We start from the raw sequence: 54,486 nt of genomic DNA on the forward strand, positions 1-54,486 counted from the left end.
GCTCCCGATTGCCCCGTCCTGGCTGGGCCGAGCAGCGCAGACGGAGGAGGGATAAGGGCTGGCGTTGTCTGAGCGAAGCGCAGCGTAGCGAGTTTAGCCAGACCCCCTCCGCAGTCGAGCAGCGCAGGTTGCCCGTAGCGCAGCGAAGGGACCCAGACTGCGGGTCGCCTTTCTTTTGGGTACTTTTCTTTGGCGAAGCAAAGAAAAGTGCCTCGCCCGCCGGGGCGAGACCCGGCCAGCAACACTCAGAAGAGTACGCGCCCGCCGGAGCAAGACCGGCCAAGCTCTTCAGCAGGGGGAAACGGGGGAAGCCCCAGTTAAACTCCCCCTCATGACCTGGACCGCGACCCTCGCACTCGACTACACCCACCAGGCCGGCAAAACCCTTGCCCATTTCCGCCACAGCGGGCCGCTGCGCATCCTGCAAAGCCTGTACCCCGAAGGCGACACCATCTGCCACAACGTCATCGTGCACCCGCCCGGCGGGCTGGTCGGCGGCGACACCCTGGAGCTGGCCTTTAGCGCCGCGGCCGGCGCGCACGGCCTGATCACCACACCGGGCGCCACGCGCTTTTACCGCTCCACCGGCGAACCCGCGCTGCAAAACACCGCACTCAGGCTCGAGGCCGGCGCGCGCATGGAATGGCTGCCGCTGGAGGCCATCTGCTACAGCGGCTGCCTGGCTGAGAACCGCCTCACGATGGCGCTGGCGCCCGGCGCCGAGCTGATGGGCTGGGACGTCACCGCATTGGGCCTGCCGGCTGCCGGCCAGCCCTTTGAGGGCGGCAGCTTTCGCCAGCACATCGAAGTGCCCGGCGTCTGGCTGGAGCGCGCGCGCCTGGACGCGAGCGACAAGCTGCTGATGGACAGCCCCGTGGGCCTGGCCGGCCGGCGCTGCATGGCTACCTTATTTTTTGTGGCGGGCAGCAAGCTGGAGCGCGCCCGCCGCGAACTCGCGCTGGACTGCGCGCGCGACATCCTGCAGGCCCACTCGCTGGCGTCCAGCGCCGGCGCCACCAGTCCTGATGCGCAGGTCGTCGTGTTGCGCGTGCTCTCGCCCGTGGTGGAACCCGCCATGGCCTTGCTCAGGCAGGTCTGGCAGGCCTGGCGCAAGGAGCTGTGGCAGCTGGCGCCGTCCACGCCGCGCATCTGGTCCATGTAAGCGCCGTGCCGCGCATGGCGGCATAGGCGCGCGCCTACAAGCGCATCAGCCCCCTCCGGCAGGCCGGGGCCTGGTAATACCTGGTAATGGCTACCATGGGGCCTGTCATTGCACGCCCCGCTTCATCCCCCACGTTTCAGGAGACACGCCATGATCCCCAAGAACACCATCTGCCTCTGGTACGACGGCGCCGCGCTGGAGGCCGCGACCTTTTATGCCAAAACCTTTCCCGACAGCAAGGTCGGCGCCATCATGCGTGCGCCGGGCGACTACCCCGACGGCAAGCAGGGCGACATCCTGACGGTCGAGTTCACCGTCGCCGGCATCCCCTGCATGGGGCTTAACGGCGGCCCGCTTTTCAAGCACAGTGAAGCCTTCTCCTTTGTGATCGCGACCGAGGACCAGGCCGAAACCGACCGCCTGTGGAACGCGGTCGTCGGCAACGGCGGCCAGGAAAGCGAGTGCGGCTGGTGCAAGGACCGCTGGGGCCTGTCGTGGCAGATCACCCCGCGCGTCCTGCTCGAGACGGTCTCCGGCCCGGACCGCGCGGCGGCCAAGCGCGCCTTCGACGCGATGATGACCATGAAAAAAATCGACGTTGCCGCGATAGAGGCTGCACGGCGGGGCTGAAGCCGGCTGCGATGGCCGGCACGCCGCTCCCGCTGCACGTCACCATCTGTATGTGAATCCAGTGTTCCGGCGGGCCTGCCGGGCCCATGAAAGACCCGTCCTACATGGGAACGGCCATAGCGCACGGGCGGCCCGCAGCTTTTCCTTTCACGCCGCGCCGCGGCGGCGGCCCAGACTGCCTTCATCGACATCCGTCGAGTTCGAAGAAGGAGTTTTGACCATGACCGCATCCCCGTATTTCCGCCTTGCCCAAAACGCAGCGGCCTTTGGCCTTGCCGCCCTGCTGTCGCTGGGCGCCTCGGCGCAAATCGCCTCCGGCACCACCGGCATCGATGCTTCCGGCGACGCCCGCAGCGAGATGAACGCCTGCCTCACCGGGCGCACGCAACAGGACCGTGAAACCTGCATGACCGAAGTGCGCAACGCCAACGCCGCCAAGCGCGCCGGCAAGGTCGACAACGCCAGCAACAACTTCCAGGCCAACGCCCTCAAGCGCTGCGACATCTTCAAGGGTGAAGATTTAATCGCCTGCCAGGCCCGCATCGTGGGCTACGGCAAGACAGAAGGCAGCGTCGCCGGCGGCGGCGCGATCCGCCAGGTGGAAACCGTGGTCGTTCCGGCCGACGCCACCAATGTACGCGTACAGCCGCAGACCTCGTCCGACAACATTGTGGTGATCCCGGGGCCAGCCGCCACGCCGCCGCAATAACAGTTGCCACTCGCTCCGCCGCGGTTTGATGAAAACCCCGGATGAAGCAGAAGCAAAGGTGGGCCGCTCTGCGGCCCACTTCTTTTTTCATGACACGCGGCAACTTCGCCTTCCCCGACGCCCTCCACGAAAGCCCTCCATGCCCGATTCCTCACACACTTCCCCGGAAAAACCCCAGCTGGCGCGCGCGCTCGAGAAAAACGATGCGGTCCAGGACGCAGTGGAACAATCGGCCCAGGAACTCTTCGTGATCAACAACGTCCTGGAACAAGAGATCCCGGCCTCCGTCAAGACGGGCGACGTCGCCACGGCCCTGGTCAGGACCGCGGAGCTGGAACACAAGATCCAGGAGTCGGCCGAAGAACTGGCCCACGTCAACGAGCTGCTGCAGAAAGAGATTTCGGAGCGCGCCGAGGTGGAGCAAAAGCTGCACACCGCCGAAACCGAAATCGCGAAAAACAACCAGGCCGGCGGCCACTAGCCTTTCAGCACGCCGTCGGCCTTGAACATGGCCTTGATGCCGCGCACCGCCTGGCGTATGCGGGCCTCGTTCTCGATCAGCGCAAAGCGCACGTAGTCGTCGCCATGGTCACCAAAGCCGATGCCGGGCGACACACACACCTTGGCTTTTTCCAGCAGCTGTTTGGCGAACTCCAGTGAGCCCAGCTTGCGATAGGCCTCGGGAATACGCGCCCAGATGTACATCGAAGCCTTGGGGCAGTCCACCGGCCAGCCGGCCTCGGTCAGGCCCTTGTAGAGCACGTCGCGCCTGGCCTGGTACTGGGCGGCGATGTCTTTCACGCACTGCTGGTCGCCTTCGAGCGCCGCGATGGCCGCGACTTGTAGCGGCGTGAAGGTGCCGTAGTCGTGGTAGCTCTTGATGCGTGCCAGCGCCGCCACCAGGTCGGGGTTGCCGACCATAAAGCCCACGCGCCAGCCCGCCATGTTGTAGCTCTTGGACAGCGTGAAGAACTCCACCGCGATGTCCTTGGCGCCCGGCACCTGCATGATGGACGGCGCCTTCCAGCCGTCGAACACGATGTCGGCATAAGCCAGGTCGTGCACCACAAAAATATCGTGCTTGCGCGCCAGCGCGATGACCTTTTCAAAAAATGCCAGCTCCACGCACTGCGCCGTCGGGTTCGACGGGAAACCCAGCACCATCATCTTGGGCTTGGGATAGCTGCCGCGTATGGCTTTTTCGAGTTCGGCAAAAAAATCCGTGTCCGGCGTCAGCGGCACCGAGCGTATGTCGGCCCCGGCGATCACCGCACCGTAGATATGGATGGGGTAGCTCGGGTCGGGCACCAGCACGGTGTCGCCGCGGTCCAGCGTGGCCAGCATCAAATGGGCCAGGCCTTCCTTGGAGCCTATGGTCACGATGGCCTCGCTGTCCGGGTCTATCGCCACCTGGTAACGGCTCTGGTACCAGTGGGCAATCGCGCGCCGCAGCCGCGGAATGCCCTTGCTGGCCGAGTAGCCGTGGGTGTCGGGCCGCTGCGCGACCTCGACCAGCTTGGCCACGATGTGCGCCGGCGTGGCCCCGTCGGGATTGCCCATGCTCATGTCGATGATGTCCTCACCGCGCCTGCGCGCTGCGAGTTTGAGCTCGGCCGTGATGTTGAAAACGTAGGGGGGAAGGCGGTCAATGCGCGCAAAGCGGCGCTTGCCTGGGGAAGCGGACATAGGAATGACTTTCACGTAAGCGCCCGGAACCGTCCGAGCGACGTGGCCGGCAATGGGGCCGGCCCAGCGCAATCGTAACCCATGTAAGTTCTGGTCACAGGCTGTGCGCCGGATGGATCGCTGACGCGCAATGAAGCTGGGCAAATCCGCCCCGGCCACCCGTGAATATTCCCCAAACGGCGGGCTGTCCACGGGTTGTCCAAACTCGCGGGGGGCAGATAGAGTTCGCCATCGCTCGTTTCCCGCAAAGCCCCGGCGCGCTTCGCACGCGCATCCGTGTTGTTGCAAGAGACCGGCCGCCATGCATGCCCACCCGCGCAGTGGAAGGTTTTCAGGATCGCGCTCCCAGACTTTCGCCAGTGAAGAGTTGCCACCGCCGCCGTGCGCCCGCACAGCGCCGCCCACCGCTTTGAACAAGCCGACACGGGAACTTGATGATCGAGCTGACTTTGTTGACGCCGCAAAAGCAAGACCTTCACCCGATGAAGGCGGAGGACTTGTTTCTGTGGCAATCCGAGTCCCCGCTGCTCGAAGACGCGGCTGAGCCGGGCGAGGCCGAGGCGCAGGAGATCGTCTTCTACCCGGAGGACAAGGAAACAGCGCTGCGATTGCTTTTTAATACCCGGGAAGCTGCCCTGCAGGACCGCGTCGCGGGTTTTTCCAATTCGCTGTATGCCCTGTACGGCACTGCCGGGCGCCAGGCCTTTGCCAACGGGATCATGGATCCCCCCGTCACGACCTGGGACCCGTCGGTGGCGCCGCGCACGCCCTTGAAGCCGCCGCTCAGGGGTGAACCGGTTTATCGCGGGGAAAGCACGCCCAAACGCCATGCGCTGCTGACGGCGTACAAAAGCCACAAAAAAATACTCGACAGCTTTATCGCCCGTGCCGAAGAACGCATACAGGCCAAGGCGGGGGAAGTGGTCAAAGCACGGCTGGAGAAGATCCACCAACAACTGCTGCAGGAGCGGGTCCGGTACCGGGTGACGCCGCAAGGCGCCACGAACCATGCGCCCGAAGTCAATGCAGACCTCGGCAGCCTGGCGCAGGCCATGTGGGAAATCGACGTACTCAGGCGCGAGCTTGAGTATTTCAACGAGCTGAACCTCACCGCGGCACAACACATACCGGGCACGGGCTATTACGGCCCGAGCTACGCGGCCTTCATAAAACGGACGGAACTGGTCGAAAAAGACCGGGCACGCACCCAGGAAATCCTGGCCGGCAAGCTGGCCGGGCACTGCAGGCGCCACCCCATCCTGTACAGGCTGTGGAACCATGAGGTGGTGTCCGAAGTGGCCGATGCCTGGGGCAACGCCCTGCCAAAGGACAAGCAAGACAAAGTCGCCTACGGCACCAGGCTCTTCACGGTCATCGATGAAACACTGGACGAGGTCCAGCGGGCCGGGAGCCTGATGGAAACGGAATTGAACGAAACGCCGGAAGTGGTCTGGCGCTATTCCCCCGTGATCAACGACGCCCTGAAACTGCTGCACCTGGGCCAGGGCGACATGGCCTGGATGGCGGCGCAGGAAAAGCTCGCCGCGTTCAAGGGCGCGATGGGGCCGTTTGCAAAGCTGAGCGTCGGCATCGACATCGTGGAAAGCCTTGCGGCACTCGCGGCAAGCACGCCGCCCGCCGCCGCGCTGCTGGCGGCCGCCAGCCTGGCGTCGGCCCTTGGAAGCGTCATTGAGTCGGCCGTGGAAGAAGGAAAAAAAGACCAGGCGTTTGCCGCATGCCTGAATCCCGCCGACAGTTTCGCCGCCGAGCAGGGCAGCTACATCGGCTCGGTCGTCGGGGCCTTGTTTCTCATCCTCCAGTTGCGCGGCACCGCCAGGATCGGGGGGCCGCCATGAACGGACCCAGGATCAACCTGCTTCCCGCCAAAAATCCGGTCGCCACGAGACAGGCCATCGAGATGCTGGAGAGCACCGTCTCCGGCTTGAAGAGCGGGCACTTCCGCAGCACACGAATCGGCGACCCGCTGCTTCCGGCATTCATGGCCTTCGTGAGATCCAGCGCGGAAGCCGCTGCCGCGTGGCACAGGCTTTCCAGCGCGGCCAAATGCCACTGGAAACGCCTGGACCAGGTCTCCCATTTCACCCTCACCGCCCAGCTTGTGCGGGTCACGGAGATGCTGGATGCGGCCGTCGGCGTCACCGCGGCGGACCGGCTGGCCCTGCGCCGGGAACTGGGCCAGTACCTGGTGTCCCTCGGCACGGTGATGGATGAGGAGGCCCAGGCCCTGGCCAGGGCCCAGGGCAGCCGGGCCGCGCCCCGCCTCGCCCGCGGGAGCTATGACAGCCTCGAAAAGCGGGCAGTCCAGGCTTTTGCGGACATCCAGAAGGAGATGGGTCTTGCCATGGCCCGTAAAGAAGCCGCGCGGGTGCAGAAGGCCTTCATGAGGCACATGCGAAAGCTGGAAACCTCGGGGACGGCGCTGTCGGGCACCGACCACATGCTGCTGACCGCCTACAAGAAGTTTTCCAGCCAGATCGACGCTTCGAGGCAAGCCGAATGGACGCGCGTCTGGGACTTTCTGGCCGGCAACGCCAAAGGCGCCCCCTCCCCCGAGGCCATCAAGGCGGAAATACGCGAATTTGAGCGCCTGGCGCAAGCGTACGAGAAGACGCGAGATCCCGAGACCCAGATGAACCTGTTCAAAGCCATGGAAGCCGCCAAAAAAAGCCCTATCCACAGCAGCCTCAAGGGCAAGGTCCTGGGCGAGATGTTCGCGCAGCACTGGGACGACTGGATCCTCCACATGGATGCCTACGAGGACCTCGCCAACGAAGCCGCCAGGGCGCTGGGCCCCGGATGGAAGGCACGCAAGGTCTACGGAAACATGCGGCTGGGCGGCAAGGAATACCTGGACCAGGCGATCCTGCTGGTCAACGAAAGCCTGCCGGCCACGACAAGCCCCTCCGCGCCCCTGTCCAAGCTCTTCCTGGGCGTGCAGATCAAGGTGGAAAGCGTCAACACCTCGCTGGAGCAGACCTTGGCCGATATGGTCCGCGAAACCGGAAGCAGCCTCCTGGAAATTGAGAGCAAGGACGGGAGCCACACACTGTTTCGCCTGCTGCCTTCATTGCCCGGCGAAAAGGCCCATCGCTGGGTGCTCAATGCCGCGGAAAGCGACTTTCCCGACAGCGCCTTGAAAAAGGCCATCGAATCGCGGGTCACCCTGCGCCAACAGGCCATGCCCATGACGCTTGAAGAGTTCAACCTGCTGGCGCATGCCTTGATGCGCGCGGCCGCCGATGCACTTTAACCAGAAGGAGAAAAATCATGATGGATCTCGCCGATTTCACGCTCACCCGCCCGCTGCGCCGCGTCGAACCCACCGCGGAGGAGAACCTGTTGCTGATGTCGCCGCTGGTTCGAACGGTGGCCCAGTTCCTGGGCCAGGGCGCCCTGCCCGGGGATGCCGCCATCGCCGAAGCGCTGACGGCTTTCAAGGAGGATTCCAACCACTCGGTGGAAAGGGTGGCGAACCCGGACACCGGGCCGCAGTCTTTGATCGCGCTGGTGCACGGCATCGAGATATGGCTTGCCCAGAACGAGGACCTGGTCAGCGGCGCGGACCTCGCGGAGCAGGTGCGCCTTGCGGCCGCCGATTACCTGGACCACTACACCAACCCGGGCTGGAACGAGGCCCTCGCGACCTATGCCCAGGACCTGGCGGGATGGACCGTGGCCTGGCTCTTCGAAACGCCCAAGAAGCACGCCCAGCTGGCCTGGGCGGCGCGTTATGCCCTGGTGGTCTCCCTGATCCAGCAAGACCCGCAAGCGCTGTCGGCGCTCAAACCCGGCCAGGTCCACGCCAAACTGAACCGCCGCTTTGTGACCTTGCCGGCATCGCTGGCGCACGCCTTTCCCGAAGCCCGCATCAAGCTGATCCGGGAAGCCTCCGTCGCCGACATGCATGTGGTCAGGAGCGAATGGCGAGGCTACCTGCCCGGCGAGATCGCCATGATCCGCAACGTCATGGCCGGAGAGACCTACCAGGAGAACGAGAAAAACCTTTCGGAAACCGAAAACATCTCCCTGTCCGAAACGGCGACCTCCAGCAGCCAGCAAAAGCAGGATGAGAGCCAGAACGAGTCCGACATGAGCCGCGACCTGCAGACCCAGTTGTCCCTGGCCGTCAGGGGCCATGTGCAAACCGACTATGAGCAGAACATGCCGGGAAGCCGCTACTCGGTCAACGCGGGCGGGGAGGCCAGCGTGCAGCTGGGACGGTCCGACCGCGTCGCGTCGCGGATCGCGCGCAAGGCCGTCTCCAAGGCCGTCGCCGCGATAGAGTCGCAGACCAAGGAATCCCGCCAGCGGCGCGAACTCACCCGCAAGGAAACCTCGCAACGCCACGCCTTCAGCTCCGACGACGCCAACCGCAGCGGCATCTACCGATGGGTGGACCGGGTGGACCGCTACCAGGTGTTCACCTACCCCGACCGCCTGCAGCTGGAATTCGAGCTGCCCGAGCCGGCCGAGTACGTCAGGTGGCGGACGGCGGCCAAAGTCCGGGCCAGTGAAGCCAAGGCGCCGCCCGCCTGGACCGTCACCAGGGAAGCGCTGACCCCCGAGGGCGTGCTGGCGCTGGCCTCCACCTACCGGGCCTCCAACCTGCCCGTGCTGCCCGATGCCGAGGTCTCGGTAGTGCTGGCAAAAACCGCGGTCGCGGCCGAGCTGCCCGACGCGGCGGGAACGCAGTGGGCGCCGCCTACCGTTGCAATTTCGGCGGAGGTGGCGGTGCCGGCCGGCTACGCGGCCCATGCGGTGGAGTACTCGGGGTTCGCAACGCCCCTGCACGGCAAATGGATGCGCCAAAGCGTGGCGGCCAACAACTATGACAGCGGGCCGGTGGACTGCTACCACGGGATCGTGGCCAACGTGTATGTGGGCAGCTCCAACGCCGGCTACGCGCAACTCGTCGACGGGCAAAGCGTCCAGGTGAGAGGCGCCTCCGAAGTACCGCCCAAGTACAGCGAAGCCATGCTGAACATCACCGACAGCGCGCAGGCCGCCGTCACCGTGGCCCTGTCCCCTCCCGCGATTGAGAAATTGAGCCTGACCGCCCAGGCCACCGGCTGCCATTCCTTCGGGATGACCTTCACCGTCAAATGCCAAAGAACGACGGAGGCTTTCGAGACCTGGCAGCATGCCGTCTACGACGCCCTGTTCAGCGCCTGGAACGACTGGAACCAGGCATGGCAAAACGCCCAGGAAAGGCGCGCGCTCGTCAGCGCGCTGCCGGTCGGCGAGTCCTCACCCGCAAGAAACCTGCAGACCATCCGCGACGAGCTCAAGCGGCAGGTCATTGCCTGGCTGCTCGATGAGTCCCCCTTCAACGGCCGCGACGGCCTGCAAGCGGCGGCAGCCACCACCGGCGGCGTGGCCCCCTGGAGGGAAACCGACTTTGCCAAAGCCCGGCTGGATGCCCCGACGGTCCAGTTTTTTGAGCAGGCCTTCGAATGGGGAAACATGGCCTATGTGTTCTACCCCTACTACTGGGCGGGGCGGCAGAACTGGGACGAACTGGCTACCCTGGAGGGCGTGGATCCCGAGTTCGAACGCTTCCTGAAAGCCGGCGCCTGCCGCGTGGTGCTGCCTGCGCGGCCGGGCATGGAAGCCGCCGTCCATCACTGGCTTTTGTACCAGCAACCCTTCCTGGGACGGCCCATGCCCCTGCCTGGAGATGCGCTGTTTGTTTCGGTCGCGGCGGAGATCCGTGATTTGACGCAACCGCCCGAAGGCGGCATCCCCGGCGAGTCCTGGGATTCCCGAAGCGGCACCACGCTGGTGTGGCTGGACAGCGCGATGACCTTGCCCAGGAACTCCAGCGTCAAGCTGGGGACCGCACCGAACGAACCCAAGGAGCCCATCGTGCTGAGCTGAGCAGCAAGGCCCTCACCCCTGCCCTCTCCCAAAGGGAGGGGGCGTAAAGAGAAACCGCAACCGGGCAAGAAACGATTCCAGCGCCAGCACCCCCAAAAACCCGCCGGCATAAGCCAGCACATCCATCCAGTCGGCCACCGAACCCAGCACAATCCTCAGCACCCGGTTCTCGACATGCCAGCCGTTCACGGCCGCCGCATACTGGCCAAGCTCGACCCCGCAGCCCACGGCAAACGCCAGCAGCGCAAGACTTAAGGTGTTGGCCTTGAGCACGGTCTTTAACAAAAAGTACACCCACACCACCGCCAGCACGTCGCCGACAAAACCGCGCAGCCAGCGGTGCTGCGACCACACGGTCGCGATCAGCACTTCAATGATGAAAATAAGGACGGCCCACAGCGCCGCCTCGCGGTCAAAACGCAGCTTCATGCACGGAACCTCGCCTCACCCGCCTCAGTCCGGCACATGGATGCGCGCTTTCACATGCTTGAGGTTGGCCACGATGGTGAAAGTCATCACCACCAGCAGCGACCAGGAACTCCATTTGCCCACATGCACAATAGACCAGGCGCCCAGCTGGTTGGGGTAGTGCCAGAGGCTGAAGAAGGTGCTGATGTTCTCCGCCACCCAGATAAAAAACCCGATCAGCAAAAAGCCCAGCAGCAAGGGCATGCTGCGGTCCCGGTCATAAGGCCGGAAGATCACCGAAGACCTGGCGTACAAACCGGCCAGGCAGGCCGCGATGTACCAGCGGTAGTCGCCCCAGAAATGGTGGGTGAAAAAATTGGCGTAAACCAGCACCGCCATCACCACCGCCATCCAGTACGGCGGGTGATGCCGGATCCGCAGGTCAAACAAACGCCAGGCCTGGATGATGTAGCTGCCCACCGCCGCATACATAAACCCCGAAAACAGCGGCACACCGAACAGCTTGGTATAGGCAAAGTCCGGGTAGCTCCAGGACTGGATGGATCCCGAGGTCTTGAAGACCTCCAGCGCAAAGCCCACCCCATGAAACAGGCAGATGGCTTTCAGCTCGTCCAGCGTTTCCAGTTTGGCCAGCACCATCCAGCCTTGAATGAGCAATGCGATCACCAGCAGCAGGTCATAGCGCGGAATACCGGCCACCCCGGCCCGCGGCACCAGGAACACCGCCGCAAAGAACAGCCCGGCAAACAGGCAGGCCCTGGCCTCCTTCAAGCCAAAGCAGCCGAACTCCACCAGAAAGCGGCGAAACCCCGACAGGCCCTCATGCGATTTTTCCCGGATCAGCCAGTTGTCCAAGGCCAGCAAAGCCATCGGCATCTACCTTTTTATTTCTTGATTGATTGTCACCAGCCGGCTTGTTGTGCCCCGGATTAGCGCTGAGATTCTACGTTCGCGGCGGGGAAGACATTTATATCCGCAGATTACGCAGATTTACGCAGATAGAAATCTTCAAAAATTATGAAGAGTCGTGTGACTCCATAGCGGGATGACTGAAACCCCGAATACAAATATTGTGTTTTTAATCTGTGCAAATCTGCGTAATCTGCGGATAAATTTCCCCGCACCCGCAGGCACAAAAAAGCCCAGCTGAACCGAACTAAATCGCCACCAGCTGCCGCACGCCGTTGGCTTCCATATCCTTGCCCTGCCCGCGCGCAATGAACTCGCCGCGCTCCATCACCAGGTAGTCGTCGGCCAGTTCCTGCGCGAAGTCGTAGTACTGCTCGACCAGCAGGATGGCCATGTCGCCGCGGTCGGCCAGCATGCGTATCACCCGGCCTATGTCCTTGATGATGCTGGGCTGTATGCCCTCGGTCGGCTCGTCCAGGATCAAGAGCCTGGGCTTGGCCGCCAGCGCACGCGCAATCGCCAGCTGCTGCTGCTGCCCGCCCGAGAGGTCGCCGCCGCGGCGGTTCAGCATCTGCTTGAGCACGGGGAACAGCTCATACAACTCGGCCGGGATCGGCGTCGCCGCGCTCTTGTAGGCCAGGCCCATGCGCAGGTTTTCTTCCACCGTCAGGCGCGCGAAGATCTCGCGGCCTTGCGGCACAAAGCCTATGCCTGCTCTTGCCCGTTCATACGGTGTGCTGGTTTGAATCTGCTTGCCGTCGAATTCAATCGTGCCGGTCTTGATGGGCACCAGGCCCATCAGCGATTTGAGCAGCGTGGTTTTGCCCACGCCGTTGCGGCCCAGGAGTACTGTCACCTTGCCGAGCTGGGATTCGAGGCTTACATCTCTGAGGATGTGGGAGCCGCCGTAGTATTGATTGATGTTTTTTACTGTGAGCATGCGAGTCCTCTTGCTCTGCTGAGAGCTGCTGGCCGGGTCTCGCCCCGGCGGGCGAGGCACTTTTCTTTGCTTCGCCAAAGAAAAGTACCCAAAAGAAAGGCGACCCGCAGTCTGGGTCCCCTGCGCTTCGCTACGGGGCAACCTGCGGTGCTCGAGCCAAGCGGGGTCCGGCTAAACTCGCTTCGCTCAGACAACGCCGGCCCTGATCCGCTTGTCTCTGCGCTCCTCGGCCCAGCCAGGACGGGGCAATCGGGATCGGAGACAAAGACCAACAAGGACACGCCGTGGCGTGTCCTTGTTTCTTCAGGTATTGGTATTCCTTCCCCACCCCTTCTGGATGCGCCGAGGAGCGCAGGGCCAGACGGATCAGGGATCGCGTTGTTTGAGCGAAGCGAGTTTAGCGAGACCCCGGCTGGACCGAGCACCGCAGGTTGCCCGTAGCGAAGCGGAGGGACGCAGCAAGTAGGGTCGCCTTTTCTTTTGCTTACTTTTCTTTTGGCGAAGCAAAAGAAAAGTGAGTTGCCGCCGGGCAACCCCCGGCCAACAAAACTCAGCAAAGGGAAGCGCCCGCCGGGGCAAGAACCGGCTTCGACAAGCTCAGCCCGGCCGGCCGTCGGGCTAGCGTCCAAGATACACCTCTATAACCCTCTCATCCGCCTGCACCTGGTCCAAGGTCCCCTGCGCCAGCACCGAGCCATCACACAAAACGGTGACGATCTCCGAAATCGTCTTGATAAAACTCATATCGTGCTCCACCACCATCAGGGAGTGCTGGCCCTTGAGCGTGAGGAACAGCTCCGCCGTCCGCGCCGTTTCCTCGTCGGTCATGCCGGCGACCGGCTCGTCCAGCAGCAGCAGCTTGGGGTCCTGCATCAGCAGCATGCCGATTTCCAGCCACTGCTTTTGCCCGTGGCTCAGGTTGCCGGCCAGGCGCCCCACGCTGTCGGCCAGGTGTATCGTCACCAGGATTTCGGCCAGGCGGTCGCTCTGGGCGGAGTCCAGCCTGAAGAACATGGAGTGCTTCACGCCCTTGTTGGTCTTTAAGGCCAGTTCCAGGTTTTCAAAGACGGTGAGCTGCTCGAACACCGTGGGCTTCTGGAACTTGCGGCCTATGCCCAGCTGGGCGATCTCGGCTTCCTTGTGGCGCAGCAGATCAATCGTGCTGCCGAAAAACACCGTGCCTTCATCAGGCCGGGTCTTGCCGGTGATGATGTCCATCATGGTGGTCTTGCCGGCCCCGTTGGGGCCTATGATGCAGCGCAGCTCGCCGGGCGCGATGTCCAGGCTCAGCTTGTTGATGGCCTTGAAGCCGTCAAAACTCACGCTCACATCCTCCAGGTAGAGGATGCGGCCATGGGTCACGTCGACTTCACCCGTGGGGTGGGCCACGCGGCTGCCGCTGGCGCTGCGGCCGCCGGATTCGGTGTTCGTTTTGCCGGCATTCAGCGCGGCCAGGCGCTCTTCCACACGGCGCGCGCCTTGTTCAAGCAGGTCGGGTGTCATTTCCCACCTCCCTTGCGCAGCTTCTTCACCAGGCCCACCACCCCATCGGGCAGGAACAGCGTCACGCTGATAAACAACAGGCCCAGGAAGTAGAGCCAGAACTCGGGATAAGCCACGGTCAGCCAGCTCTTGGCGCCGTTGACGATAAAGGCACCGACTATCGGACCAATCAGGCTGGCACGGCCGCCCACGGCCGCCCAGATGGCGATTTCAATCGAGTTGGCCGGACTCATCTCGCTCGGGTTGATGATGCCGACCTGCGGCACATAGAGCGCGCCGGCCACGCCGCACATCACGGCCGAGATCACCCAGATCGTGAGTTTGTAGCCCAGCGGGTTGTAGCCCGAGAACATCACCCGCGTTTCCGCATCGCGAATCGCCTGCAGCACCCGGCCGAATTTGCTGCCCACCAGCCATTTGGCGAACAGGAAGAAGCCCAGCAAGGTCAGGCCCGTCAGCACAAACAGCGTCATGCGCATGGAAGGCGTGGCCAGCGGGATGTTCAAAATGCGCTTGAAGTCGGTAAAACCGTTGTTGCCGCCAAAGCCCGTCTCGTTGCGGAAGAACAGCAGCATGGCCGCAAAGGTCATGGCCTGGGTGATGATGGAGAAATACACGCCCTTGATGCGCGAGCGGAACGCAAAAAAACCAAACACAAAGGCCACCAGCCCGGGCACCGCCACAATCAAAATCAAGGTCGCCACAAAGCTGTCGCTCAGGGTCCAGTGCCAGGGCAGCGCCTTCCAGTCCAGGAAGACCATAAAGTCCGGCAAGTCGCTTTTGTAATTGCCGTCGCGGCCAATCTGGCGCATCAAATACATGCCCATGGTGTAGCCGCCCAGCGCAAAGAACACGCCATGGCCCAGCGACAGGATGCCGGTGTAGCCCCAGATCAAATCCATGGCCAGTGCGCAGATGGCGTAGCACATGATCTTGCCCAGCAGCGCCACCGCATAGGTGCTCATATGGAACATGCTGCCCTCGGGCACCCAGAGGTTCAGCACGGGCGCGAGGGCGCAGACGGCGATCAGCGCCATCATGAAGGCGCTCCAGCCGCCGCGCGTCAGCAGCGGGCCTTTGGCGGGAAGTTGCACGCGGGAGGCCGCGGTGTTGGGGGTTGCCATGGGGGTGCTCATGATCAGGCTTCCGCGCTGCGGCCCTTCATCGCGAAGATGCCCTGCGGCCGCTTCTGGATGAAGATGATGATAAAGACCAGCACGGCGATCTTGGCCAGTACGGCGCCCGTCCAGCCTTCGAGGAATTTGTTCAGGATGCCCAGGCCCAGCGCGGCATACACGGTGCCGGCCAGCTGGCCCACGCCGCCCAGCACCACCACCATAAAGGAGTCGACGATATAACCCTGGCCCAGGTCGGGGCCCACATTGCCCACCTGGCTCAGCGCGCAGCCGGCCAGGCCCGCGATGCCGGAGCCCAGCGCGAAGGCGTAGGTATCGACACGCGCGGTGTTCACGCCCATGCACGAGGCGATGGGCCGGTTCTGCGTGACGCCGCGCACAAACAGGCCCAGGCGGGTGCGGCTGATCAGCCAGGCCACGCCCAGCAGCACCGCAACGGCAAACACAATGATGATGAGCCGGTTGTAGGGCAGCGAAAGATTGCCCAGCACCTGCACGCCGCCGCTCATCCATACCGGGTTTTCCACACCGACGTTTTGCGCACCGAAAATCGAGCGCACCAGCTGCTGCAGCATCAGGCTGATGCCCCAGGTGGCCAGCAAGGTCTCCAGCGGCCGACCGTAGAGAAAGCGGATCACCCCGCGCTCCAGCGCCGCGCCCATCAGTGCCGAGGCCATAAAGGCCACAGGCACGGCCGCCAACAAATACCAGTCAAACAGGCCCGGCAAGTACTTCTGGAACACGCCCTGCACCACATAGGTGGCATAAGCGCCAATCATCATGAGCTCGCCATGGGCCATGTTGATCACGCCCATCAGGCCGTAAGTGATGGCCAGGCCCAGCGCCACCAGCAGCAAGATGCTGCCCAGGCTGATGCCGCTGAAAATCGCGCCCAGCTTGTTGCCCCATTCGAGCGATGCCTCCACCTTGGCCAGCGCCGCCTGCAGCGCCACCTTGACGTCGGCATCGGCTTCCGTGCCCAGGCGCTCTATCAGCACCGTCTTGGTGTTGGGGTTTTTGCTGCCGGCCAGCTGCGCGGCCGCGGCCAGGCGCTTGGCCTTGTCGCTGCTGCCCAGCAGGATGGCCGAGCGCATCAGCTCCAGCTGATTTTTCAGCTCAGGCACGGTCTCTGCCGCATAGGCTTTTTCAATCAGCGGCAGGCGGGCTTCGTCGTTGTCCCCGCCCAGAGTCTTGATCGCGTCGCGCCGCTGTTTCTCATCCTTGGAGAACAGCTTGAGCGCCGCCAGCGCATTGTCAATCTCGCTGCGCATCAAATTGGGATTGATCACATCCTCGGCATCGGCCGGCAGCGCTGTCTCGGCGCCCGTGACCGGGTCATAAGCCTTGTCGTCCTTCACGACAAACACCTTGTCGCCCTTGGTCTTCACCGCGTCATCCGACAGCGCCTGGATAAAGGCCGCCGTCTTGTCGTCCGCCACAGCCGCGGCCTTGGCCAAGGCCTCCACCCGCGCCTCCGTCTCGCCAATGGCCATGCCCTTGACCTCCTCAGCGGTCAAGGCATGGGCGTGGGCTGCTAAAAGGAGCGTGAGGGAGAGGGCAAAAAGGTGGCGTAGCAGCATGTGGAAAGAACCTGTAGGTTGGGCGCGCACCAGCTTATCGGTGGGGCGCCCAGACTGCAACTTCCTTGTGGGCACCGGCTCCTGCTACTCACGAGCAAGAACCGGGCCGATGACACCCAAGGGTGTCAAGATTGGAAGAAGCGTAGCGAGCGGGCCAAGGTGGGTTCTGCGGCGCGGAACCGTACACCCGTACGGTGAGCACCGCAGAGCCCAGATTGGCTCGCGCAGTAGCTTCTTACTTCTTGACAGGCTCGTCGGGCTTCGATGCATTACCCTCGATGTAGGGGCTCCATGGCTTGGCCTTCACAGGACCAGGCGTCTTCCACACCACATTGAACTGGCCATCAGCCTTGATCTCGCCGATAAACACCGACTTGTGCAGGTGGTGGTTCTTCTCGTCCATCTTGCTCACGATGCCGGAAGGTGCATTAAAGGTCTGGCCGGCCATGGCGGCGATCACCTTGTCGGTGTCGGTGGACTTGGCCTTTTCAACAGCCTGCTTCCACATATTGATGCCGATGTAGGTGGCTTCCATCGGGTCATTCGTCAAAGGCTTGTCGGAGCCGGGGAGCTTCTTGGCCTTGGCGTAGGCAGACCACTTCTTGATGAACTCGGTATTGGCCGGGCTCTTGATGGACTGGAAGTAGTTCCAGGCGGCCAGGTGGCCGACCAGGGGCTTGGTGTCCACGCCGCGCAGCTCTTCTTCACCGACCGAGAAGGCCACCACGGGCACGTCCTTGGCCTTGAGGCCGGCATTGCCCAGCTCTTTGTAGAAAGGCACATTCGAGTCGCCGTTGATGGTGGACACCACGGCCGTCTTGCCGCCTTGCGAGAATTTCTTCACGTCAGCCACGATGGTCTGGTAATCGCTGTGGCCGAAGGGGGTGTATTTCTCGTCGATGTCCTTGTCGGCCACGCCCTTGCTCTTCAAATAAGCGCGCAGGATCTTGTTGGTCGTGCGGGGATACACGTAGTCGGTACCCAGCAGCACCCAGCGCTTGGCGCCGCCGCCGGCCTTGCTCATGAGGTAGTCAACCGCGGGAATCGCCTGCTGGTTGGGCGCCGCGCCCGTGTAGAACACGTTCTTGGACAGCTCTTCACCTTCGTACTGCACGGGGTAGAACAGCAGGCCGTTCATTTCTTCGACAACCGGCAGCACCGACTTGCGCGACACAGAGGTCCAGCAGCCGAAAATCACGGCCACTTTGTCCTGGCCCAGCAGTTGTTTGGTTTTTTCAGCAAACAGGGGCCAGTTCGAGGCCGGGTCCACCACCACGGGCTCGAGCTTCTTGCCCATCACGCCGCCCTTGGCATTGATTTCTTCAATCGCCATCAGCACCGTGTCTTTCAGCGTGGTTTCAGAAATCGCCATGGTGCCCGACAGGCTGTGCAGCACGCCGACCTTGATCGTGTCCTGGGCAAAAGCGGGCACGGCGCCCAGGGCGGCCAGTGCGACGGCGGCGGTCATCGCCTTGAGGGTAAATCGACGTTCTTGCATGTGATCCTCTCCGGTAAATAGATAGGTATGGGGGTAGGTAAATCGCGTTTCGCTGTGCAAAAGCCAGGAAAAACAAGGCTTTAGCGCAACGATGAGTGGATTCTGGGGACCGGAGGGGGATTGGGGAATACGCCGGGTGGCGTATGTGGGGTGACCGGTATGCTGTGGGGCTTCGGCCCGAGAGCCGGCATTTTTCACCTCTTTTTCGCCGAAATTTCCGAGTGCCAGCTACCCCTCCACACACTACTATTCACTCAGCCATGCGCTTCCGCTCCTATCTACTGCCATGCCTGGTCCTCGCGTTCAGCTGCTGCACTGCGCGGGCGGCTGACGTCGTGGCGGAAGCTGAGATGCACATTTTCATCGCGGACACCTACCTCGCCAAAGCGGCGGATACCTGCGCGCAGAAGCTGCCGGAACTTCGGCAAGCACTACAGGCGGCCCGGCAGGAATTTCACCAACGCCTGCGGCCCGAGATCGAACGCGGAAGAGAAACAGGCCGGGCGCTTGCCGCATCGCGCGGAAAAGACATCGACGAAATGGCAAACCGGATCGCGGACCAGAATATGGCCAGCGTCACCCTGCAACCAGCGGAGAGTCCCGGTATCCGGAAGTTCTGCGAAAGTGTTCTCGAAGCAAAAAGCGTGGCACGGTGGTCCATCGATGACTTTCTCCGACAGAGCTTCGAGTCGCTCAAGATGGAAGTCGGAAATCGTCAAGGCCTGCCCTGCGATTTCATCCCCATGAGATTCGAGCGGCTCGCTGGTCGTTTTCTCGAGATTCGGGGACCGCGTACCGATGTACTTGAGGTTTCAGATTTTCTCCTCCGTTCCGAGATAGGCGATTTGGGAAAGAAAACCTCCAACTGCCTTGCAGTTCAGGCTCGCGCCGCCGAATATCGCGTTGCACCCAACAAGGAACTGGAGGTGATGGGTGAGTTGCTCAACGTGATGGAGACTATGCTCACCCCGGACTGGGAATCCGGCAAGAAGAAAGAGGAAGGCGCTGGCAAGGCAGCTAGGGAGCGCGTTGAGGAGTTCCTGCGCCAGCGAGGGAAAAAATGAGAGCTCAGTCAAGCGACTTAACGTTGGACGGAGCGCCTGCGGCGCTCTAGTTTCGAACACTCAGCTTGCAAGTGACTGTCGATCCGGCTACACACAGAGAGGAGTGGATTCCGGGGATCGGAGCAGTATTGGGGAATACGCCGAGTGGCGTAGATGGGGAAAGCCAACCTGAGCTGCAATCGGCAGCGGACTTTCCCTATTCAGCGAGCTATCTCAGGAGCCGTTGCTTGAGGGTGAATCTGAGAATGCTATCGGGAAACAAAAGAGTGGCTTTCAGTACTTGAAAGCCAGATTAATGCTGTCAATCTAAAAGAGGAAGTAATGATCAGAGTATTTAGCTCTTCCCAGAATATCCAAAATGTTCTCCGATTTACGGCACGTTAGCGAGTAGGCTATGCGTCGCACCTCCCCTCCCCGTCGGCAGTTGATCATCCCTGCTAGTCGCACAAAATCGTATGGCAAAGTCGCTCAGGAAGAATGCAAAGTGTGTCGGGAGCGGATATCGGCCCTGGCAATCAAATGCCACCATTGTGGTAGTTACCAAGATTGGCGAGTTCTCCTTTCACCTACGAACACCGCGCTTGCTTTACTTGTAGCCTTGGTATCCGTTGTTTCCATGGGAGTGCCGATGATCAAGAGCGCGCTCACCCCAGACAACTCAAAGGTTTCGATCATCTATCTTGACCGCCCAGATGTGACCGTACCTATCATCGCGTCCAACAAGGGCGCCCGTCCTGGTGTTATCGCGTCAAAGGCCGGGCTCGTAATCTCGTTGAATGATGGTTCAAAAACTCATGCTCTGCTGCTAACCGCAACAGAACAATCTAGAAATGATTTATTAATCCCGGAGAACACAAGCAAACAGTTTTTTTATCAAATGGATTTTCAGCAGCCAAATCCAAATACATTTTCAGAGTTGGCCGCCGATTTCAAACAACACCCCGTGCTAAGTAAGTGTGTCTTCATAGTTTCCCATCTTGATTTTCAAGGCAATACCAATAGGACTGAACTGGTTTTGTACGACGCGATGAATCCAAAATGGCGCGATGATAGAGATGATGTCAAGTTGGAAAAAATATTGGCCGCGATGGAGTGCATGGTAAAAATTCCTCAGCCTATTCGACAGCACTACAAGGTATTTGGAGAGTGACGCGTGTACACCATCTTGGTGACAAGATTCGGCACTCTCACCTCAGAGGAGCAACGCGCACGGTCGATCATGGTTTCCACGAACTTCCATTCACGTCTCTTATGTCAGAGCGCAGGGACAACTTACCCGACCTGAAGATCATTCAGCAGCGGATAGCCTCTGCCTTACTCGCGCATTGCGAGGTAGCCGGATACAACCTGGGCCTTTATTCGCCGCCCAAGGAAATCACGGAAGTCCGTGTCACGGTAGCCGTTATGGACCAGATTCGCTGCGTGTGATGGGGGCATCGCGACCTGGCGACGCGAATCTCCAGTCCGGGCAACGCCGCCTGCAGCGCCGGCAGGCGCGGCAAAAACCACTGACGGCCATGGTAAGAGGGGCCGAATAATCAACGCCAGACCTCTTTGAGTCCCGCTGGATGCCACGAAGGAAGAAGGCTCCGCCTGATGTCTCCTCCAATCGCAGGATGCATTCGACAAGCGTTGCTGCCACTATGTGACCGAAAAGACTTGGACTCGAGAAACAAGCTCGCTCCAATGGCTTGGATGTTCCGATTCTCTCAAGGAGGCCACGATGCTAATAGCAAGCGCAGGTATCAATGAAGCGCATTCACTTCTTGATTCATTTTGTAGCCCCAACGCAGGCATTGGAATTTCCCGCGCGCTCGTCGAAAAATTATTACTTGACCAGGTCAATCTCGCTAATAAAGTAATTAATCAAGTTATTGCGAATGAAGGATTTCACACTCTGGATACCCGATTTTCCGGAACCATAAACACGTCGGCATTAGGGCTAATCTTTTCGAACGTCACCAACCCAGAAAAACCCACAGAGTTCTTTCCTACGATTGAGATCGAAGGATTGCAGATCGCGCTTTCGATCTTCATCGAACAGAGGGAAGTCGCGGTGATCGTGATCGATTTTCAGCGTATTGTCGCCCAGATAATTTTCGAAAAACGACGGATGCGCTTGGTGAAAATAGGCGATCAGCATGGCGTCAAGTCAACCGACAAAAAGTGGGAACACGATGAGATTCTGAAATCATTCTTTGAGACCTCTTTCAAGTTCGGGCCTGATGATTGGCTAGACCTTGGTGTATACCTGCGAGCAATCTCGGTCTTTTCAGGTTCAGAGATCTGTGAATCGGTCGTGCAAGCCCTGGAGTTTCCAGATCTTCTGTCAATCTTCGTGGGCGTAAAGTTTGGTGACGATGTTCGAATACGTTGTGACGCCGATATGGTGATGCTGACAGCTACTTCGGAACTGGACTTTTCACACTGCCCGACATCGCCTTTCTCTGGCAGCATTCGCACAACAGCTACTTCTACCTCTACCGCGACTGAGGCCTGGTCCGGCCATGAGGGTAAAACTAAGCAGCCGAAACGCACGAAGGAAGACGTTTTTGTGAATGTTGGTGTTGACGACGACTCCCCCTCCAACCAATATCCCCCCGGCCCTCCAGTTCCAGAGAAACTGCACCAGGGGGATGTTTTCCTCTTCACTCCAATCACGCTCATTCAGCAGAATTTCAACGGGGTGGTCAAACCTTCTATTACGGCTTCAGATACCGGTTCTTTTGGTCCTATTTACTGGAGATACTCGCTGACGGCAGCTCTCAAGCAGCAAGGATTTTCACTAAAAGTGTTTCCAACTTGGCCAATTCGATTCACCATTGATGCACCGGTTGATGTAACAGCTCAATGTGGTGCCGGAATCAAGATCGGCTGTGTCCGATATGAGGCAGCAGGCGCCATGGCAGATGGGTCTGTAGATCCTTTGCAGATCGAGTTCCGAATCAACCTCGACGTGCCGCGCCTTGAGTTAGTTTTTGAATCCCGAATTGCCGATATACAAGGCAAGGATTTTTCATTCAGAACGTTTCCCGAGGCGGAATTTCCAGTCAGTCAAATACTGGATTTCCTGCTTGCGCGAATCGCCGAAGCTGCGATCACGGGTCAGGCTGGCCGTATATTGAATACCACACGCATTCCCCTCGCACGGTTTGGTGTACTCAAGCGGGTTGCTGACTTGGTGAACGGTCTTGCAGGAGTTTCCGATGGCGCCGGAAATGTCACTATGGGTGCAAAGCTGAAATTAGTTTAAAGACACGACGCGCCATCAGCTAGCCACACATTGAACGGATCGCATTAATTTGCTAGGGCCGCTCGGACTCGGCCGAGAAATGGCGGACTATCGCTAATCGAACATTGGCGTTAGTCAGCTCTACTGCCTAATCCGGAAAATAAATCTAAATACCGTTCCCACGGTTCACCTGAAATGCGCGAGCCGCCTCTCGGAACACCTCTGCTAGCCGAACCCGCTCAGTCTGGGCTCCAACACAAGTTTTCCGCATTCGAGCAGAAGCTCCCTCACCCCCGCAACACAGCCAAAATCCACTCCTCAAACATCCGAATATTCCGCTGCTCCCGCCGCTGCGGCGGGTAAGTCAGAAAGTAGCCATTCCCGCTGTCAACCTCAATGTCAAAGGGCTTGACCACCTTGCCCGAGGCAATCAGGTCGGTAAACAAGGCCGCATCGGCAATCGCCACACCCAGACCGCGCTCGGCGCTCTGCACGCACATGTCCACCGTGTCAAATAATTGCTCACGCGCGCCCTGCAGGTCGGGCACGCCGGCGCCGCGCAGCCAGGTCAGCCATTCATGGTGCCGGGCCGTGGCATGTAGCAGGGTCGCGCCGGCAAGGTCGCGCGGTTCATGCAGCCCGGCGGCCAGTTGCGGTGCGCACAGGGGTACCAGGCGCTCGCGCATCAGCGGCACCTCAACCAGCTGGGGCCAGCCGCCCTTGCCGTGGGCAATGATGACGTCGGCATCGGTGTTGCTGAAATCGGGCGCATCGGTCCAGTGGGTGGCCACGCGGATCTCCAGCCCGGGCAGCGCTGCCTGCAGCGCCGGCAGGCGCGGCAGAAACCACCGGACGGCCATGGTGGGCGGAAACTGGACTGTCAGCACATCGGCGCCGCGCCGCACGCGTGCGCTGGCTTGGGCCAGGGTTTCCATCGCCTGCCGCACGGGCGCCAGCAGCTGCTGGCCTTCCGCGGTGAGCGTGAGGCCGCGGGCCACGCGCACAAACAGCGGGCAGCCGTAATACTCCTCCAGCAGCTGGACCTGCCGGCTTACCGCGCCCTGCGTCAGGTTGAGCCGGGTGGCCGCGCCGGTAAAGCTGCCGCAATCGGCGGCGGCCAGGAAGGCCTGCAAGGCATAGAGGGGCGGCAAGGCGGGCATGGGCGCAGTTTATCGTGGCTACCCGTCGCGCGGCAGCCATGCGCGCCGCACATGGCTGACCCCAAAATCTTTCGATGGTGCTGCGGCGCGGGCGCTCCTACGATGGCGCCCTGTTTGTTTATCCATTCACTCATTCCAACCAGTCGTCGCCCACACCATGGTCATCAGCTCGAACGCACTCGCCTATATCGACGTCATTAACCGCTACCTGGCCCTGCTGGCCGCGGGAGACGTGCGGGGCATTGTGTCGCTGTTCAGCCCGCGGGGGATGGTGGACTCGCCCTTTCTGGGTGTGCAGCCGGCGGGGGAGTTTTTTGACCAGCTCAAGGCGGCGACGCGGCGCAGCGTGCTGGACGATGCCGAGGTGTTTGTGAGCGCGGCCGGCTCGCGCCGGGCTTCGGTCTCATTCACCTACCTGTGGGAGCTGGCCGACGGATCGCAGGTGAGCTTTCGCTGCGTGGATATTTTTGATTTTGACGAGCAGGGCCTGATTGAGGCCATGACGATTGTTTACGACACGGCGCCCATACGCGCGGAAGTGGGCGACAAGTACCGACGCGCGCAAACCCATTGATTCACCCACCCAACCAACCACCCAGCAGGAGAACTGACATGAAATTTATGGTCCTGGTCAAAGCCACTGCCGACAGCGAAGCCGGCGTCATGCCCAGCGAGCAGCTGCTCGCGGAGATGGGCCAATACAACGAAGAGCTCGTCAAGGCGGGCATCATGCAGGCCGGTGAAGGCCTGCACCCGAGTTCGAAAGGCGCCCGTGTGCGCTTTTCCGGCAAGAACCGCACGGTGATTGACGGGCCGTTCAGCGAAACCAAGGAGCTGGTGGCCGGCTTCTGGATCTGGGAGTGCCAATCGCTGCAGGAGGCGATAGCCTGGGTCAAGCGCTGCCCCAATCCGATGCCGGGCGATTCGGAAATCGAGATCCGGCAGGTCTTTACGGCGGACGACTTTGGCGAGGCCTTCACGCCGGAGCTGCGCGAGCAGGAAGAACGGCTTCGCGCGCAGATTTCCTGATCCACCCCTGATTCACGCCTGATTCATTCACCCCAACCCCAAGGAGAGCCACCATGCCCAAGATGATTTTTGTGAACCTGCCGGTGAAGGACCTTGCCGCCGCGATACGTTTTTACAAGGCGATCGGCTGCGAGCAGAACATGCAGTTCAGCAACGAGCAGGCCGCGATGATGGTCTGGTCGGAGGCGATCAGCTTCATGCTGCTGACGCACGAGTACTTCGGGACCTTTACCGCCAAGCGCATCAGCGACGCGCAGCAGAGCTGCGAAGTGCTGCTGGCCCTGTCGCGCGACAGCCGCGAAGAGGTGGACGCCATCACCCAAGCCGCGGCGGCCACCGGCGGCAAGGCCGACGTTCGCCCGCCCCAGGACATGGGGTTTATGTATTCGCGCGCCTTCCAGGACCCGGACGGCCATGTGTTTGAGCCGGTGTGGATGGACATGGCGGCTGCGCAAGCTACTGCGTAGGCAGGTACGTAGCCGGATTTTGTCGATTTCAGCGGCCCCGTTCGTCGTGCTTGTGTAAGCCACACGAACGGCCTAGGGGCTGTTCCTTTTTTAACTCAAGGAGAAATCGATGAAGTTCCTGCGCACCCTTTTTGTACCGCTGCTCAGCGCCGCGGTGGCCCTTGCCACCCTCCTCCCGGTCGCTTCACACGCCCAGGAAAGCAAGCCGGTCAAGAGCGGCTACCTCAGCGTCAATGGCGTCAACTACCACTACGAAGTCCACGGCAAGGGCGAGCCGCTGCTGTTGCTGCATGGCGGCCTGGGCCAGTTTGAGATGTTCGGCCCGGTGCTGGCGGGACTGGTCAAGACCCGCCAGGTCATAGGCGTGGACCTGTATGGGCACGGCCGCACGGCACTGACCGACAGGCCCGTGAGCCTCATCGACATGGGCGAGGACATGGCGCAGATCATCCAGCAGCTGGGCTACGGCCAGGTGGATGTGATGGGTTATTCCATGGGCGGGGGCGTGGGCTTTCGCCTGGCGGTGCAACACCCCGAGCGCGTGCGGCGCCTGGTGCTGGTGTCGGCCGGTTATGCGCAGGACGGCTTCTTCCCCGAAATGCTGCCTATGCAGGCGCAGGTCGGCGCGGCCATGGCCGACATGATGAAGGAGACGCCCATGTACAAGTCGTATGTGGCGGTGGCGCCGCGCCCGCAGGATTTCCCCAAGCTGCTGGACCAGATGGGCGCCATGATGCGCAAGCCTTATGACTATGCAGAAGACGTGAAAAAACTCGCGATGCCGGTGATGCTGGTGTATGGCGACAGCGATATGTACCGCCCCGAGCACATCGTGAAGTTCTACCAGCTGCTGGGCGGCGGGCTGAAGGACGCGGGCTGGGGCCGCGAGAACATGGCCAAGAACCGGCTGGCGATATTGCCGGGGTACACACACTACGATCTGTTCCTGGCGCCCGCACTGGTGCCGACGGTGCTGCCTTTCCTGGATGGGAAGAGCAATACGGCCAGCTGGGCGCAGCAGGTCGAAGGACAGGCGCAGCGCAAGTAAGCAAAAATCCGCCCAAGGAGACATCGCCATGGCCCCAAGGGCAACCACCCCCACCCTCACCGCCTTTGAACGCTCGCCCGACCGCGGCAGGGGCCTGGCGCGCGACATGCGCGTGCGCTGGGCGCTGGAGGAAGTGGGCCTGGCTTATGAGGTTCGTCTGGTGTCTTTCGCGGCAATGAAGCAGCCCGCGCATCTGGCGCTGCACCCTTTCGGGCAGATCCCGACCTATGAAGAAGGCGGGCTTGCGCTGTTCGAATCGGGCGCCATCATCCTCCACATCGCGGAGCGCCACGCCGGCCTGCTGCCTGAAGATGCCAATGCCCGCGCCCGTGCGATTGCCTGGATGTTTGCCGCGCTCAATACCGTGGAGCCGCCGATTGTGGAGCGCAGCATGGCCTTCATCTTCGAGCAGGACAAGCCCTGGTACGCAGAGCGCCAGCCCATGCTGGAGGAGCGCGTACACGCGCGGTTGGGCGAGCTTTCAAAACACCTGGGTCATGCCGACTGTAATGCCGACTGGCTGGACGGCGCCTTCAGCGCCGGTGACCTGCTGATGGTGACGGTGCTGCGCAGGCTGGAGAGCTCGGGGCTGCTGGATCAATATCCGACGCTGTCGGCCTATATCGCGCGGGCTGTGGCGCGGCCGGCTTACCGGCGGGCTTTTACGGCGCAGCTGGCGGTGTTTACGGGTTCGTCAGCGGGCGGCTGACGAGATCGTGCAACCATGAACGCTACATAATTCAACGCGTAGCTGAAGTTAAGCTGCAGCCGACAGAAGCGTCCAAGGCTGCTGGAGCCCTTCATAATCAAGACCTGCCCCCGCTTTTTCGAGATGCCTACCTTTCATCATGGATAAATTCTTGCTGCAGCAGCAGGTGCTAGAACGGCTCGCCGAAGACCTGCTGCAAGCCGAACAGGCAATGCGGGTGGCCTATGAAACGGCGACTCACGAAGAAAACATCGCCGAAAACAAATACGACACATTGGGACTCGAAGCCGCATACCTGGCCACCGGCCAAGCTCGGCGCGCCGAAGGCATCCGCCAGGCGATGGCCAATTGGCGCCAATTCCGCCCGCGCCCCTACGACTCCAGCAAAGGTATACAGCTCGGCGCGCTGGTCTGCCTAGTCGATTCCGACGACAAGCAGCAACAGCTCTTTCTCGGGCCGGATGGGGGCAGCATGAAGTTGGTCAGCGGCGCTCAGCTCGTTCAGGTCATCAGCAGCGAAGCCCCTTTGGGCAGGGCCATGCTGGGTAAATGCGAGGGAGATGAGGTGTGGATACAGGTGGCTCCAATCCGACAGCAGTTTGAGGTGCTGCGGGTTCATTGAGCCGCAAGCAAGCCCACTCCGAATTTCGACACGCAACGTGTGATCGATATTGAACGTCGCCACTGTCGCCGTAATACCTTTTTGAAATACCAGTCCGTTAGGGATACCCCTGGCGTTGCCTACTAACTTGAATGCGGACTGTGAACGCAACACACCCACGTATTCGCTTGCATATAAAAATACGCCTCCCAGCCCTTAGCGCAGGAAATGGGTGGCTCGCCGAGGGCCACGGTGCAGAACGGTGGGACCTTTTCCGCCGCGGGTTTGACGGCTTCTTTCTTGCCTTCCGTTTTAGGGGCGGCGATGGCCGGCGTCGTTGTTAACAGCGCGGCCAATGTGAGGGCAAGGGCGGTGGGCACGCGATGCAGGATTTTGTGCGACATATTTTCTCCAAGGGTGAAGGGAAAACGGCAGTTTTGATCCGGTGGTAATCTGGGCGAGCCAGTGGGCTAAATGTAGGCCAGCCAGGACGTAAAAAAACCCTCCGATTAGGGGAGGGTTTGCTTAACATCACAAAGACCGTGGTGTTATCAATGGGTTTTATGAGACAGCAAGCTTGATTCAGCACATCACCGGATGTACGCCGCCAATTCATCGGGGCTTCCTTCGGGGAAGGCCTCCTTGAGAAAGTTCAGGAAGGCGGACACCCGGGCGCTCAGCAGGCGACGCGATGGGTAGAGCGCCCATAGCGCAACCTCCGGCCCCGAGACGTCCCCCCATTGCACCAGCGTTCCGGCCGCCAGGTCGGGGATGACCAGCGACAGGGGAAGGCGCGCCGCACCGACATTCGCACGGACCGCATCGCGGACCATGAAGAGCGATGCCAGGCTAAGGACGGGCTGGACCGTCAGGCGCTTCTTCTTTCCCTTCTCCGTGAATTCCCAGACATCCGTCTGTTCGCCGATTGCGCCTCCCCGCAGCACAACCGGAATGCGCTTGCGCTCCGGCGGACGGCCTATGGACTGAAGCCATGGCAGGTCCTCTGGTCCAGCACCTGCCGATAAAGAAAGAGAAGTGCGTTCAGCGCCTGTCGGTGGGTGGCCGAAGAAACCTGGCATTCATCGGCCAGCATGGTCAGGAAAGCTTCAACCTCGGCTTTACCCATGTCGCGCGGATGCCGCATTTTGCCGCCCCGCCCGTGCCATCGGATGAAGAATCGGACCCAATGCAGGTAAGCTTTTTCGGTTTGCAGGCTATAGTGCAAATACCGGATACGCTCACGCACCTGATCCAGCAACCGCGTGGGCTGCAAAGCTGGTGCGGCGACTCTGTCAGGGCTGATATACCTATTCATTTATCCAATAAAGTGAAGTAAGCCCATGCTTTCAAACAATTTTTTGAACCATGGTCGCCGGTGTTATCTGACTGGTGGCCATGTTATTCCGCAGTTTTGCGGGATATATCAAAGTTATCCGGCATGAATACGACCGCGCTGTCCCTACGCGCACGTGCACTCGGCGAGCGCACCGGTACGTCGGCGGCGGCCGTTGCAGAAATGATTCGCGGCAGCCAGTTCGTTCTCTCTGAGGGGGAGCTTGAAGCACTGGAGCGTCGCGACGAAATTCTCGGAGGATGGGTCTTCTCGTACCGATTTCATCAAGCAACGCCGACGGCGCAAGCGGCAATTCTCGAAGAGGGGTTGAGCAACGCGAACCCGCGGGTGAGAGAGCAGGCGTGCGACTTGATCGGCGACCGGCAGCTTTCTCACATGAGGGGAAAGCTCACGGCTCTGATTGCAGACCCAGTCCCGTTTGTCGCAGAGGCAGCGAGGAGCAGCGATGCGATGCTTGCCGGATAACTTGTCAATCGACACGGCCCCCCAACAGCAGGAGGCGGCTTCGCCGCGAGTGTTGGTAGTCCGGTCATCTTTACGTTAGATTACACACCCACATCAAACCGGAGGGAAGACATGGAGAACACTTCTGGCCAAGGCGCCGCGGCAACCGTGCCCGCAGAAGTAGACAAATGGAACTGGGGAGCCTTCTTCCTCAATTGGATCTGGGGAATCGGGAACAACACGTTTATCGCTTTCCTCATGTTCGTTCCCCTGGTGAACTTCATCATGATCTTTGTGCTGGGCGCCAAGGGCAGTTCCTGGGCTTGGCGTAACAAACGCTGGGAAAGCATAGATCAGTTTCGCGCTACACAGCGAAGCTGGGCCAAGTGGGGAGCAATTGTTTGGGTAGCTTTCGCCGCGCTCTTCGTCGCTTTGTTCTTCACCATCTCCGCAGCCTTCAAGAGTTCTGAGGCATTCAAGTTGGCGCTGGGCAAGCTAGAGTCACATGAGCAAGCAGTTCAGTTGATTGGCAAGCCAGTCTCCACCGGCATGCCGATGGGAGAGATTCACGTCAATGGCGCCAACGGAAACGCCAACATTTCGTTCAGTGTCGAGGGGCCGAACGGCAAGGGAACCGCCTATGTCCAAGCCACCAAGAGTCTCGGTCAATGGAAGCTGGATCAATTGATTCTTGAGCAAGACGGCACAGGTCGTCGCCTTGATCTCACCCAGTGATCTAACCCCTCCGTCAAGGGGGCGGCTTGCGCCAAGGCGCAAGACGTCCCTTACGTCGAACATTAACGCTCAATCTCATGGCTCGATCATTCTTTCTCTATTGCATTTTGCTATTGCCAATCCTTGCATTGGCTTCGGACCCCATTCCAAAGTCCGCGCCGAACTGTGACATAGAGGTACCCCCAGATGGAGCGGGCGAAGATGCGGTGCACACCGTATTGGTCAAAGTTTTTCCGAGGAAAAGCGCCGTAAGTTCCGACTACTCTGGCTGCCAGACCGCATGGTTTCAAAAAGGCGAAACTTGGGAAAGATTTTCTGTTATGTTCTTTCAAAAAGGACAATTGTTAACTTGGTTGTCGAGCGATGACGGATCAGGTCCGCTTGGGCTAGTGTGCCGGTTCTCCAATGGCAAACTCGCGGCAAAGCAGCCAGCGAAGTGCTATGTGCCAATTGCAGGACTACAGCCAACCTTTGCTCCGGGTTGCATGGCAGAAATGATTAAGTCAGGGAGCATTAAAAAAGAATGCGATACATTGGAACGCTGAGCGTTAACAGGTTGTTCGTCGCGGACAAGCAGCAGCAAAAGGCCGCTGCGCGGCGTGTACTGTCTGCCGGACAACGCCAACGTTAGCGCTCACATGGAAGCCTTCTCGCCCGTTCCACGCAACAAGCATGATTTTGAGCGACTCAATGCTTTGGTAGCTGCGGGGCCGAGTGCCGCTGTTCCATTCTTGGATGAACTGCTGCACTGGCTCCAAGACATCAATTGGCCCATCGCCCCCCCTCTTGCCGACTTCCTTATTACAGTTGGTGAGCCCCTGCTACCCCATCTCAGGAAGGTTCTGAAATCTCACGACGACATGTGGATCTATTGGGTCTTGAGATACGTTGTCGCAAGACTCCCGCCACATCTCGTGCGGGAGCTTCGGGAGGAGATCGTTGCATTGGTCGGCGTTGCGGAGAACGATCACGTTGCATTCTGCGTGGGGAGCGCTGCAGGTGTGTGGGATGATCAAGAACTGAGGTACATGCTCGCGAATAGGATAGTCGCCTATGAAGAGTATGTTCGCGACCTCAAGGCGATTCAAGCCAAACTGGGTGGGAGATGACCCCTAACAGGTCAATCGACGCGGATCCATGCCTGCAGGAGGCGGCTTCGCCGCGGGTTGTTGTGGTTTGGTCATCTTCACGTTAGCCGCCTACAAATGCACGTCCGTACACTTCACAGAGCTTCCGCACTCGTCATTGCTGCGTTTGCTTGTCTGCACCTCGCGAACCACCTCGCCTCACTGGTAAGCATTTCCTCGCACGTCGCATTCATGGAGGCCGCGCGCCGCTTGTATCGCCAACCATTGGTCGAGCCTGCGCTTCTCGCCTGCGCTGCATTCCAGGTCTGCAGTGGTATGTGGCTTGTCATTCGAGGCTGGCGGCACAGGGTGGGCTTTGTCGCTTGGCTGCAGGCGGGCGCAGGCATGTACCTGGCCCTGTTCCTGCTGGTGCACCTCGGCGCGGTGCTTTATGGGCGCATGGTCCTTCAACTCGACACCAACTTCTACTACGCCGCCGCAGGCCTTCATGTGCCGCCCAACCATTTCTTCTTTGCACCGTACTATTTCCTCGCCTTCTTAGCGCTGTTCACACACCTTGGTTGCGCCGCATATTGGCGCCTTCAGCCCGTCTCTGCGCGGGCAAAGGTGGCTACGCTCGCGTTGCCCATGCTTGCCGGGGGCGTTGTGTCGCTACTCCTCGTGTTGTCACTCGCGGGTCAATTGCGTCCCTTTGAAGTGCCAGCGAAATACAAGGCCACGTATGCTCGCCAAGACGGCTAACCCTTCCATCGAGGGGACGTTCCAAAGGCCGCTTCGCGCCCTTTGTCCCGCTCCTTATGTCAAACGTTAACCATCTTTCCCGGCCGAAAATGAAAAACCTATTTCCCGCGTTGGTTGGTTCTGCGGTGAGCTTCGCATTCAGCGCGATCTGCGGAACGGCATCCTTCAACCTGTTTACATGGTTGGAGTCAGGAACAAAGTTCAACTTTTCGCAGGCACTTGCCCAAACAACTCACTACCCGCTAGTCTATTTCGTTGGGTTGGGGCTAGGAGTTATTGGCGGCGTCTTAGGCGGCTACGTCGCATCGAGAGTTTCCAAGCAGCAGCCATACTTGGCAGCGCTGAATACCGGCGTCTTCAGCATGCTGTGGTCTGTCGTTATGTACGCTTCCCCGGTGAACGACAGTCGCTTAGAAATCTATGCGGTGTTCTCCTCATTCATCCTGCCGATCCCTCTTGCTCTCTTCGGTGCGCGCTGGCAACTGCGTCATCCAGCAGATGGCTAACCCTTCAATCGCGAGGACGTCACCCGGTAAGCCGGGCGCTGCCTCTCATCTCAAACGTTGGGCATCACAATGAAGCAGCACAGGATCGACGGCGCTGAAGATATCAACCCAGTCAGCATTGCCAAACACATCGATGCTGGCGAGCGTGTGATCGTTCAGTATTCGAAGAGCGGCTATTCCACACAACAGCTAACACTACTGAACCAGCTAGCGAAGCATCATGGTCGGAGTTTTGAAATCCGCTTTTATGGCCACTACTCCGAAGTTTTTGACGCCTCAGTATTGCGGTTCATTCCTGACGCCCAGTGTGTTTCGATAGATTGCCTTATGAAAGCGTCGAATCTTGAGACATTGTCCCAAATTCGATCTCTTGCAGAGCTTAGCCTTGGCGTGTTCGAGCTTGAAGATGCTGACGTTCTCAGCTATTGCAATCTCCAATCTTTGAAAGTGCTGTCGTTGGGAGATACGAGAAAGTGCAATATTGATTTTCGGCATCTCTCAAAGTGTGTTGATATGGAGCAACTTCACACGACCGGCCACACCAAGAATATTTCAACTATCTGCAGTTTGCCGTTGCTAAGAGGCTTATCCCTTTCTTCGATTAAGAAGAAGGATGGCATCGAGTTCGTTTCCAGTATCCCGAAATTGAAAACATTGCGCCTCATTCTTGGTGGTCGCGCGTCCATAGCTCATGTAACTTCAACACAGCTTGAGTCACTAGAAGTAATTCGAGTTCAAGGTCTGGAAGACTTGGGTGACCTAGGGCGTTTCGAAAATCTGGAGCGCTTTCTGATAGAAGACCAGATTAGGTTGGCAGACATAAAGGTTGGCCCCAACCCCAGATTGATAGACATGAAGATCATCAACTGCAAAACGCTTGCAAAGATTACGGGTATCGAGGACTTGAAGGGACTCTCGTCATTGCGGATTTATAAAGCGGCGATTGACTACGATAGTTTCGTCGCAGGTTCGGTGCTCAGTAGTCTAAAGACCTTCGCGTTCCACACAGGCAAAAGGAAGCGTGACTCTGAAATTCGCATGGACTTGGAAAAAAGAGGCTTTCATGAGCATGCCCGTCTGTGATGCCCAACCACTCAATCCAGGGGACTCCGAAAAAGCTATGCTTTTTTTCGCCCCTGATTTCCAACGTTAGCCGTATGCAGAAAGACGACGTTGCATTCGTATCGGGTTTCCTTCGTGCGTTCGCCATGGCAAACGCCGGAGTAAATTACGGGCCGGACTACTGGCTGGAGAGCGTCCCTCGCCTTGGCTCGGCAATCGAAAGCGTCGTTGCGTATCACGAACACACCAGACGGCACTACGGAAAGATTTACCCGAAATATGACCTCATGCCAAAGCTGACGCCTGCGCAAGGCTGGAGCACCGAGCTTCCAGTGCTGTTGAGAAAATGGCTCTTTGAGGGCGAGTTTTCTCCGAAGCTGGGGCTCGATGGAATCGATGGGGCTGCCTGGGTTGTTGAATATCTCGTCGAGAAACTGAAACAGTCCTTCGAAGGTGACGTGTCCGTCTTCAAAGCTACGATATTTTTCAGCGAGAACGAAGCCGATGACTGGCTTTTTGAAGACTCTACCGGGCTGTACCACCTTCATCTTGGCTGGAGCGATTGAGCGCGCATACGGCTAACCCTTCCATCGAGCGGACGGTTTCCAGCGGGCTGGTGTCACCTTGAAAACGACCCAGGCGTTTGCTACCTGCTGCCTCGGTGAGAATCGAGTCACCGCTCTCGATCTTCGCAATCGCAGGTTTCGTGGGAATACGCTGGCCGCGAAACGTCCAGTCCATTTGCAGAGTGCCGTCCACCAGGTTCCATGTCCCATCAAATACGACCTCGCCATGCTGGCGAATGAATTGTTCGTTTCGACATGAAATTTCGACACGCAACGTGTGATCGATATTGAACGTCACCACTGTCGCCGTAATACCTTTTTGAAATGCCAGTCGGCTGGGGATGCCCCTGGCGTTGCCTACTAACCCGTATTGCCACGCACCAATCAATTCAGCATCGGTGAGGGTGGGCTGAGCAAGGACTTGATAGGGCGCAAGACCAACTAGGACTGCCGCCGTGGCAAATGCGTGTCGGAGGTGAGCTTTCATTCGAGGGCGCGTAATGTCTGCTTATGGCCGAAAGCGGCCGTTAAGAGGCGCTGCGCACCTTGGCTGAATACGGATCGCGACTGCAACACGCCCACGTCACCGCAGATTCAATATAAAAGTCCTTTGTGCCGATAGCGCAGGAAATGGGTGGGAGGTTGGGGACCGCGGTGCAGAACGGTGGGATCCCTTCCGCCGCGGGTTTGACGGCTCCGTTCTTGCCTTCCGCTTTAGGAGCGGCGATGGCCTGCGTTGTTGTTAACAGCGCGGCCAATGTGAGGATAAGGGCGGTGAGCACGCGATGCAGGGTTTTGTGCGACATACTTTCTCCAGGGGTGAAGGGTGAAGGGTGAAGGGTGAAGGGTGGAGGGGGAACGGCAGTTTTGGCAGTTTTGATCCGCTGCTAATCTGGGCGAGCCAGTGGGCTAAATGTAGGCCAGCCAACACGTAAAAAAACCTCCGATTAGGGGAGGGTTTGCTTAACATCACAAAGACCGTGGTGTTATCAATGGGTTTTATGAGACAGCAAGCTTGATTCAGCACATCACCGGATGTACGCCGCCAATTCATCGGGGCTTCCTTCGGGGAAGGCCTCTTTGAGAAAGTTCAGGAAGGCGGACACCCGGGCACTCAGCAGGCGGCGCGAGGGATAAAGCGCCCACAGCGCAACCTCGGGCCCCGAGACGTCTCCCCATTGCACCAGCGTTCCGGCGGCCAGGTCGGGGATGACCAGCGACAGGGGAAGGCGCGCCGCACCGACATTCGCACGGACCGCATCGCGGACCATGAAGAGCGATGCCAGGCTAAGGACGGGCTGGACCGTCAGGCGCTTCTTCTTTCCCTTCTCCGTGAATTCCCAGACGTCCGTCTGTTCGCCGATGGCGCCGCCCCGCAGCACGACCGGAACGGGTGCGCCGCCCGCGGGCCGGGGAAGCCCGGGGTGCGCCACCATCACGATGCGGTCTCTCAGGAAGATCCGGCCGACCAGGCTTTCGTCCGGAGCCGGATTGACGCGAATCACCAGGTCGTAGCCCTCTTCCACCATGTCCACGGGGCGGTCTTCCGTCGTGACCTCCAGGCGGATGGCGCGATGTTTCATGGCGAACTGGGCGGCCAGCTTTCCCATGGCGGCCTGCGAGAAGAGCAAGGGCGCACTCACCCGCAACCTTCCTCGCGGTTCGTCACCGCCGGCGGAAATCGCCGCCGTGGCCTCGTCGAGCTCGACAAGCAGCACGGAGGTCTTCTCGAACAGCGCCCGCCCTTCCTCGGTGAGCTTGAGCGCGCGCGCTCCCCGCTCGAAGAGGCGCAGGTTGAGGCCGCTTTCCAGGTCGGCCACCCGGCGGGACAGGGTGGCCTTGGGGCGCCCTGATTCGCGGGAGGCCCGCCCAAAGCCGCCATGCCGGGCGACAAGCGTGAAGTCAGCGAGAGCGAGCAAGTCCATGTGTTCCACCAGTGAGACAGATTGTCTAAATATAACGGCTATCGGACATTTGGCGAAACGATGAAGATCAAGGCTCTTTCAAACCAAACGGAGTAATTTTCATGACCATCCTGATCACCGGCGCCACCGGCAACGTCGGCCGCCAAGTTGTCCAGCAACTCGTCAACCGGGGCGCAGATGTGCGCGCACTCGTGCGCGACCCCTCCAAAGCCAACTTTCCGGCGAGTGTGAACGTCGTGCAGGGCGACCTGCTCGACGTGGATTCCATGCGCCTGGCCTTCAAAGGCGTCTCCACCCTGTTTTTGCTCAATGCGGTGGTGCCCGATGAATTCACCCAGGCCCTGATCGCGCTCAACCTGGCACGCGAGGCGGGCATCAACCGCATCGTCTACCTGTCGGTGATTCACAGCGACAAGTACCTGAACGTTCCCCACTTCGCGGGCAAATTCGGCGTCGAGCGGATGCTGGAGCAGATGGGCTTTGGCGCCACCATCCTGCGGCCGGCCTACTTTATGGACAACGAGCACAGCATCAAAGACGTGGTGACGGGCTACGGCGTGTACCCCATGCCTGTCGGAAGCAAGGGCCTGGCCATGATCGATGCGCGCGACATCGGCGAGATCGCAGCCATCGAGTTGCTGCGCCGCGAACGCGCATCCGGCCCGCTGCCTCTGGAGCGGATCAACCTGGTCGGTCCGGACACGCTGACCGGAGAAGCTGTCGCCGCGATCTGGGCTGGCGTTTTGAACCGCCCCATCACCTATGGCGGCGACGACACGGCCGGCTTCGAGAAAAACCTGCGCAATTTCATGCCCGCATGGATGGCGTATGACATGCGCCTGATGAGCGAGCGCTTCCTGACGGAGGGCATGGTTCCCGAAGCGGGCGACGTAGAGCGCCTGACCCAGCTGCTGGGCCGCCCGCTGCGCAACTACCGCGACTTCGCCGCCCAAATCTCGGCACCGGCCTGAGCGCCGGCCTTCAAAACTTCAACCAAGGAAACCATCATGATCTATTCGACTGCCACCGCCCAGGTCAACCCACCAGGCGAAGTCCCCCTCACGCGCGCCCAGGCCTGGGCCGGCCTGGTCCTCAAGGCGCGCGATGCGCGGCTTTTTTTGCCGCCCGGCCTTTGCACTTATTGCGAGCTCGTGCAAGAGAGCAAGACCCACATCGTGCGCGAAGCCACCATCGCCGGCACGGACCTTCGTGAAATCATCACCTTTGAGCCGGAGAGCAAGGTGACCTTCTTCCAGGCCACCGGCCCGCGCGAAGGCACGATTGTCAACGAGCTCTTTGAAGACGATGCGGGACAACTCCAGCTTCGTTTCTATTGCTACATCGGCCTGCGCGGCCAGGAGCCGAATGGCCCCGAAGAGCAGGCCGAACAGGCGCAATTCGACAGCGACAAGGGCTACAAGGCAGCCCTGCTGTCAACGCTCAAACGCACGCGCGAACTGCTGGCGCAAGGCAAGCTGTCACTGCCAGGAGCTGCGCAATGAACGCCGTCAACACTGTGCATCCCGATCTTGCACGCCCGAATATCCTGGTGCTGGGCGCCACAGGCGGCACGGGCCGGCTGATCGTGAAGCAAGCCCTCGCGCGGGGGTTTGCGGTTCGGGTACTGGTGCGCTCGCCCGCAAAGGCCGCCGGCCTGGACGGCGCCGAGGTCTTCATCGGTGACGCCCGCGACGAAGCCGCGTTGCGCAAGGCGCTGGAGGGCCGGGATGCCGTGGTGAGCGCCCTGGGTACGCCGGTCAGCCCGTTCAAAGAGGTGACGCTGCTGTCGTCGGCAACAAAGGCGCTTGTGACCGCCATGAAGGCCGCCGGGGTCTCGCGCCTCGTGTGCATCACCGGCATGGGGGCGGGTGACAGCGCCGGCCACGGAGGGTTTGTTTTCGACCGCTTGATTTTTCCCGCCCTCTTGCGCAAGGTGTACGCCGACAAGAACCGGCAGGAAGCGATCATCAGGGACAGCGGCCTGGACTGGGTGCTGGTGCGCCCTTCAGTGCTGAATGACAAAGCCCCCAGGCACGAGATGCGAGCCCTCACGGACCTCTCCGGTTTTCATGGCGGGACGATCGCCAGGGCCGACGTCGCGAGCTTCGTCCTGGACCAGGTGCACGCCGACACCTGGCTGGGCCGCTCACCGCTCATTAGCTGGTGAACCCGCACAAACGCCAGACAAGGAAACAACCATGACATCCGCCGCAGCAACAGCATCCGCAACAGTGATAACAACGGTCGAAGCCTCCAGGGAAAAGACCTTCTTGCACATCGTCCCCATAGCCCTCCCATCGATCTTTACCGGGTACGGCCCGCTCCCGTCGGTAACGAAGACGCTGAACCAGACCGGCCCGTGGGATGCCGCGGGCCGGAGCCGAACCGTGGTTTTTTCCGACGGGAGTTCCGCCCGGGAGACTTTGACAAGCTACGAATACCCGGGCCGCTTCGCCTACCGCATCACGGAGTTCACGGGAGTGTTGCGTTTTCTTGCCAGCGAAGCACGCGGCGAGTGGTGGTTCGAAGACGTGCCAGGACGTTCCGCAACGGCTGTTCGCTGGCGCTACGAGTTCATCAGCCGGTCGGCCGTCCTGAAGCCTCTGGTCAGCCTTTTTACGCGGACCTTGTGGCGGGCTTATATGGACAAGGCGCTGCGTCTATCCAGGGAACAGGTGGAGGGCAGGCAAGCAGGGAACACATCTTGAAGCGAAGCTGGGTTGAGGCGTCCGGCGAAGATGCTTGCCATCTGCGCCGTGCTCCCGGTTCCGCAAGCCGCGCATAAGAAAGCTACTCAGCCGTCTCGCCTGAATCCTTGATCACCTTTTCCCAGCGCGCCATTTCCGCCTGAACATAGGCTTTGTGGCCGGACGCGCTAAGCCTGGCATCGGTCACAAGATGCAAGCCCAGCGCTTCCTGGCGCTTGATCAGGTCCGGGTCTTTGAGGGCTTCGCGCAGCGCGGCATTGAGCCTGGCCAGAACCTCCGGCGGCGTGCCGCGCGGCGCATACACCCCATGCCAGACCGTGACGTTAAAGTCCGTGAGGCCGGCCTCGGCCAATGTCGGCGTTTGCGCAAGCGAGGGCAGGTTCAGGCGCTCCTTGCTGCTGACGCCATACACCTTCACTTTTTTGCCCTCGATTTGCGGCACGGCGTTGGTCGCCTGTTCGCACATCAGGTCTACCTGCCCGCCTATCAAATCCGTCATGGCGGGGGCGGTTCCCTTGTAGGGGACCGCCACCATTTTGGACTTGAGCGCACTTTGCAGCATCAAGCCGCAAAGGTGTGAAGCGGACCCGACACCCGCGTTAGCCAGATTCACACGGCCACCGGAATCCGCGATCCACTTGCGCAGTTCGGCAAGGTTGTTGGCCGCGAGTGTCGTGCGGCCGATCAGCACGGACGGTGCTTCGTTGACCAGGCCCAGGTACTCGAAGTCCTTCAGGGTGTCATAGGGCAATTTTTTGTACAGGGCCGGCGCGGTTGCAAGGCCGATGTGGTGCACCAGCAGCGTATAGCCGTCGGCCTTGGCGCGGGCAACGCGCGCCGCGCCAATGGTTCCGCCGGCGCCGGCGGTGTTGTCAACAATGACGGTCTGGCCCAGCGGCTTGCGCAGGGCTTCGGCCAGGTCGCGCGCGATTTTGTCGCTCGGCCCGCCGGCGGCGAAGGGCACCACTAGGGTCACCGGCTTGTCCGGGTATTGCGCCCAAACCGACGGCACGGCTGACACCGCCGACAATCCCAGCAACACCGAAACAAGAACCCGTTTAAACATCCACTTATTGTTTCTCACCCGTTGTCTCCTTTTGTAGTCGTTAATCGCTGACCGCTATCCGCCAACGGCCAATGGCCAATGGCCAATGGCCAATGACTAATCGTTATCCGCTAATAGAATCAGGCGGAAAGGGCTTGCATCTGCGCGTAAAGGTCCGCCTTGCCTTCAAACCCAATGCCGGGCAGTTCGGGCAAAGTTACATGGCCGTCGATTACCTTGACGCCATCAGGGAAACCGCCGTAGGGCTGGAACAGGTCGGGATAGCTTTCATTTCCGCCAAGGCCGAGGCCCGCTGCAATGTTGAGGGACATCTGATGCCCGCCGTGGGGAATGCAACGCGCGGGCGACCATCCGAACTGCTTGAGCACTTCGAGCGTGCGCAGGTATTCAACCAGGCCATAGGACAGCGCGCAGTCGAATTGCAGCCAGTCACGATCGGGCCGCATGCCGCCATAACGCAAGAGGTTGCGGGCGTCCTGGTGCGAGAACAGGTTCTCGCCGGTGGCCATGGGGCCGGGATAGAACTCGGAAATCGCCGCCTGCAGGGCGTAGTCAAGCGGGTCGCCGATCTCTTCGTACCAGAACAGCGGGAATTCGCGGAGCATCTTTGCATAGGCAATGCCGGTTTCCAGGTCGAATCGGCCGTTCGCATCCACGGCAAGCCGGGCCTGTGAACCGATCTCTTTCAAGACCGCCTCGATGCGCGCCCGGTCTTCGTCGATGGAGGCGCCGCCTATCTTCATCTTGACCACGTTGTAGCCGCGATCCAGGTAGCTGCGCATCTCGGCGCAAAGCGCCTCGTTGCCTTTGCCCGGGTAGTAATAGCCGCCGGCAGCGTAGACAAAAACGCGCGGATTGGCCTCGCGTCCATGCCGCTCGGCCAGCATGCGGAACAGAGGTTTACCCTCGATCTTGGCGACCGCATCCCATACCGCCATATCGATGGTGCCCACGGCAACGGAGCGTTCGCCATGGCCACCGGGCTTTTCGTTGCTCATGGCGGCCGCCCAGACCTTGGCCGGGTCAATGTTGGTGCCCTTGGCGTCGATCAGGCTCTCTGGCGCCGCTTCAAGAATACGGCCGCAAAAGCGCTCGCGGATCAGCCCACCCTGCCCATAACGGCCGTTGGAGTTGAACCCGTAGCCCACAACTGGCTTGCCGTCCCGGATCACGTCCGTGATCACGGCCACCAGGCTCAAGGTCATCTTGCTGAAGTCGATGTAGGCGTTACGGATGGGTGAACTGATGGGGAGGGTTTTCTCCCTGATTTCAACGATTTTCATGGGGGTCTCTATGACGGGCTGTGATGATGGTCGTTATGATCGCGAAGGCTGCCGCATTTGACCAATGCTGTTTTTCTTTTCTTCAATGCTTTCAAAGCACCGGGCATGAATTTCTCCTGGCTCGAAGATTTCTCCGCGCTGGCGGCAACAGGCAACTTCTCCCGCGCGGCCGAAGAGCGCCACATGACGCAGCCTGCTTTCGGGCGCCGGGTGCGCGCCCTGGAAGAATGGATAGGCACGGAACTCTTTGACAGAAGCTCGCAGCCGGTCCGGCTGACCGAAGCCGGCCGGTGGTTCCAGGGCATCGCCAATGATTTGACGGCCCAGGTGGCCCGCGTACCGGGCGAGGCCAGGATCATTGCGGAAGCAAGTTCGCATTCCCTGCGGTTTGCCGCAACCCACGCGCTGTCGTTTACCTTCATGCCGGCCTGGCTGCGCAGTTTTGAAGCGCACACCATGGCCGGAACCATGCACCTGGAGTCCGACGTGCTGGCGCGCTGCGAGGCATTGATGGAGCAAAGCAAGGTGCAGTTTGTGGTGTGCCATGCCCACCCTGAGGCGCCAGGGGGTCTTGAGGCCGGCGGTTTTCCCTCCATTCAAATTGGCGCCGACTACCTCATGCCGGTGACGGCGCTTGATGCCTCAGGCCGCCCCCTGCACACACTGAAAGCGGGCAAGACACCGGTATCCCTTCTCGGCTACAGCGCCGAATCGGGGCTTGGCCGCATCCTGCGCGAAACACGGTTTGAAGCCATGGAGAAGGTCACCACACAAACGGTGTTCACCGCGCACCTGGCCTCGGTGTTGAGAACCATGGTCCTCGAAGGCCGCGGCGCGGCATGGCTGCCGCAAACCCTGATTCACGACGACCTGGCAAGCGGCCGCGTGGTTGAAGCAGGAGCGCCTGCCTTACGCCTTCCCCTTGAAATCAGGCTCTTCCGGTCCCGCAATTCAATGGGGCGAGCCGCGGAGGCGCTTTGGGATGCTGTGACCAAGCCGCATGACCTTACTTCCTGACGCTCCTCTGGCGTTCGCTCCTGGCCTTGTACCCTTTCGGGGTGATACCCGCTTATGAGCAAGGCGGGCGCGCTGTTCGAATCCGGCGCGATCACGTGGATGTTTGTCGCGCGTGGTGAGGCGCGGCCAGCTTACCGGCGGGCTTTTGCGGCGCAGTTGGCGGTGTTTAAAGGCGCGACGGAGGCGAGCTGACGGAGATTGGCGCAGTGCACCAGGCGGACACTAGCTCAACCAGAAAACCGTGCCACCAGCACGGCGCACGCGGTTCGCACTTCGGCGCTCCAGAAACTCTCCAACTCGCGGGCTTCCTTGTCGCATTGGTCCAGCCACGCTTGTGCACATTGCGGGCGATTCTCGATTCCTGGCAAATGATCCGATTCACTGTCAATGCCTACAAAGAGCATGAAGTCGGGATCATGGTCAATCGGCGAAGCCAGCCAGCGCATGGCCGCGACCCGTCTAATGCCATCAACGAAGCTGACCTGTCCCGCCGCGAGTTCTTTCGCAGCGCTCACGACTTCGTCATACACCTTGCGTAACTGCCCTTCATCGAGTCTGTTCACTGAATCCTCCAGTCTTCGCTTCCGACCGATGGTTGTCATGAAAACTGCGACCTGAATGGGCCCTGGCGCACTTCACACTCACGGCCGCCAAATCCCAAGCTCCCCATTGGGCTCCACCGAGGTCAGCATCATCTGCCCACGCCAGTCAACCAGAACAAGCTTGTATTGCGTGTACAGGCGGATGAAGGCGGCAGTCAGGACACGCTCGTCGCCACCGCGCTCCACCATGGCCGCCAGTGAAGTGACGGTGGACCCATCGGCGATGCCGTAGAGAAATACCGAGCCTGTCAGCCGGATGGTGAAGCCGCCCTTGACCTGGCCCAGGGGGGCCGAGGTGGTGGTCAGGATGGGCGCCGGTGCCATATTGCCTTGAAGCAAGGTGGCTACTTCTTTAGGGCCTGGCGTGCCGGCAAGGGGTGTGCCCGTCATACGCCGGGCGTAGATGTCCTTCCAGCCCTGCGGAACGCGGTTTTGCTGCTCGAATGCCTTGAACTCTTTGAGCCGCGTCTGGAGCTCCGGCAGGCGGGCCGCGGGAAAGAACTCAATCTGGCGCCATTCATCCTCGTGGAATTGCGGCGCACCTGCAGAGGATTGCGCCGTGGGCGCTTCAAACTGCAGCTTGTCCGCCGCGATGGTGGCCATGGTGAAGCCGATGTTGCGGGGGTCCACGGTGGTCACCGGCGGTGCGGCCATGGCGGCATGGCTGAGGCTGAGGACCCAAAGAGCAGCGAGGAGTGGTTGCTTGAGTTTCATACTTTGGGATTGATCATGCTGTTGTGGCGATCTCTGCTTCTGGCAGATTGCGGCCATCAGGAGCCGTAGTTGGTCGATTCCTCTGCAACTCCCTCGGCATTCCAGAAACGCCATATGCCAACTTCCCTACCTTCAAGGTAACGGCCCTCTGAAGCCAGTTTCCCATTGAGGTGATAGTCACGCCACGGGCCATTCTCCTTGTCATTGAGATAGTGCCCTTCCGAAACGACGGTGCCGTCTTGGCCGTACTCAACGAAAAGGCCATGGCGAATCCATCTCGCGCCATCGGAAGCCAGGATCCGGGCGTAGCGGAATCTGACGGCACCTGATTCATGCAGGATTTCCGCGATGTTGAGCTCAGTTTGAACGGCCATTGGAACCTATTGCGGTGGACCGCGGCGCATGGTCGCTACTTGTTTCGCAAGTGAGCTATTGATGTCCCATTGCTGTAATCTGGTCATATCACCGTATTGATTACAGTTGGCGCGGAATGTTGCCGCTCCATCCTTCGCCAGGGCCAGTCTTTGGTTTGTTTTAAACGTGAGATTCCGGTTATGCAGATCAAGCTTATACCGGGCACCCAGAACGGCGTGCTCCAGAATTCTGGCCCTGTGGCGCTCTACTTCCTGTAAAAGATCCTGATGCCCGGCGCGCCATGCCTGGTAATGCTTTTCATTGGTTTCCCGGGTCTCTGGAAACTCTTCTGAACATATGTCGGCAATATCGTGTGCGGCTTCGATGACACCAAAAATGACGCCCATGTCACGGTAGTAATCACCGGCAGACAGTAGCCCTTGTTGGGCAGACACATTGCCGTGCATTCCCTGCGCGGATAGGGTGATGCAAGCGAGTGCGATCGTTTTTTTCATGGCCCCCTCCGTCCGATATTTGTTTCTATTTTTCAACCCCGGGCTCCTGGCAAACCGGGGAAACTCACAACGCCATTCATGGCTCTCTCCCAATGTCCGCTTCTAGCCGGCAGCAGACGCCCTGGCCCATAGCGGGCCTCCGTTCACTTTGCCGTGCTTGAACGCACTGCATTTGTTTCTGGCACCGCCTTGGGGCTTCGTGCCGAGCGAAGCAATTCGGCGATAGCCTGATCCTTGATGGTTATGCGGGTAATTTCGCCTTCGCTGGCTTCTAACATCGCGGATACCACGGCCCCACCTACTGCATTTCCCACTATATTTGCGCCGGCGCCAATACCCGGGCGGAGGGCGGGCATTGCCGTGGTGGTGATCGCCCGGTCAAGGATGTACTGATTCAGGTCGGTGGTGGTTTGGACCTTGTTTTCAAATGCGTACACCATCTCCACTGGTCGTAATTTGTCGTTCGGCAAATAAATCCCGCCCACTTTTACTCGCGGCACGTTTCCCCACAGTTCGCCTATTTCAACGATAGATCGACCGGGTCCATAAAAATAGACCCCGCCGGAGTCCTTGCGCTCTGCGTCATAGATTCCTGGCAACGCAATGTATTCCCACTGCATGCCGTTGAAGGCCTTCACCTTGTAAGACACTTTATCTGTCAACACGATCTGCTCCGGAACATCCGCCATGGCCAGCTTCTCGCGTGTCGCGCACCCGCCCATGAAGACCAAAATCAAAATTAAAAACTGCGACAGCAAGAGGCGGCGAGGCTGGCAGCTTGTTGAACTCAGACGGAAGGCAAGTAGTGAGGTCATTGTCAAAGTTGGCTTTCAAGTTTTTATGGGTAGATATGAATGGCGTTTTCCGGAGCTTTTTTTGAAATTCAATCAACCGCCAGCAAACTGCGATGTTTCGGATCATCGCCGATCATGGGTTTTAGTAATGTCGCCAGTGAAGACGCTTTCTCAATCGGGAAGAGCCCTTAGCCGAAGGCCACTTGATTGAATGTCTGCTCCTGAACAATAACCGGCATCTTATCCAGGAGATCCAGGACCCATAGAGCCCAAAGCCCCGAACCGTTCCGCCTCCTATGCCTTGCATGGAACAACTGCCGGGCTTGTTTCCTCACAGCCATGAATAAAAAGGTATGCGTTCCACCCCCGCAAGCACCGCCCAACGACAACCAAAGACGGCTCGCCCAAGCCCGCCAACACTGGCAAGATCGGCCTGGGGCCGGCGGGGCCGCACGCCGGACACGCACAAGGCAGAACTTCCGGGCCCCGGCTGCCGTTAAGCCTTTGGAGCAGCCGAGCCGGCATGGGCCGCGCCGTGGCCGATTCGCCAAACCCCGCAAAGAATGTCTGCATGCAGACCTTCCTGGCGCGAAGGCATGGCGGATTTCCCTAAGCTGGCTACGTAGGAACCCCATCCTTCCCTCTGATATGGTTGTTGTTATCGTCATCGTGTTCCCGCTTACGGAAAAAATCCTTTCTTCTTCTTTCTCCATGACGCCCATGCCGCCAGCCACCACCGGACGCGCCCATCGATGAGCCCGCGCGAGTCCTGGGTCAACACACAACTGGCCCACGCCTTTATGCGGCATGCCCAGCCCACGCTGCATACGGCGGTGCTGGCGATCATGGCGACGGTGGCGATGCTGTACCGGCATGTGGACCCGCTGGACCTTGGGGTATGGGCGGTGGCGGCAAGCTCCATGACCTTGCTGCGTTATGCCATCCTGCACGCCTACCGCACGCGCCTGGCGGAGGCCGACGGTGTGGCGCTGCGGGAGTTCATGTCGCTGCACAGCTGGGCCTGGCCCTTGAGCGCGGTGGCCTGGGGCGCGCTGATGTTTGTGGTCTACCACCGGGCGCCCGTGGAGGAACAACTGATCTGCATGCTGATGCTGTCGGGCCTCGCGGCGACGGCGGTGTCTTCGTCGCCGCCGTGTTTGCGCACTTTCTCGGCGTACTGCAACGGCCTGGGCGCCTCGGTGCTGGCGGCCTTTGTCTGGCGCATGGACTTTGGGGGCGGCGTGCCCGCCGCGCTGGACACCGGCGCCGAAATGGCGGTGGTGCTGGTGTTCCTGGCGGTGGCGCATGTGACGGGGCGGCGCATGTTCCGGGCCCGGCACATCAGCCTGGAGCGGCAGTTCGATCGCCAGGAACTGATCAAGGCGCTGGAGGAACGAAAACGCGCGGTGGCGGACGCGGAGGCGGTGCGCACGCGTTTTATCGCGAGCGCCGCGCACGAGCTGCGCCGGCCTGTGCATTCGCTGGGCCTGTATGCCGACTGGCTGACGCTGGAGCCGGAGTTCGCCACTCAGATCGCGCGCAAGATCGCCGATTCGACACGCAAGATCGACGACCTGTTTGATTCGCTGTTCAGCCTCGCGGGGCTGGACCCGGCTGCGCTGACGGTGCACACGCAGCCGGTGGATTTGGCCGCGCTGATCCACACGGTGGCCGAAGAGCACCTGCCGCTGGCACGCGAAAAAGGCCTGCGCCTGCGCACCCGGGCAGCCTCGGGGCAGGCGCTGTCGGACCCGGTGCTGCTGGCGCGGCTGGTGGGCAGCCTGCTGTCGAACGCCTTGCGCAACACGCACGGCGGCGGCGTGCTGCTGGCGGCCAGGCCGCGGCGCGGCCAGTGGCGCATAGAACTCTGGGACACGGGCGCGGGCATCGCGCACGAACGCCAGCAAACTTTTCCGCAAGGCATTCCGCAGCAGGGCACGGCCGAGGGCTTCGGGCTGGAGCTGGCGGCGATTTACCGCCTGAGCCAGCTGCTGGGGCATCCGGTGGGGATGGCGGACCGGCAAGGGCGGGGGAGTGTTTTTTGGGTTGAGTTGGCGAGGTACGAAGCTGGCCCGCCGGGCCGGGGGTGATGCCGGTTCTTGCTCCGGCTGAGCGCGCTCTTCCTCCTCCTTCCTCTTTTTAGTTTTGTTGGCCGGGTCTCGCCCCGGCGGGCGAGGCACTTTTGGCGAAACCCGCAAAGCGGGTTTTCTTTGTTCGCCAAAGGCGCGCTACGCGCGCGGGGTTTGCTCACTTCGCGCAGCGAAGTTACGCAAACACCAAAAGTACCCAAAAGAAAGGCGACCCGCAGTCTGGGTCCCTCCGCTGCGCTACGGGCAACCTGCGCTGCTCGACTGCGGAGGGGGTCTGGCTAAACTCGCTACGCTGCGCTTCGCTCAAACAACGCCAGCCCTTATCCCTCCTCCGTCTGCGCTGCTCGGCCCAGCCAGGACGGGGCAAGCGGGAGCGGGGACAGAAGACAAATACCAAAGAGAAATCAATACAAACAAGGACACGCCATGGCGTGTCCTTGTTTCTTCAGGTATTCGGTATTTTTCTCCCACCCCCTTGTGTATGCGCCGAGGAGCGGAGGTTCAGGCGGATCAGGGATCGCGTTGTCTGAGCGAAGCGCAGCGTAGCGAGTTTAGCGAGACCCCGCCTGAACCGAGCACCGCAGGTTGCCCGTAGCGAAGCGAAGGGACGCAGACACCAGGGTCGCCTTTCTTTTGCTTACTTTTCTTTGGCGAAGCAAAGAAAAGTGAGTTGCCGCCGGGCAACCCCGGCCAGCCGCCCTCAGCAGAGGAAAGAGGAAGATGAGGAGGCAGAGCGCGCAAGGCCGGAGCAAGACCCGGCCCCCACCCCGTCGGTCTGCGCCTACAAAAAGCAGCGCCGCCACCGTCTGGCGCACGGCAGGCGCCCCAGGGCAAGATGCAGCCATCATGGCCAGCACCGCGGCGCCCGCTTGCGCCGATACCGATTCCGGTACCAGCCCCTCGTCTCCCGCCGCCGCGACATCACCGTGGCCGCGTGTGCGGCGCTGGGTGTTTCCGGCACTGGGGATTGTCGTCCTGGGCCTGCTGGTGTCGCATGCGCACAAGGTGGACTGGGCCGGCGCCTGGCAGGCGCTGTGGCGTTATTCGCCCTGGCTGCTGTTGGGCGTGCTGGGCCTGGCCACGGCCAGCCATGCGCTGTATGGCTGCTTTGACTTGATAGGCCGGCGCCACACGCGCCACACCTTGCCGCGCCTGCAGGCCTGGGCGATTGCGGTGACGAGTTATGCCTTTAACCTGAACCTGGGCTCGCTGGTGGGCGGCGTGGCGCTGCGCGCGCGGCTGTACACGCGCGCGGGGCTCGACGAAGCCACCATCGCACAAATCGTGGGCCTGAGCCTGGCGACCAACTGGCTGGGCTACGGCCTGGTGGCGGGCAGCCTGTTCGCTGCGGGCCTGATCGCCCCGCCCAGCCAGGCCCACATAGGCGCGACGGCGCTGCGCGTACTGGGCGCGGCCATGGTCTTGCTGGCCCTGGCCTATGTGGCGGCCTGCAAGTTTGCGTACGGACGCGAGTGGCGTGTGCGCGGCAAGCGGCTGACCCTGCCCTCGCCCGGCCTGGCACTGGTGCAACTGCTGCTGTCGGCCACCAACTGGGCGCTGATGGGCGCGGCCATGTACGCGCTGCTGGGCGGCCAGGTGGAGTACGGCAAGGTGCTGGGAGTTCTGATGGCGGCCTCCATCGTGGGAGTGATCATGCCGATCCCGGGAGGCCTGGGGGTGCTGGAGGCGGTGTATCTGGCGCTGTTGTCGGGGAGTGTGAAGCAGGGCACTCTAATGGGAGCCGTATTGGCGTACAGGGCGCTGTACTACCTTTTGCCCTTGGCTGGGGGCTTGCTGTTGTATGTGTTGCTGGAGAAATATGCAGCCAGCCATGCAGGGGCCGCACCCGCTGCCGAATGAAAGCTTTTTTGTGGTTTCTGTATTTGGCTGTTGGTATTCCTATCCCCCCCTTGTGTATGCGCCGAGGAGCGCAGGGCCAGACGGATAAGGGCTGGCGTTGTCTGAGCGAAGCGCAGCGTAGCGAGTTTAGCCAGACCCCGGCTGGACCGAGCACCGCAGGCTGCCCGTAGCGAAGCGAAGGGACGCAGACACCAGGGTCGCCTTTTCTTTGGTGACTTTCTTTTGGCGAAGCAAAAGAAAGTTACTTGCCGCCGGGCAACCCCGGCCAGCCGCCCTCCATAGAGGAAAGAGAGGTAAGAGAACGCACCCGCCGGAGCAAGACCCGGCATCAGCTCCGTTTGGGAATAGCCAACCCCTTCACCACCGCCGGCCGCACCACAAAAACCTCCAACACCCGCTTCACATTCGGAAAGCTGGCGAACTCCACCAGATCGCCGGCTTCATAAAACCCCACCAGATTCCTCACCCACGGGAAGATGGCGATATCGGCAATCGTGTACTGCTCACCCATGATCCAGGCCCGGCCTTCGAGGCGCTGCTCGAGCACGCCCAGCAGGCGCTTGGACTCGGCGACATAGCGGTCGCGGGGCCGCTTGTCTTCATAGGCCTTGCCGGCGAATTTATGGAAGAAACCCAGCTGGCCGAACATGGGGCCTATGCCGCCCATCTGGAACATCAGCCACTGGATGGTTTCATAGCGGGCTGCGGCGTCCTGGGGGATGAACTTGCCGGTTTTTTCGGCCAGGTAGAGCAGGATGGCGCCGGATTCGAACAGCGGCAGCGGCTGGCCGCCGGGGCCTTTGGGGTCGATGATGGCGGGGATCTTGTTGTTGGGGTTGAGCGAGAGAAAGGCCGGCGACATCTGGTCGTTGGTCTCAAAACTCACGAGGTGCGGCTCGTACGCCAGGCCGGTCTCCTCGAGCATGATGGAGACCTTGACGCCGTTGGGCGTGGGCAGCGAGTACAGCTGGATCTGCTCAGGGTGCTGGGCGGGCCATTTCTGGGCGATGGGGAAGTCGTTGGGAAAAACCTGGAGTTGGGTCATGATGTGGCGGATTTTGGGGGGAAAGGCCAGTACGCGGCGCAGCGCCCACTGTATTCCAGATGAAAAAAACGGGTATTCCCCCGCCGGGCCGCACGAAGGGCCATGCCCCGGCCCGGCTTAGAAGTTCAAGGCACCAACACCGTCTTGATGCTGGTTCGCCAGACTTTGGCCAGCTTTTCCCAACCGCCCCGGTTGGGATGGATTTCGTTCTGCCAGTCATGGTCGTTCCCGGTCGTGCCCGGCGTGGCGGGAATCAGCCTTCCATTGGTGGGGACGATGTGCACATTGGCCCGCCCGGTGGCCCAGCCGCCCACGGCGGCCTGGACTTCGCCGAACAGCGCGGCCGTCAGGTCGGGCCACAGCGCGGGGGGAATATTGTTTTTGACGAAGGATGCGTAAAGCCATGCGCGCCCATCCTGGAAGGCGGGTGCGTTACGCGCGGTGGGGGTATCGTAGCTATTCAGGAAGATCGGTATGCCCTGGTGCCGGCTGGATTCCACGGCCTCGTAGAGCGCGCTGAAGTTGGGGTCCAGCCAACGCTCGACCAGGCTCTTCACGGCGGCAGGCCTCAGGCAGTCACGGCCCTGGGCCGGCAGGGCTTGGCCCGCCAGATTTTTGAGCAGGCCCTCACCGGGTGCCGGGTCGCGCGCGGCGTCGATGAAATCATTGCCGCCCGCGCTGAGAAGAATGGCGTCAAATTTCCAGCCAAAAGCCGTCCGGACCCATTGCACAAAATCGCGCTTCTTCTGTCCCATGCGCCGCATGGTGTCGCCGAAGATCGCGAGGTTGATGAACAGCACCGGCTCACCGCCGGCATCCATTTCAGGGGCCAGGCTTTGCAGCAGCGAGGTATGCACCATGGCGCTGCGGTCCATCCAGGAATCGCCCTCCACCAGGATGCGGTATTTGAACTGGTTGGGCGCGAGGCCGTTGTTCAAGTGTCCGGAAAACTCATTGCTGTACATCACGAGGCTTTGCATGGCGAAATCCTTTTAGGTTGAGGAGAAAGCGGGAAGGTCTGGCGCGGCCCGCGGTTCGGACCGTGAACAGGCGCCTGAAAACTCATTGAAAGATGCGCGAGCCGATCAGCACACCCAGCTTGCGGTAGCTTTCCCACTGGGCTTCGTCGAAGAACTGGTCGAAGGTGGTCTGCTGCGGGAAGGAGGGGTTTTTGACCTGGTACTCGAACAGGTCCAGCGGGGCGCTCTGGATCAGGCGGGGCTTGAGCACCAGCAAAAAGGTTTTATCCTTGCAGCCCGCATAGCTCACGCGGTAGAGCAAGGCGCACTTGTCGTCGGGGGCGGCCGCAAGTTTTCCCTCGGTGCCGGCCGGGGCGCACAGCTCGGCCTCGTCGGCGGCGAAGTAGTCCTTCACATTGGCGGAAAACCCGGTGAAGGCGGTCGGCCCGACACACTCGAATTCCGCACCAAAATCAATGCGTGCCAGGCGCATGAGGTTGGACAGGTCTTCGAAGGTGTAGCTCGGGTCGGCGCCGCAGTCGCAGCACACGATGAAGCCGACTTTCCTGCGCAGCAGTTCGAAGACACCGGTGTTCTCAAAATGCCCGCCGTCGCTGAGGTACCAATGCGAGCCGTCCGTGCCCAGGAAGCGGGCGCGCAGCTCGCGCAGCAGATAAGCCTGGTTGCGCCAGCGCGGGGAGATCTTTCTGGCATCCTTCTTCCCGGAGTCCCACCACCAGCCCAGGCGGATGTTGGTGATGGTGAAGAGCATGGCCTGCCCCAGCGAGGTGCCCCGGCCCAGCCCCGTCGAAAACGCCGCACCCGACACGCCCATCCACTGGCCCATGGACAGTTCGGGCGGCGGGGGCCTGAGGGCTTTGGCCAAAGCTTTTGCCTTGGCCGCGATTCTCGCTGTGAGGCTGCCGTCGGCATTGGCTGCTTCAGGCCGGGTACGGGCGAAGTCGCCTGCGCTGCAATCCCAAAGCCGCCCGTTCACGGTGATGCCCGCGGGTGTGACCGCCAGCGGCAGGCCCTGCCTGTCGCGCTGGGTGAGCTGGTCGCCGGTGCCGGTGGTGGCGTTGATGGTCACGTTGACGAGGTGGGCCGGGCCGAGATGATTGTTGCGGTAGTAGACCTCGCGCTGGAAGTCGTCGCTTTGGTCGGCCTCGGTGACGTCCATCTTGGGTGCTTTCGGGTCAAACCGTTTTTGATTCGATGCACCCAGGTAGGCACGCGTCAGGCGCGCGCTGTACATCAGCTGCAGGCTGGACAGGTTGATGAAGCCGAGGAAGTAACCCGCCGCCACCGTAGCGACCAGGCAGAACAACATCAAGAACGCCGGATAGAGGCATTGCATTGCTTCCGATAACCCGAGGCGGGAACCGGTCTGGGTAAACATGGCGTCAATGACAAGTTTTGCGGGACCCGGCGCGGGCGGCTGCATGCCGAACAGCAAGGCCGCGGCCACGCAGTTCCAGGCCACGGCCAGCAGCAGGACCAGCGCCAACCCGACGATACCGAGGATGGCGTTCAGCGGAAGTTTGCTGAGCCAGCCGTCCTTGCCGGGCTGGGCCAGCAAGGGGGCGAACTGCCGTACCAGGGCCACGAGAGCGGTGACGGCGCCGGCCACGCTGAATACCGTGAAGGGCGCCGACTCCTCCATCGTCAGCCAGAGGTAGAGGGTTTGCCCCGCGGTTTCAACCAGCGCCAGCAGACCGACGACCAATGAGGCGGTCAGCACGTTCGAAAGCCATCGCGTCATGCGGTTGCGGAACAGCCGGGATGAAAGGGGTGCAGGGAACAGCGGGCGGCGGGCGGCCCGCACATCCGCAAGCCATTGCCTGATGTGCTCGTCAAACAAGCCGAATGACTTCGGCAGATGCAAGAGCGGGCCGTATTTGGCGGCGAAAAATACCAGCAGGGAAACCGCCAAGGCGACGTCCATCAGCGCCAGCAGGATGATCGGCGCGGGCAGATCGAGGAGCCCGGACACGAGGCCTGTGCCTGCCTGCAGCGCCTTGGATCCGAGGTGGCAGGTGATGAAAATTCCGAGCGCCAGCAATGCCGCGGCAGCCAGCGCCGGATGTAGCACGGGTGCTTTGGCTTTGGGACTGGGCTTGTCCTGGTCCAGCCAATAGGCCACGCCGCAAGGTATCACCGCAAGCAGCAGCCAGATGCCCAGCACGCCGAACCAGGGACTGAACCAGATCTCACCACACCAGAGGGGAAGCTGCTGCGGCTGCAGCTTAGACTCCAGCGCCTGCGCCACCGCCCCAATCCACTCACTATGAACGCTGATATGGCGCAGGGCATACATCAGCAAGAACACGAACAGCAGCGTGACGCCCAACACGTAGTGCACGGCGCACAGGTTGCGGATGGCGATGCCGGCGTCGTAGAGCAGGTCGCCGGTGTTGTTGGGCGCCAGGTAGCGGCCGTTTTCGCGCAGCCAGCGCAGGGGCCGGTCAGGCTCTTTGCCGAGCGCGGTCGCGGACGCGGCCGTGTCTTTGCCCAGCCTGCCCGGGGGATCGGTGGCGAGTGCGGCGTAGGCTTCGCGCGCCAGCTCCGTGGGTGCCGGAGCGGGCGCGGAAACGGGCTCGCCCGGCGCCTGTTCCCTGGCGCGAAACAAGGCGGAGAAGAAGCCCCCTATGTAGCCGCCGCCGCTGACGGTGGACAGGAAATCAAAACGGGCCAACAGCGGCCAGGCGGGATCTGACGGCTTGGGAGAATTTGAGAGCTGCGGCGCATCCGGGGCCCCGGGCAAGGGGCCGTTTTCCCCCGGCAGCTGGAACGGCGCTTTCGCCAGCGCCTGCAGCACGCCGAGGCAGAAGGTTGCGCTGCGGATGCCGCCGCCGGACAGGGCCAGGCCCCATTTTTCCTCGGGGCCCTTGCCGTCGGCATAGACAAACACCCTGCGCGACGCAATGGCCTCGCACTCCGCCCCCAGGATATCTCCTGAAGCCCCCGCTCCTCGAGTGGTTGGGTCCACCATATTTTTCTCCTTCACACGCACCATTGCCGCGAATGTGCCGAAGGCGATGCCCATGGGATGGCGGAACCGCCTGTCTCTTTACGGAAAGATTGACCTCAGCTTAGACAGGGCTTATGGGAAAAACAATGTGCTTATTTCCCCAAATCCGCCCGACGGGCGGGCGCCCGCCCGGGTTTCATGTCCAATAGGGGGATGGAACACCCGAACAAGCCGCAAGACACGCGCGGCGGCAGCGACACCGACACGCGACTGACGGAACTGGAGATCAAGGCGAGTTTTGCCGAGGACCTGCTAGACCAGCTCGATAAGGTCATCGTGCGCCAGCAGCAGCAAATCGACGCGCTGCTGCGCGAGGTGGCCGAACTCAAGGCCGCGCCTGTGCGTGACGGCGACATCACGACGGCACGCAGCCTGCGCGACGAGTTGCCGCCGCATTTCTGAGCACCCCCCCGCTACCAGAGGTTTTTGCCGTCTATCACGGCGACGGGTGCCTCGGCCGCGTCGAAATCATCGAACAGCCGCGCGTTGACGCCTATGCGGCGGGTGCTGCCGTCCCAGTTGCCATCCATCTCGAAGGCCGGGCTGTCCGAGTAGGTGGACACACCGCACTCGGCGCAGAAGTGGTGGTCCACGAGCTTGGTCTGCCAGCGGTAAACCGCGTCGGCGTCCTTGGGTG

General features: G+C 60.9%; 58 protein-coding genes and 1 pseudogene (1 of these 59 only partly in view). 33 read left to right on the forward strand and 26 right to left on the reverse strand.

Features of this window, described 5'->3' with window-relative positions; all coding sequences use genetic code 11:
• The first annotated feature begins 331 nt into the window (after positions 1-331).
• The 4 genes from AC1DUN_RS00005 (at position 332) to AC1DUN_RS00020 (ending at position 2,982) form a co-directional block, all read left to right on the forward strand.
• A complete protein-coding gene (locus AC1DUN_RS00005; RefSeq protein WP_477712173.1) occupies positions 332-1,162 on the forward strand; it encodes an urease accessory protein UreD in 831 nt (276 codons plus the stop codon).
• 150 nt (positions 1,163-1,312) lie between these two features.
• Positions 1,313-1,792, forward strand: coding sequence for a VOC family protein (locus AC1DUN_RS00010; RefSeq protein ID WP_477664330.1), 480 nt, complete (start codon positions 1,313-1,315; stop codon positions 1,790-1,792).
• A 220-nt stretch (positions 1,793-2,012) separates the two neighbouring features.
• Positions 2,013-2,501, forward strand: coding sequence for a hypothetical protein (locus AC1DUN_RS00015; RefSeq protein WP_477712174.1), 489 nt, complete (start codon positions 2,013-2,015; stop codon positions 2,499-2,501).
• Positions 2,502-2,640: 139 nt separating this feature from the next.
• Positions 2,641-2,982 carry a hypothetical protein gene (locus AC1DUN_RS00020; protein WP_477712175.1) on the forward strand — a complete coding sequence of 114 codons (342 nt, stop codon included), beginning with the start codon at positions 2,641-2,643 and terminating at the stop codon, positions 2,980-2,982.
• On the opposite strand, the gene alaC is transcribed toward AC1DUN_RS00020, so the two are convergent.
• Positions 2,979-4,187 carry an alanine transaminase gene (gene alaC, locus AC1DUN_RS00025; RefSeq protein ID WP_477712176.1) on the reverse strand — a complete coding sequence of 403 codons (1,209 nt, stop codon included), beginning with the start codon at positions 4,185-4,187 and terminating at the stop codon, positions 2,979-2,981. The genes AC1DUN_RS00020 and alaC overlap by 4 nt on opposite strands.
• Before the next feature lie 434 nt (positions 4,188-4,621).
• Between alaC and AC1DUN_RS00030 the strand changes: the two genes are divergently transcribed.
• The 3 genes from AC1DUN_RS00030 to AC1DUN_RS00040 are packed head-to-tail and all read left to right on the forward strand — an operon-like array spanning position 4,622 to position 10,085.
• Positions 4,622-6,043 (forward strand): hypothetical protein, encoded by a 1,422-nt coding sequence (locus tag AC1DUN_RS00030; RefSeq protein ID WP_477712177.1) that lies wholly within the window; start codon positions 4,622-4,624, stop codon positions 6,041-6,043.
• Entirely contained in the window at positions 6,040-7,458 is a 1,419-nt protein-coding gene (locus AC1DUN_RS00035; protein ID WP_477712178.1) for a hypothetical protein, read from the forward strand. Before AC1DUN_RS00030 ends, AC1DUN_RS00035 begins: the two co-directional genes overlap by 4 nt.
• 17 nt (positions 7,459-7,475) lie before the next feature.
• A complete protein-coding gene (locus AC1DUN_RS00040; protein WP_477712179.1) occupies positions 7,476-10,085 on the forward strand; it encodes a hypothetical protein in 2,610 nt (869 codons plus the stop codon).
• Positions 10,086-10,097: 12 nt separating this feature from the next.
• Here the strand turns inward: AC1DUN_RS00040 and AC1DUN_RS00045 are convergent, their stop codons facing one another.
• From AC1DUN_RS00045 to urtA, 7 genes are all read right to left on the reverse strand, one after another.
• Positions 10,098-10,514, reverse strand: a complete 417-nt coding sequence (locus tag AC1DUN_RS00045) for a ribosomal maturation YjgA family protein (RefSeq protein WP_477712180.1) — start codon at positions 10,512-10,514, stop codon at positions 10,098-10,100.
• Between the two features lie 24 nt (positions 10,515-10,538).
• Entirely contained in the window at positions 10,539-11,384 is an 846-nt protein-coding gene (locus tag AC1DUN_RS00050; protein WP_477713107.1) for a DUF817 domain-containing protein, read from the reverse strand.
• A 286-nt stretch (positions 11,385-11,670) separates the two neighbouring features.
• Positions 11,671-12,363 (reverse strand): urea ABC transporter ATP-binding subunit UrtE, encoded by a 693-nt coding sequence (gene urtE / locus AC1DUN_RS00055; RefSeq protein WP_477712181.1) that lies wholly within the window; start codon positions 12,361-12,363, stop codon positions 11,671-11,673.
• Between the two features lie 618 nt (positions 12,364-12,981).
• Positions 12,982-13,866: an urea ABC transporter ATP-binding protein UrtD gene (gene urtD, locus AC1DUN_RS00060; RefSeq protein WP_477712182.1), complete on the reverse strand. Its 885-nt coding sequence runs from the start codon at positions 13,864-13,866 to the stop codon at positions 12,982-12,984.
• On the reverse strand, positions 13,863-14,990 hold the full coding sequence (urtC, locus tag AC1DUN_RS00065) for an urea ABC transporter permease subunit UrtC (RefSeq protein ID WP_477712183.1): 1,128 nt from the start codon (positions 14,988-14,990) through the stop codon (positions 13,863-13,865). Before urtC ends, urtD begins: the two co-directional genes overlap by 4 nt.
• A 14-nt stretch (positions 14,991-15,004) precedes the next feature.
• A complete protein-coding gene (gene urtB / locus AC1DUN_RS00070) occupies positions 15,005-16,582 on the reverse strand; it encodes an urea ABC transporter permease subunit UrtB (protein ID WP_477712184.1) in 1,578 nt (525 codons plus the stop codon).
• A 235-nt stretch (positions 16,583-16,817) separates the two neighbouring features.
• Positions 16,818-18,080, reverse strand: a complete 1,263-nt coding sequence (gene urtA, locus AC1DUN_RS00075) for an urea ABC transporter substrate-binding protein (RefSeq protein ID WP_477664321.1) — start codon at positions 18,078-18,080, stop codon at positions 16,818-16,820.
• A 350-nt stretch (positions 18,081-18,430) separates the two neighbouring features.
• On the opposite strand from urtA, the gene AC1DUN_RS00080 reads away from it, so the two are divergent.
• The 3 genes from AC1DUN_RS00080 (at position 18,431) to AC1DUN_RS00090 (ending at position 22,397) form a co-directional block, all read left to right on the forward strand.
• Positions 18,431-19,144 carry a hypothetical protein gene (locus AC1DUN_RS00080; RefSeq protein ID WP_477712185.1) on the forward strand — a complete coding sequence of 238 codons (714 nt, stop codon included), beginning with the start codon at positions 18,431-18,433 and terminating at the stop codon, positions 19,142-19,144.
• 394 nt (positions 19,145-19,538) lie between these two features.
• On the forward strand, positions 19,539-20,294 hold the full coding sequence (locus AC1DUN_RS00085; RefSeq protein WP_477712186.1) for a hypothetical protein: 756 nt from the start codon (positions 19,539-19,541) through the stop codon (positions 20,292-20,294).
• A gap of 573 nt (positions 20,295-20,867) precedes the next feature.
• On the forward strand, positions 20,868-22,397 hold the full coding sequence (locus tag AC1DUN_RS00090) for a hypothetical protein (RefSeq protein WP_477712187.1): 1,530 nt from the start codon (positions 20,868-20,870) through the stop codon (positions 22,395-22,397).
• 266 nt (positions 22,398-22,663) lie between these two features.
• Here AC1DUN_RS00090 and AC1DUN_RS00095 read toward each other — a convergent pair whose 3' ends face one another.
• The gene (locus AC1DUN_RS00095; protein ID WP_477712188.1) at positions 22,664-23,536 is read right to left on the reverse strand and encodes a LysR substrate-binding domain-containing protein; all 873 of its coding nucleotides are present in this window, start codon (positions 23,534-23,536) and stop codon (positions 22,664-22,666) included.
• A gap of 157 nt (positions 23,537-23,693) precedes the next feature.
• Here AC1DUN_RS00095 and AC1DUN_RS00100 point away from each other — a divergent pair, with 157 nt between their 5' ends.
• The 6 genes from AC1DUN_RS00100 to AC1DUN_RS00125 all read left to right on the forward strand — a co-directional run bounded on the left by AC1DUN_RS00100 (position 23,694) and on the right by AC1DUN_RS00125 (position 27,411).
• The gene (locus AC1DUN_RS00100) at positions 23,694-24,110 is read left to right on the forward strand and encodes a nuclear transport factor 2 family protein (protein WP_477712189.1); all 417 of its coding nucleotides are present in this window, start codon (positions 23,694-23,696) and stop codon (positions 24,108-24,110) included.
• 38 nt (positions 24,111-24,148) lie between these two features.
• Positions 24,149-24,565 (forward strand): YciI family protein, encoded by a 417-nt coding sequence (locus tag AC1DUN_RS00105; protein WP_477712190.1) that lies wholly within the window; start codon positions 24,149-24,151, stop codon positions 24,563-24,565.
• 53 nt (positions 24,566-24,618) lie between these two features.
• Positions 24,619-25,032, forward strand: coding sequence for a VOC family protein (locus AC1DUN_RS00110; protein ID WP_477712191.1), 414 nt, complete (start codon positions 24,619-24,621; stop codon positions 25,030-25,032).
• A gap of 109 nt (positions 25,033-25,141) precedes the next feature.
• Positions 25,142-26,080: an alpha/beta fold hydrolase gene (locus AC1DUN_RS00115; RefSeq protein ID WP_477712192.1), complete on the forward strand. Its 939-nt coding sequence runs from the start codon at positions 25,142-25,144 to the stop codon at positions 26,078-26,080.
• A 28-nt stretch (positions 26,081-26,108) separates the two neighbouring features.
• Entirely contained in the window at positions 26,109-26,789 is a 681-nt protein-coding gene (locus AC1DUN_RS00120; protein ID WP_477712193.1) for a glutathione S-transferase family protein, read from the forward strand.
• A gap of 139 nt (positions 26,790-26,928) precedes the next feature.
• Entirely contained in the window at positions 26,929-27,411 is a 483-nt protein-coding gene (locus tag AC1DUN_RS00125) for a GreA/GreB family elongation factor (RefSeq protein ID WP_074580397.1), read from the forward strand.
• A gap of 122 nt (positions 27,412-27,533) precedes the next feature.
• Here the strand turns inward: AC1DUN_RS00125 and AC1DUN_RS00130 are convergent, their stop codons facing one another.
• From AC1DUN_RS00130 to AC1DUN_RS00140, 3 genes and pseudogenes are all read right to left on the reverse strand, one after another.
• Positions 27,534-27,794 (reverse strand): hypothetical protein, encoded by a 261-nt coding sequence (locus AC1DUN_RS00130; RefSeq protein ID WP_477712194.1) that lies wholly within the window; start codon positions 27,792-27,794, stop codon positions 27,534-27,536.
• A 186-nt stretch (positions 27,795-27,980) separates the two neighbouring features.
• Positions 27,981-28,361, reverse strand: a pseudogene (locus AC1DUN_RS00135) (LysR substrate-binding domain-containing protein); the annotation flags it as partial.
• A 5-nt stretch (positions 28,362-28,366) separates the two neighbouring features.
• A complete protein-coding gene (locus AC1DUN_RS00140; RefSeq protein ID WP_477712195.1) occupies positions 28,367-28,705 on the reverse strand; it encodes a phage integrase N-terminal SAM-like domain-containing protein in 339 nt (112 codons plus the stop codon).
• Between the two features lie 123 nt (positions 28,706-28,828).
• On the opposite strand from AC1DUN_RS00140, the gene AC1DUN_RS00145 reads away from it, so the two are divergent.
• The 8 genes from AC1DUN_RS00145 to AC1DUN_RS00180 all read left to right on the forward strand — a co-directional run bounded on the left by AC1DUN_RS00145 (position 28,829) and on the right by AC1DUN_RS00180 (position 33,886).
• Positions 28,829-29,209, forward strand: coding sequence for a hypothetical protein (locus AC1DUN_RS00145; protein ID WP_477712196.1), 381 nt, complete (start codon positions 28,829-28,831; stop codon positions 29,207-29,209).
• A gap of 111 nt (positions 29,210-29,320) precedes the next feature.
• Positions 29,321-29,923 carry a cytochrome c oxidase assembly factor Coa1 family protein gene (locus AC1DUN_RS00150; protein WP_477712197.1) on the forward strand — a complete coding sequence of 201 codons (603 nt, stop codon included), beginning with the start codon at positions 29,321-29,323 and terminating at the stop codon, positions 29,921-29,923.
• A 77-nt stretch (positions 29,924-30,000) separates the two neighbouring features.
• Complete coding sequence (locus AC1DUN_RS00155) at positions 30,001-30,468, forward strand: hypothetical protein (protein WP_477712198.1); 468 nt, start codon at positions 30,001-30,003, stop codon at positions 30,466-30,468.
• A gap of 93 nt (positions 30,469-30,561) precedes the next feature.
• On the forward strand, positions 30,562-31,032 hold the full coding sequence (locus AC1DUN_RS00160) for a DUF5071 domain-containing protein (RefSeq protein ID WP_477712199.1): 471 nt from the start codon (positions 30,562-30,564) through the stop codon (positions 31,030-31,032).
• 96 nt (positions 31,033-31,128) lie between these two features.
• Positions 31,129-31,752 (forward strand): hypothetical protein, encoded by a 624-nt coding sequence (locus tag AC1DUN_RS00165; RefSeq protein WP_477712200.1) that lies wholly within the window; start codon positions 31,129-31,131, stop codon positions 31,750-31,752.
• Between the two features lie 56 nt (positions 31,753-31,808).
• On the forward strand, positions 31,809-32,258 hold the full coding sequence (locus AC1DUN_RS00170) for a hypothetical protein (RefSeq protein WP_477712201.1): 450 nt from the start codon (positions 31,809-31,811) through the stop codon (positions 32,256-32,258).
• 69 nt (positions 32,259-32,327) lie between these two features.
• Entirely contained in the window at positions 32,328-33,341 is a 1,014-nt protein-coding gene (locus tag AC1DUN_RS00175) for a hypothetical protein (RefSeq protein WP_477712202.1), read from the forward strand.
• 74 nt (positions 33,342-33,415) lie between these two features.
• Entirely contained in the window at positions 33,416-33,886 is a 471-nt protein-coding gene (locus tag AC1DUN_RS00180; protein ID WP_477712203.1) for a hypothetical protein, read from the forward strand.
• On the opposite strand, the gene AC1DUN_RS00185 is transcribed toward AC1DUN_RS00180, so the two are convergent.
• The 3 genes from AC1DUN_RS00185 to AC1DUN_RS00195 form a co-directional block, all read right to left on the reverse strand.
• The gene (locus tag AC1DUN_RS00185) at positions 33,846-34,373 is read right to left on the reverse strand and encodes a hypothetical protein (protein WP_477712204.1); all 528 of its coding nucleotides are present in this window, start codon (positions 34,371-34,373) and stop codon (positions 33,846-33,848) included. The two genes, AC1DUN_RS00180 and AC1DUN_RS00185, sit on opposite strands and share 41 nt — an antisense overlap.
• A gap of 40 nt (positions 34,374-34,413) precedes the next feature.
• The gene (locus AC1DUN_RS00190) at positions 34,414-34,692 is read right to left on the reverse strand and encodes a hypothetical protein (protein WP_477712205.1); all 279 of its coding nucleotides are present in this window, start codon (positions 34,690-34,692) and stop codon (positions 34,414-34,416) included.
• Positions 34,693-34,914: 222 nt separating this feature from the next.
• Positions 34,915-35,811, reverse strand: coding sequence for a LysR family transcriptional regulator (locus AC1DUN_RS00195; RefSeq protein ID WP_477712206.1), 897 nt, complete (start codon positions 35,809-35,811; stop codon positions 34,915-34,917).
• A gap of 101 nt (positions 35,812-35,912) precedes the next feature.
• Here AC1DUN_RS00195 and AC1DUN_RS00200 point away from each other — a divergent pair, with 101 nt between their 5' ends.
• From AC1DUN_RS00200 to AC1DUN_RS00215, 4 genes are read left to right on the forward strand one after another with little or no spacing between them, the layout of a single operon-like run.
• Positions 35,913-36,782 (forward strand): SDR family oxidoreductase, encoded by an 870-nt coding sequence (locus tag AC1DUN_RS00200; protein ID WP_477712207.1) that lies wholly within the window; start codon positions 35,913-35,915, stop codon positions 36,780-36,782.
• A 36-nt stretch (positions 36,783-36,818) separates the two neighbouring features.
• Positions 36,819-37,313: an SRPBCC family protein gene (locus tag AC1DUN_RS00205; RefSeq protein WP_477712208.1), complete on the forward strand. Its 495-nt coding sequence runs from the start codon at positions 36,819-36,821 to the stop codon at positions 37,311-37,313.
• Positions 37,310-37,978 (forward strand): NAD(P)-dependent oxidoreductase, encoded by a 669-nt coding sequence (locus AC1DUN_RS00210; protein ID WP_477712209.1) that lies wholly within the window; start codon positions 37,310-37,312, stop codon positions 37,976-37,978. Before AC1DUN_RS00205 ends, AC1DUN_RS00210 begins: the two co-directional genes overlap by 4 nt.
• A 31-nt stretch (positions 37,979-38,009) precedes the next feature.
• Positions 38,010-38,519, forward strand: a complete 510-nt coding sequence (locus AC1DUN_RS00215) for an SRPBCC family protein (RefSeq protein WP_477712210.1) — start codon at positions 38,010-38,012, stop codon at positions 38,517-38,519.
• A gap of 82 nt (positions 38,520-38,601) precedes the next feature.
• On the opposite strand, the gene AC1DUN_RS00220 is transcribed toward AC1DUN_RS00215, so the two are convergent.
• Together AC1DUN_RS00220 and AC1DUN_RS00225 are read right to left on the reverse strand one after the other, a co-directional pair.
• Positions 38,602-39,585 carry a tripartite tricarboxylate transporter substrate-binding protein gene (locus tag AC1DUN_RS00220; RefSeq protein ID WP_477712211.1) on the reverse strand — a complete coding sequence of 328 codons (984 nt, stop codon included), beginning with the start codon at positions 39,583-39,585 and terminating at the stop codon, positions 38,602-38,604.
• A 119-nt stretch (positions 39,586-39,704) separates the two neighbouring features.
• A complete protein-coding gene (locus AC1DUN_RS00225) occupies positions 39,705-40,868 on the reverse strand; it encodes a mandelate racemase/muconate lactonizing enzyme family protein (protein WP_477712212.1) in 1,164 nt (387 codons plus the stop codon).
• A 57-nt stretch (positions 40,869-40,925) separates the two neighbouring features.
• Between AC1DUN_RS00225 and AC1DUN_RS00230 the strand changes: the two genes are divergently transcribed.
• Positions 40,926-41,885: a LysR family transcriptional regulator gene (locus AC1DUN_RS00230; RefSeq protein WP_477712213.1), complete on the forward strand. Its 960-nt coding sequence runs from the start codon at positions 40,926-40,928 to the stop codon at positions 41,883-41,885.
• Positions 41,886-41,939: 54 nt separating this feature from the next.
• Positions 41,940-42,077, forward strand: a complete 138-nt coding sequence (locus AC1DUN_RS00235) for a hypothetical protein (protein ID WP_477712214.1) — start codon at positions 41,940-41,942, stop codon at positions 42,075-42,077.
• A 35-nt stretch (positions 42,078-42,112) separates the two neighbouring features.
• On the opposite strand, the gene AC1DUN_RS00240 is transcribed toward AC1DUN_RS00235, so the two are convergent.
• From AC1DUN_RS00240 to AC1DUN_RS00260, 5 genes are all read right to left on the reverse strand, one after another.
• The gene (locus AC1DUN_RS00240) at positions 42,113-42,448 is read right to left on the reverse strand and encodes a hypothetical protein (RefSeq protein WP_477712215.1); all 336 of its coding nucleotides are present in this window, start codon (positions 42,446-42,448) and stop codon (positions 42,113-42,115) included.
• A gap of 78 nt (positions 42,449-42,526) precedes the next feature.
• A complete protein-coding gene (locus tag AC1DUN_RS00245) occupies positions 42,527-43,201 on the reverse strand; it encodes a hypothetical protein (protein WP_477712216.1) in 675 nt (224 codons plus the stop codon).
• Between the two features lie 56 nt (positions 43,202-43,257).
• Complete coding sequence (locus AC1DUN_RS00250; RefSeq protein ID WP_074580402.1) at positions 43,258-43,575, reverse strand: toxin-antitoxin system YwqK family antitoxin; 318 nt, start codon at positions 43,573-43,575, stop codon at positions 43,258-43,260.
• Positions 43,576-43,581: 6 nt separating this feature from the next.
• Positions 43,582-44,070 carry a hypothetical protein gene (locus tag AC1DUN_RS00255; RefSeq protein ID WP_477712217.1) on the reverse strand — a complete coding sequence of 163 codons (489 nt, stop codon included), beginning with the start codon at positions 44,068-44,070 and terminating at the stop codon, positions 43,582-43,584.
• A 143-nt stretch (positions 44,071-44,213) separates the two neighbouring features.
• Positions 44,214-44,885 carry a hypothetical protein gene (locus AC1DUN_RS00260; protein WP_477712218.1) on the reverse strand — a complete coding sequence of 224 codons (672 nt, stop codon included), beginning with the start codon at positions 44,883-44,885 and terminating at the stop codon, positions 44,214-44,216.
• 731 nt (positions 44,886-45,616) lie between these two features.
• On the opposite strand from AC1DUN_RS00260, the gene AC1DUN_RS00265 reads away from it, so the two are divergent.
• Together AC1DUN_RS00265 and AC1DUN_RS00270 are read left to right on the forward strand one after the other, a co-directional pair.
• A complete protein-coding gene (locus tag AC1DUN_RS00265; protein WP_477712219.1) occupies positions 45,617-46,954 on the forward strand; it encodes a sensor histidine kinase in 1,338 nt (445 codons plus the stop codon).
• 846 nt (positions 46,955-47,800) lie between these two features.
• Positions 47,801-48,814, forward strand: coding sequence for a lysylphosphatidylglycerol synthase domain-containing protein (locus AC1DUN_RS00270; RefSeq protein WP_477712220.1), 1,014 nt, complete (start codon positions 47,801-47,803; stop codon positions 48,812-48,814).
• 328 nt (positions 48,815-49,142) lie between these two features.
• On the opposite strand, the gene AC1DUN_RS00275 is transcribed toward AC1DUN_RS00270, so the two are convergent.
• The 3 genes from AC1DUN_RS00275 to AC1DUN_RS00285 form a co-directional block, all read right to left on the reverse strand.
• The gene (locus AC1DUN_RS00275; protein ID WP_477712221.1) at positions 49,143-49,859 is read right to left on the reverse strand and encodes a glutathione S-transferase N-terminal domain-containing protein; all 717 of its coding nucleotides are present in this window, start codon (positions 49,857-49,859) and stop codon (positions 49,143-49,145) included.
• A gap of 125 nt (positions 49,860-49,984) precedes the next feature.
• Positions 49,985-50,839: a hypothetical protein gene (locus tag AC1DUN_RS00280; protein ID WP_477712222.1), complete on the reverse strand. Its 855-nt coding sequence runs from the start codon at positions 50,837-50,839 to the stop codon at positions 49,985-49,987.
• Between the two features lie 82 nt (positions 50,840-50,921).
• Positions 50,922-53,810 carry a hypothetical protein gene (locus AC1DUN_RS00285; protein WP_477712223.1) on the reverse strand — a complete coding sequence of 963 codons (2,889 nt, stop codon included), beginning with the start codon at positions 53,808-53,810 and terminating at the stop codon, positions 50,922-50,924.
• A gap of 192 nt (positions 53,811-54,002) precedes the next feature.
• On the opposite strand from AC1DUN_RS00285, the gene AC1DUN_RS00290 reads away from it, so the two are divergent.
• Entirely contained in the window at positions 54,003-54,251 is a 249-nt protein-coding gene (locus tag AC1DUN_RS00290; RefSeq protein WP_477712224.1) for a SlyX family protein, read from the forward strand.
• Positions 54,252-54,262: 11 nt separating this feature from the next.
• On the opposite strand, the gene AC1DUN_RS00295 is transcribed toward AC1DUN_RS00290, so the two are convergent.
• Positions 54,263-54,486, reverse strand: the 3' portion of a protein-coding gene (locus AC1DUN_RS00295; RefSeq protein WP_477712225.1) for a GFA family protein. It continues 154 nt past the right edge of the window; the window shows 224 of its 378 coding nt (coding positions 155-378); its start codon lies off the right edge, out of view — the gene reads right to left on this strand; the stop codon is at positions 54,263-54,265.

This window comes from Polaromonas sp. P4_F6 (assembly GCF_056401275.1).

Coding starts and splice junctions, on each gene's coding strand:
- AC1DUN_RS00005 (WP_477712173.1), top strand. CDS start 332: ATGACCTGGACCGCGACCCTCGCACTCGACTACACCCACCAGGCCGGC.
- AC1DUN_RS00010 (WP_477664330.1), top strand. CDS start 1,313: ATGATCCCCAAGAACACCATCTGCCTCTGGTACGACGGCGCCGCGCTG.
- AC1DUN_RS00015 (WP_477712174.1), top strand. CDS start 2,013: ATGACCGCATCCCCGTATTTCCGCCTTGCCCAAAACGCAGCGGCCTTT.
- AC1DUN_RS00020 (WP_477712175.1), top strand. CDS start 2,641: ATGCCCGATTCCTCACACACTTCCCCGGAAAAACCCCAGCTGGCGCGC.
- alaC (WP_477712176.1), bottom strand. CDS start 4,187: ATGTCCGCTTCCCCAGGCAAGCGCCGCTTTGCGCGCATTGACCGCCTT.
- AC1DUN_RS00030 (WP_477712177.1), top strand. CDS start 4,622: ATGATCGAGCTGACTTTGTTGACGCCGCAAAAGCAAGACCTTCACCCG.
- AC1DUN_RS00035 (WP_477712178.1), top strand. CDS start 6,040: ATGAACGGACCCAGGATCAACCTGCTTCCCGCCAAAAATCCGGTCGCC.
- AC1DUN_RS00040 (WP_477712179.1), top strand. CDS start 7,476: ATGATGGATCTCGCCGATTTCACGCTCACCCGCCCGCTGCGCCGCGTC.
- AC1DUN_RS00045 (WP_477712180.1), bottom strand. CDS start 10,514: ATGAAGCTGCGTTTTGACCGCGAGGCGGCGCTGTGGGCCGTCCTTATT.
- AC1DUN_RS00050 (WP_477713107.1), bottom strand. CDS start 11,384: ATGGCTTTGCTGGCCTTGGACAACTGGCTGATCCGGGAAAAATCGCAT.
- urtE (WP_477712181.1), bottom strand. CDS start 12,363: ATGCTCACAGTAAAAAACATCAATCAATACTACGGCGGCTCCCACATC.
- urtD (WP_477712182.1), bottom strand. CDS start 13,866: ATGACACCCGACCTGCTTGAACAAGGCGCGCGCCGTGTGGAAGAGCGC.
- urtC (WP_477712183.1), bottom strand. CDS start 14,990: ATGGCAACCCCCAACACCGCGGCCTCCCGCGTGCAACTTCCCGCCAAA.
- urtB (WP_477712184.1), bottom strand. CDS start 16,582: ATGCTGCTACGCCACCTTTTTGCCCTCTCCCTCACGCTCCTTTTAGCA.
- urtA (WP_477664321.1), bottom strand. CDS start 18,080: ATGCAAGAACGTCGATTTACCCTCAAGGCGATGACCGCCGCCGTCGCA.
- AC1DUN_RS00080 (WP_477712185.1), top strand. CDS start 18,431: ATGCACATTTTCATCGCGGACACCTACCTCGCCAAAGCGGCGGATACC.
- AC1DUN_RS00085 (WP_477712186.1), top strand. CDS start 19,539: ATGCGTCGCACCTCCCCTCCCCGTCGGCAGTTGATCATCCCTGCTAGT.
- AC1DUN_RS00090 (WP_477712187.1), top strand. CDS start 20,868: ATGCTAATAGCAAGCGCAGGTATCAATGAAGCGCATTCACTTCTTGAT.
- AC1DUN_RS00095 (WP_477712188.1), bottom strand. CDS start 23,536: ATGCCCGCCTTGCCGCCCCTCTATGCCTTGCAGGCCTTCCTGGCCGCC.
- AC1DUN_RS00100 (WP_477712189.1), top strand. CDS start 23,694: ATGGTCATCAGCTCGAACGCACTCGCCTATATCGACGTCATTAACCGC.
- AC1DUN_RS00105 (WP_477712190.1), top strand. CDS start 24,149: ATGAAATTTATGGTCCTGGTCAAAGCCACTGCCGACAGCGAAGCCGGC.
- AC1DUN_RS00110 (WP_477712191.1), top strand. CDS start 24,619: ATGCCCAAGATGATTTTTGTGAACCTGCCGGTGAAGGACCTTGCCGCC.
- AC1DUN_RS00115 (WP_477712192.1), top strand. CDS start 25,142: ATGAAGTTCCTGCGCACCCTTTTTGTACCGCTGCTCAGCGCCGCGGTG.
- AC1DUN_RS00120 (WP_477712193.1), top strand. CDS start 26,109: ATGGCCCCAAGGGCAACCACCCCCACCCTCACCGCCTTTGAACGCTCG.
- AC1DUN_RS00125 (WP_074580397.1), top strand. CDS start 26,929: ATGGATAAATTCTTGCTGCAGCAGCAGGTGCTAGAACGGCTCGCCGAA.
- AC1DUN_RS00130 (WP_477712194.1), bottom strand. CDS start 27,794: ATGTCGCACAAAATCCTGCATCGCGTGCCCACCGCCCTTGCCCTCACA.
- AC1DUN_RS00140 (WP_477712195.1), bottom strand. CDS start 28,705: ATGAATAGGTATATCAGCCCTGACAGAGTCGCCGCACCAGCTTTGCAG.
- AC1DUN_RS00145 (WP_477712196.1), top strand. CDS start 28,829: ATGAATACGACCGCGCTGTCCCTACGCGCACGTGCACTCGGCGAGCGC.
- AC1DUN_RS00150 (WP_477712197.1), top strand. CDS start 29,321: ATGGAGAACACTTCTGGCCAAGGCGCCGCGGCAACCGTGCCCGCAGAA.
- AC1DUN_RS00155 (WP_477712198.1), top strand. CDS start 30,001: ATGGCTCGATCATTCTTTCTCTATTGCATTTTGCTATTGCCAATCCTT.
- AC1DUN_RS00160 (WP_477712199.1), top strand. CDS start 30,562: ATGGAAGCCTTCTCGCCCGTTCCACGCAACAAGCATGATTTTGAGCGA.
- AC1DUN_RS00165 (WP_477712200.1), top strand. CDS start 31,129: ATGCACGTCCGTACACTTCACAGAGCTTCCGCACTCGTCATTGCTGCG.
- AC1DUN_RS00170 (WP_477712201.1), top strand. CDS start 31,809: ATGTCAAACGTTAACCATCTTTCCCGGCCGAAAATGAAAAACCTATTT.
- AC1DUN_RS00175 (WP_477712202.1), top strand. CDS start 32,328: ATGAAGCAGCACAGGATCGACGGCGCTGAAGATATCAACCCAGTCAGC.
- AC1DUN_RS00180 (WP_477712203.1), top strand. CDS start 33,416: ATGCAGAAAGACGACGTTGCATTCGTATCGGGTTTCCTTCGTGCGTTC.
- AC1DUN_RS00185 (WP_477712204.1), bottom strand. CDS start 34,373: ATGAAAGCTCACCTCCGACACGCATTTGCCACGGCGGCAGTCCTAGTT.
- AC1DUN_RS00190 (WP_477712205.1), bottom strand. CDS start 34,692: ATGTCGCACAAAACCCTGCATCGCGTGCTCACCGCCCTTATCCTCACA.
- AC1DUN_RS00195 (WP_477712206.1), bottom strand. CDS start 35,811: ATGGACTTGCTCGCTCTCGCTGACTTCACGCTTGTCGCCCGGCATGGC.
- AC1DUN_RS00200 (WP_477712207.1), top strand. CDS start 35,913: ATGACCATCCTGATCACCGGCGCCACCGGCAACGTCGGCCGCCAAGTT.
- AC1DUN_RS00205 (WP_477712208.1), top strand. CDS start 36,819: ATGATCTATTCGACTGCCACCGCCCAGGTCAACCCACCAGGCGAAGTC.
- AC1DUN_RS00210 (WP_477712209.1), top strand. CDS start 37,310: ATGAACGCCGTCAACACTGTGCATCCCGATCTTGCACGCCCGAATATC.
- AC1DUN_RS00215 (WP_477712210.1), top strand. CDS start 38,010: ATGACATCCGCCGCAGCAACAGCATCCGCAACAGTGATAACAACGGTC.
- AC1DUN_RS00220 (WP_477712211.1), bottom strand. CDS start 39,585: ATGTTTAAACGGGTTCTTGTTTCGGTGTTGCTGGGATTGTCGGCGGTG.
- AC1DUN_RS00225 (WP_477712212.1), bottom strand. CDS start 40,868: ATGAAAATCGTTGAAATCAGGGAGAAAACCCTCCCCATCAGTTCACCC.
- AC1DUN_RS00235 (WP_477712214.1), top strand. CDS start 41,940: ATGAGCAAGGCGGGCGCGCTGTTCGAATCCGGCGCGATCACGTGGATG.
- AC1DUN_RS00245 (WP_477712216.1), bottom strand. CDS start 43,201: ATGAAACTCAAGCAACCACTCCTCGCTGCTCTTTGGGTCCTCAGCCTC.
- AC1DUN_RS00250 (WP_074580402.1), bottom strand. CDS start 43,575: ATGGCCGTTCAAACTGAGCTCAACATCGCGGAAATCCTGCATGAATCA.
- AC1DUN_RS00255 (WP_477712217.1), bottom strand. CDS start 44,070: ATGAAAAAAACGATCGCACTCGCTTGCATCACCCTATCCGCGCAGGGA.
- AC1DUN_RS00260 (WP_477712218.1), bottom strand. CDS start 44,885: ATGACCTCACTACTTGCCTTCCGTCTGAGTTCAACAAGCTGCCAGCCT.
- AC1DUN_RS00265 (WP_477712219.1), top strand. CDS start 45,617: ATGAGCCCGCGCGAGTCCTGGGTCAACACACAACTGGCCCACGCCTTT.
- AC1DUN_RS00270 (WP_477712220.1), top strand. CDS start 47,801: ATGGCCAGCACCGCGGCGCCCGCTTGCGCCGATACCGATTCCGGTACC.
- AC1DUN_RS00275 (WP_477712221.1), bottom strand. CDS start 49,859: ATGACCCAACTCCAGGTTTTTCCCAACGACTTCCCCATCGCCCAGAAA.
- AC1DUN_RS00280 (WP_477712222.1), bottom strand. CDS start 50,839: ATGCAAAGCCTCGTGATGTACAGCAATGAGTTTTCCGGACACTTGAAC.
- AC1DUN_RS00285 (WP_477712223.1), bottom strand. CDS start 53,810: ATGGTGGACCCAACCACTCGAGGAGCGGGGGCTTCAGGAGATATCCTG.
- AC1DUN_RS00290 (WP_477712224.1), top strand. CDS start 54,003: ATGGAACACCCGAACAAGCCGCAAGACACGCGCGGCGGCAGCGACACC.